54 protein-coding genes and 2 pseudogenes (1 of these 56 running past the window's edge) are annotated in these 56,047 nt (G+C 61.8%); 29 read left to right on the forward strand and 27 right to left on the reverse strand.

Translation table 11 applies throughout. The features are described 5' to 3' along the window. Both ACEXP3_RS13165 and pheT read left to right on the forward strand, forming a co-directional pair. On the forward strand, nt 1–187 hold a 187-nt coding region (locus tag ACEXP3_RS13165), incomplete at its 5' end, for a tRNA ligase subunit PheS family protein (RefSeq protein ID WP_508436197.1). A 16-nt stretch (nt 188–203) separates the two neighbouring features. Beyond that, complete coding sequence (gene pheT, locus ACEXP3_RS13170) at nt 204–2,630, forward strand: phenylalanine--tRNA ligase subunit beta (RefSeq protein ID WP_377297666.1); 2,427 nt, start codon at nt 204–206, stop codon at nt 2,628–2,630. Between the two features lie 690 nt (nt 2,631–3,320). Here pheT and ACEXP3_RS13175 read toward each other — a convergent pair. Continuing rightward, on the reverse strand, nt 3,321–3,872 hold the full coding sequence (locus ACEXP3_RS13175; protein ID WP_377297667.1) for an AraC family transcriptional regulator: 552 nt from the start codon (nt 3,870–3,872) through the stop codon (nt 3,321–3,323). Between the two features lie 362 nt (nt 3,873–4,234). Here ACEXP3_RS13175 and ACEXP3_RS13180 point away from each other — a divergent pair, with 362 nt between their 5' ends. Next, the gene (locus tag ACEXP3_RS13180; RefSeq protein ID WP_377297669.1) at nt 4,235–5,443 is read left to right on the forward strand and encodes a sensor histidine kinase; all 1,209 of its coding nucleotides are present in this window, start codon (nt 4,235–4,237) and stop codon (nt 5,441–5,443) included. A 133-nt stretch (nt 5,444–5,576) separates the two neighbouring features. On the opposite strand, the gene ACEXP3_RS13185 is transcribed toward ACEXP3_RS13180, so the two are convergent. From ACEXP3_RS13185 to ACEXP3_RS13205, 5 genes are all read right to left on the reverse strand, one after another. Continuing rightward, complete coding sequence (locus tag ACEXP3_RS13185) at nt 5,577–6,770, reverse strand: MFS transporter (RefSeq protein WP_377297670.1); 1,194 nt, start codon at nt 6,768–6,770, stop codon at nt 5,577–5,579. After that, the gene (locus tag ACEXP3_RS13190; RefSeq protein ID WP_377297671.1) at nt 6,770–7,624 is read right to left on the reverse strand and encodes an MBL fold metallo-hydrolase; all 855 of its coding nucleotides are present in this window, start codon (nt 7,622–7,624) and stop codon (nt 6,770–6,772) included. The genes ACEXP3_RS13185 and ACEXP3_RS13190 overlap by 1 nt, the downstream gene beginning before the upstream one ends. 174 nt (nt 7,625–7,798) lie before the next feature. Then, complete coding sequence (locus tag ACEXP3_RS13195; RefSeq protein ID WP_377297672.1) at nt 7,799–8,839, reverse strand: MBL fold metallo-hydrolase; 1,041 nt, start codon at nt 8,837–8,839, stop codon at nt 7,799–7,801. 161 nt (nt 8,840–9,000) lie between these two features. After that, the gene (locus ACEXP3_RS13200; RefSeq protein ID WP_377297674.1) at nt 9,001–9,279 is read right to left on the reverse strand and encodes a XapX domain-containing protein; all 279 of its coding nucleotides are present in this window, start codon (nt 9,277–9,279) and stop codon (nt 9,001–9,003) included. A gap of 65 nt (nt 9,280–9,344) precedes the next feature. Beyond that, entirely contained in the window at nt 9,345–10,001 is a 657-nt protein-coding gene (locus ACEXP3_RS13205; RefSeq protein ID WP_377297675.1) for a hydrolase, read from the reverse strand. Between the two features lie 333 nt (nt 10,002–10,334). Here ACEXP3_RS13205 and ACEXP3_RS13210 point away from each other — a divergent pair, with 333 nt between their 5' ends. Both ACEXP3_RS13210 and ACEXP3_RS13215 read left to right on the forward strand, forming a co-directional pair. Continuing rightward, nucleotides 10,335–11,156 (forward strand): alpha/beta fold hydrolase, encoded by an 822-nt coding sequence (locus tag ACEXP3_RS13210; RefSeq protein ID WP_210107280.1) that lies wholly within the window; start codon nt 10,335–10,337, stop codon nt 11,154–11,156. Then, entirely contained in the window at nt 11,153–11,794 is a 642-nt protein-coding gene (locus tag ACEXP3_RS13215) for a response regulator transcription factor (RefSeq protein WP_377297676.1), read from the forward strand. Before ACEXP3_RS13210 ends, ACEXP3_RS13215 begins: the two co-directional genes overlap by 4 nt. A 2-nt stretch (nt 11,795–11,796) precedes the next feature. Here the strand turns inward: ACEXP3_RS13215 and ACEXP3_RS13220 are convergent, their stop codons facing one another. Beyond that, a complete protein-coding gene (locus tag ACEXP3_RS13220; RefSeq protein ID WP_377297677.1) occupies nt 11,797–12,150 on the reverse strand; it encodes a response regulator transcription factor in 354 nt (117 codons plus the stop codon). 579 nt (nt 12,151–12,729) lie between these two features. Here ACEXP3_RS13220 and ACEXP3_RS13225 point away from each other — a divergent pair. The 7 genes from ACEXP3_RS13225 to ACEXP3_RS13255 all read left to right on the forward strand — a co-directional run bounded on the left by ACEXP3_RS13225 (nt 12,730) and on the right by ACEXP3_RS13255 (nt 18,427). Next, complete coding sequence (locus ACEXP3_RS13225) at nt 12,730–13,356, forward strand: hydrolase (RefSeq protein WP_377297678.1); 627 nt, start codon at nt 12,730–12,732, stop codon at nt 13,354–13,356. A 52-nt stretch (nt 13,357–13,408) separates the two neighbouring features. Beyond that, nucleotides 13,409–15,286 (forward strand): amidohydrolase, encoded by a 1,878-nt coding sequence (locus ACEXP3_RS13230; RefSeq protein ID WP_377297679.1) that lies wholly within the window; start codon nt 13,409–13,411, stop codon nt 15,284–15,286. A gap of 13 nt (nt 15,287–15,299) precedes the next feature. After that, nucleotides 15,300–15,749, forward strand: a complete 450-nt coding sequence (locus tag ACEXP3_RS13235; protein WP_377297680.1) for a DoxX family protein — start codon at nt 15,300–15,302, stop codon at nt 15,747–15,749. Between the two features lie 20 nt (nt 15,750–15,769). Beyond that, nucleotides 15,770–15,973: a hypothetical protein gene (locus ACEXP3_RS13240; RefSeq protein WP_377297681.1), complete on the forward strand. Its 204-nt coding sequence runs from the start codon at nt 15,770–15,772 to the stop codon at nt 15,971–15,973. Then, complete coding sequence (locus ACEXP3_RS13245) at nt 15,963–16,481, forward strand: Dps family protein (RefSeq protein WP_210107287.1); 519 nt, start codon at nt 15,963–15,965, stop codon at nt 16,479–16,481. Before ACEXP3_RS13240 ends, ACEXP3_RS13245 begins: the two co-directional genes overlap by 11 nt. A 213-nt stretch (nt 16,482–16,694) precedes the next feature. Then, on the forward strand, nt 16,695–17,672 hold the full coding sequence (locus tag ACEXP3_RS13250) for an alpha/beta fold hydrolase (protein WP_210107288.1): 978 nt from the start codon (nt 16,695–16,697) through the stop codon (nt 17,670–17,672). Nucleotides 17,673–17,746: 74 nt separating this feature from the next. Then, complete coding sequence (locus tag ACEXP3_RS13255; RefSeq protein WP_377297682.1) at nt 17,747–18,427, forward strand: YoaK family protein; 681 nt, start codon at nt 17,747–17,749, stop codon at nt 18,425–18,427. Between the two features lie 15 nt (nt 18,428–18,442). Here ACEXP3_RS13255 and ACEXP3_RS13260 read toward each other — a convergent pair whose 3' ends face one another. The 3 genes from ACEXP3_RS13260 to ACEXP3_RS13270 all read right to left on the reverse strand — a co-directional run bounded on the left by ACEXP3_RS13260 (nt 18,443) and on the right by ACEXP3_RS13270 (nt 21,211). Next, the gene (locus tag ACEXP3_RS13260) at nt 18,443–19,324 is read right to left on the reverse strand and encodes a helix-turn-helix domain-containing protein (RefSeq protein ID WP_245367217.1); all 882 of its coding nucleotides are present in this window, start codon (nt 19,322–19,324) and stop codon (nt 18,443–18,445) included. A 35-nt stretch (nt 19,325–19,359) separates the two neighbouring features. Further along, nucleotides 19,360–20,265, reverse strand: coding sequence for an AraC family transcriptional regulator (locus ACEXP3_RS13265; protein ID WP_377297683.1), 906 nt, complete (start codon nt 20,263–20,265; stop codon nt 19,360–19,362). 241 nt (nt 20,266–20,506) lie between these two features. Next, on the reverse strand, nt 20,507–21,211 hold the full coding sequence (locus tag ACEXP3_RS13270; protein WP_377297684.1) for an alpha/beta fold hydrolase: 705 nt from the start codon (nt 21,209–21,211) through the stop codon (nt 20,507–20,509). 271 nt (nt 21,212–21,482) lie between these two features. On the opposite strand from ACEXP3_RS13270, the gene ACEXP3_RS13275 reads away from it, so the two are divergent. Continuing rightward, nucleotides 21,483–22,376, forward strand: a complete 894-nt coding sequence (locus ACEXP3_RS13275; protein ID WP_377297685.1) for a glyoxalase — start codon at nt 21,483–21,485, stop codon at nt 22,374–22,376. 126 nt (nt 22,377–22,502) lie between these two features. Further along, nucleotides 22,503–24,260, forward strand: coding sequence for a ubiquinone-dependent pyruvate dehydrogenase (gene poxB / locus ACEXP3_RS13280; RefSeq protein WP_377297686.1), 1,758 nt, complete (start codon nt 22,503–22,505; stop codon nt 24,258–24,260). Between the two features lie 62 nt (nt 24,261–24,322). Here poxB and ACEXP3_RS13285 read toward each other — a convergent pair whose 3' ends face one another. Beyond that, entirely contained in the window at nt 24,323–26,965 is a 2,643-nt protein-coding gene (locus ACEXP3_RS13285) for an ATP-binding protein (RefSeq protein WP_377297687.1), read from the reverse strand. A 237-nt stretch (nt 26,966–27,202) separates the two neighbouring features. On the opposite strand from ACEXP3_RS13285, the gene ACEXP3_RS13290 reads away from it, so the two are divergent. Both ACEXP3_RS13290 and ACEXP3_RS13295 read left to right on the forward strand, forming a co-directional pair. Beyond that, nucleotides 27,203–27,739, forward strand: a complete 537-nt coding sequence (locus ACEXP3_RS13290; RefSeq protein ID WP_377297689.1) for a helix-turn-helix domain-containing protein — start codon at nt 27,203–27,205, stop codon at nt 27,737–27,739. A gap of 33 nt (nt 27,740–27,772) precedes the next feature. After that, a complete protein-coding gene (locus ACEXP3_RS13295) occupies nt 27,773–28,708 on the forward strand; it encodes an alpha/beta hydrolase fold domain-containing protein (protein ID WP_377297691.1) in 936 nt (311 codons plus the stop codon). Nucleotides 28,709–28,806: 98 nt separating this feature from the next. Here the strand turns inward: ACEXP3_RS13295 and ACEXP3_RS13300 are convergent, their stop codons facing one another. Beyond that, nucleotides 28,807–29,664 carry a LysR family transcriptional regulator gene (locus ACEXP3_RS13300; RefSeq protein ID WP_377297692.1) on the reverse strand — a complete coding sequence of 286 codons (858 nt, stop codon included), beginning with the start codon at nt 29,662–29,664 and terminating at the stop codon, nt 28,807–28,809. Nucleotides 29,665–29,768: 104 nt separating this feature from the next. Between ACEXP3_RS13300 and ACEXP3_RS13305 the strand changes: the two genes are divergently transcribed. Further along, nucleotides 29,769–30,941 (forward strand): MFS transporter, encoded by a 1,173-nt coding sequence (locus ACEXP3_RS13305; RefSeq protein ID WP_377297693.1) that lies wholly within the window; start codon nt 29,769–29,771, stop codon nt 30,939–30,941. A 72-nt stretch (nt 30,942–31,013) separates the two neighbouring features. Here the strand turns inward: ACEXP3_RS13305 and ACEXP3_RS13310 are convergent, their stop codons facing one another. Beyond that, nucleotides 31,014–31,640: a TetR/AcrR family transcriptional regulator gene (locus tag ACEXP3_RS13310; RefSeq protein WP_377297694.1), complete on the reverse strand. Its 627-nt coding sequence runs from the start codon at nt 31,638–31,640 to the stop codon at nt 31,014–31,016. Nucleotides 31,641–31,762: 122 nt separating this feature from the next. Here ACEXP3_RS13310 and ACEXP3_RS13315 point away from each other — a divergent pair, with 122 nt between their 5' ends. The 6 genes from ACEXP3_RS13315 (at nt 31,763) to speB (ending at nt 38,298) form a co-directional block, all read left to right on the forward strand. Next, on the forward strand, nt 31,763–32,719 hold the full coding sequence (locus tag ACEXP3_RS13315) for a BMP family protein (protein ID WP_377297695.1): 957 nt from the start codon (nt 31,763–31,765) through the stop codon (nt 32,717–32,719). Nucleotides 32,720–32,784: 65 nt separating this feature from the next. Next, nucleotides 32,785–34,314 carry an ABC transporter ATP-binding protein gene (locus ACEXP3_RS13320; RefSeq protein WP_377297696.1) on the forward strand — a complete coding sequence of 510 codons (1,530 nt, stop codon included), beginning with the start codon at nt 32,785–32,787 and terminating at the stop codon, nt 34,312–34,314. Then, nucleotides 34,311–35,405, forward strand: a complete 1,095-nt coding sequence (locus ACEXP3_RS13325; protein WP_377297697.1) for an ABC transporter permease — start codon at nt 34,311–34,313, stop codon at nt 35,403–35,405. The genes ACEXP3_RS13320 and ACEXP3_RS13325 overlap by 4 nt, the downstream gene beginning before the upstream one ends. After that, entirely contained in the window at nt 35,405–36,331 is a 927-nt protein-coding gene (locus ACEXP3_RS13330) for an ABC transporter permease (RefSeq protein WP_377297698.1), read from the forward strand. Before ACEXP3_RS13325 ends, ACEXP3_RS13330 begins: the two co-directional genes overlap by 1 nt. Nucleotides 36,332–36,342: 11 nt before the next feature. Next, complete coding sequence (locus tag ACEXP3_RS13335; protein WP_377297699.1) at nt 36,343–37,248, forward strand: polysaccharide deacetylase family protein; 906 nt, start codon at nt 36,343–36,345, stop codon at nt 37,246–37,248. Between the two features lie 102 nt (nt 37,249–37,350). Continuing rightward, nucleotides 37,351–38,298 carry an agmatinase gene (speB, locus tag ACEXP3_RS13340; protein WP_377297700.1) on the forward strand — a complete coding sequence of 316 codons (948 nt, stop codon included), beginning with the start codon at nt 37,351–37,353 and terminating at the stop codon, nt 38,296–38,298. Nucleotides 38,299–38,313: 15 nt separating this feature from the next. On the opposite strand, the gene ACEXP3_RS13345 is transcribed toward speB, so the two are convergent. The 9 genes from ACEXP3_RS13345 to ACEXP3_RS13385 all read right to left on the reverse strand — a co-directional run bounded on the left by ACEXP3_RS13345 (nt 38,314) and on the right by ACEXP3_RS13385 (nt 46,855). Beyond that, complete coding sequence (locus tag ACEXP3_RS13345; protein WP_377297701.1) at nt 38,314–39,570, reverse strand: Zn-dependent hydrolase; 1,257 nt, start codon at nt 39,568–39,570, stop codon at nt 38,314–38,316. Beyond that, the gene (locus ACEXP3_RS13350) at nt 39,567–40,400 is read right to left on the reverse strand and encodes a BtpA/SgcQ family protein (protein ID WP_377297702.1); all 834 of its coding nucleotides are present in this window, start codon (nt 40,398–40,400) and stop codon (nt 39,567–39,569) included. Before ACEXP3_RS13350 ends, ACEXP3_RS13345 begins: the two co-directional genes overlap by 4 nt. 5 nt (nt 40,401–40,405) lie before the next feature. Then, nucleotides 40,406–41,311: a PfkB family carbohydrate kinase gene (locus ACEXP3_RS13355; protein WP_377297703.1), complete on the reverse strand. Its 906-nt coding sequence runs from the start codon at nt 41,309–41,311 to the stop codon at nt 40,406–40,408. A gap of 9 nt (nt 41,312–41,320) precedes the next feature. Continuing rightward, nucleotides 41,321–42,085 carry a glutamine amidotransferase gene (locus ACEXP3_RS13360; protein ID WP_377297704.1) on the reverse strand — a complete coding sequence of 255 codons (765 nt, stop codon included), beginning with the start codon at nt 42,083–42,085 and terminating at the stop codon, nt 41,321–41,323. Nucleotides 42,086–42,112: 27 nt separating this feature from the next. Continuing rightward, nucleotides 42,113–43,201, reverse strand: a complete 1,089-nt coding sequence (locus tag ACEXP3_RS13365) for a phosphotriesterase family protein (RefSeq protein ID WP_377297776.1) — start codon at nt 43,199–43,201, stop codon at nt 42,113–42,115. A gap of 4 nt (nt 43,202–43,205) precedes the next feature. Continuing rightward, nucleotides 43,206–44,174, reverse strand: coding sequence for an ABC transporter permease (locus ACEXP3_RS13370; RefSeq protein WP_377297778.1), 969 nt, complete (start codon nt 44,172–44,174; stop codon nt 43,206–43,208). A gap of 38 nt (nt 44,175–44,212) precedes the next feature. Then, complete coding sequence (locus ACEXP3_RS13375; RefSeq protein ID WP_377297705.1) at nt 44,213–45,010, reverse strand: ATP-binding cassette domain-containing protein; 798 nt, start codon at nt 45,008–45,010, stop codon at nt 44,213–44,215. A 165-nt stretch (nt 45,011–45,175) separates the two neighbouring features. Then, the gene (locus tag ACEXP3_RS13380; protein WP_377297707.1) at nt 45,176–46,117 is read right to left on the reverse strand and encodes an ABC transporter substrate-binding protein; all 942 of its coding nucleotides are present in this window, start codon (nt 46,115–46,117) and stop codon (nt 45,176–45,178) included. A 123-nt stretch (nt 46,118–46,240) separates the two neighbouring features. After that, on the reverse strand, nt 46,241–46,855 hold the full coding sequence (locus ACEXP3_RS13385) for a cupin domain-containing protein (protein WP_377297708.1): 615 nt from the start codon (nt 46,853–46,855) through the stop codon (nt 46,241–46,243). A 346-nt stretch (nt 46,856–47,201) separates the two neighbouring features. Here ACEXP3_RS13385 and ACEXP3_RS13390 point away from each other — a divergent pair. After that, nucleotides 47,202–47,968, forward strand: a pseudogene (locus ACEXP3_RS13390) (transposase); the annotation flags it as partial. A gap of 449 nt (nt 47,969–48,417) precedes the next feature. Here the strand turns inward: ACEXP3_RS13390 and ACEXP3_RS13395 are convergent. Next, nucleotides 48,418–49,317: an AraC family transcriptional regulator gene (locus tag ACEXP3_RS13395; protein ID WP_377297710.1), complete on the reverse strand. Its 900-nt coding sequence runs from the start codon at nt 49,315–49,317 to the stop codon at nt 48,418–48,420. Between the two features lie 189 nt (nt 49,318–49,506). Here ACEXP3_RS13395 and ACEXP3_RS13400 point away from each other — a divergent pair, with 189 nt between their 5' ends. After that, entirely contained in the window at nt 49,507–50,463 is a 957-nt protein-coding gene (locus tag ACEXP3_RS13400; RefSeq protein ID WP_377297711.1) for an alpha/beta hydrolase family protein, read from the forward strand. 313 nt (nt 50,464–50,776) lie between these two features. Here ACEXP3_RS13400 and ACEXP3_RS13405 read toward each other — a convergent pair whose 3' ends face one another. Further along, entirely contained in the window at nt 50,777–51,238 is a 462-nt protein-coding gene (locus ACEXP3_RS13405) for an AtaL-like protein (RefSeq protein ID WP_377297780.1), read from the reverse strand. Between ACEXP3_RS13405 and ACEXP3_RS13410 the strand changes: the two are divergent. Together ACEXP3_RS13410 and ACEXP3_RS13415 are read left to right on the forward strand one after the other, a co-directional pair. After that, nucleotides 51,204–51,401: pseudogene (locus ACEXP3_RS13410) on the forward strand (LysR family transcriptional regulator); the annotation flags it as partial. The gene ACEXP3_RS13405 and the pseudogene ACEXP3_RS13410 sit on opposite strands and share 35 nt — an antisense overlap. A 168-nt stretch (nt 51,402–51,569) precedes the next feature. After that, nucleotides 51,570–51,695, forward strand: a complete 126-nt coding sequence (locus ACEXP3_RS13415) for a hypothetical protein (RefSeq protein WP_377297712.1) — start codon at nt 51,570–51,572, stop codon at nt 51,693–51,695. An 88-nt stretch (nt 51,696–51,783) separates the two neighbouring features. Here ACEXP3_RS13415 and ACEXP3_RS13420 read toward each other — a convergent pair whose 3' ends face one another. The 3 genes from ACEXP3_RS13420 to mbfA all read right to left on the reverse strand — a co-directional run bounded on the left by ACEXP3_RS13420 (nt 51,784) and on the right by mbfA (nt 54,486). Beyond that, nucleotides 51,784–51,936 (reverse strand): hypothetical protein, encoded by a 153-nt coding sequence (locus tag ACEXP3_RS13420; protein WP_377297713.1) that lies wholly within the window; start codon nt 51,934–51,936, stop codon nt 51,784–51,786. 161 nt (nt 51,937–52,097) lie between these two features. Further along, nucleotides 52,098–53,120, reverse strand: a complete 1,023-nt coding sequence (gene rsgA / locus ACEXP3_RS13425; RefSeq protein ID WP_377297714.1) for a ribosome small subunit-dependent GTPase A — start codon at nt 53,118–53,120, stop codon at nt 52,098–52,100. Nucleotides 53,121–53,502: 382 nt separating this feature from the next. After that, the gene (mbfA, locus tag ACEXP3_RS13430) at nt 53,503–54,486 is read right to left on the reverse strand and encodes an iron exporter MbfA (RefSeq protein ID WP_210103844.1); all 984 of its coding nucleotides are present in this window, start codon (nt 54,484–54,486) and stop codon (nt 53,503–53,505) included. 230 nt (nt 54,487–54,716) lie between these two features. On the opposite strand from mbfA, the gene ACEXP3_RS13435 reads away from it, so the two are divergent. Together ACEXP3_RS13435 and ACEXP3_RS13440 are read left to right on the forward strand one after the other, a co-directional pair. Then, on the forward strand, nt 54,717–55,814 hold the full coding sequence (locus ACEXP3_RS13435; RefSeq protein ID WP_377297715.1) for a TRAP transporter substrate-binding protein: 1,098 nt from the start codon (nt 54,717–54,719) through the stop codon (nt 55,812–55,814). A gap of 175 nt (nt 55,815–55,989) precedes the next feature. Further along, on the forward strand, nt 55,990–56,047 hold the start of the coding sequence (locus ACEXP3_RS13440) for a hypothetical protein (protein ID WP_377297716.1). It continues 275 nt past the right edge of the window; 58 of the gene's 333 nt are visible here — the first part of the coding sequence; it begins with the start codon at nt 55,990–55,992; its stop codon lies beyond the right edge, outside the window.

Raw genomic sequence — 56,047 nt, forward strand, 5'->3', positions numbered from 1 at the left:
CGCCGTCGGCCTCGATCCCGATGAATACCAGGGCTTTGCCTGGGGCATGGGCCTCGACCGCATCGCCATGCTGAAATACGGCATGCCTGACCTGCGCGACTTCTTCAACGCCGACGTGCGCTGGATGAGCCATTACGGTTTCCGCCCGCTCGACATGCCGACGCTGTTCGGCGGTTTGAGCGCTTAAACGAGGAGATAGATCGATGAAATTCACACTCTCCTGGCTGAAGGATCATCTGGAAACGGATGCGACCCTCGATGAGATCTGCGAACGCCTGACGGCCATTGGCCTCGAGGTCGAGGAGGTCGATGACAAGGCAGCCTACAAGCCGTTTGTGATCGCCAAGGTTCTCTCGGCCGAAAAGCATCCGTCTGCCGACCGCCTGAAAGTGCTGATGGTCGATGCCGGCGAGACCAAACCAGTCCAGGTCGTCTGCGGCGCGCCCAATGCGCGCGCCGGTCTCGTCGGCGCGCTGGCGCGGCCGGGCACCTATGTGCCGGGTCTCGATGTCACGCTTGCCGTCGGCAATATCCGCGGTGTCGAAAGCCATGGCATGATGTGCTCCGAAAAGGAGCTGAACATGTCGGACAATCATGACGGCATCATCGACCTGCCGGCCGATGCGCCGGTCGGCACCCCTTTTGCCGCTTATGCCGGGCTTGACGACCCGATGATCGAGATCAACCTGACGCCGAACCGTCCGGATTGCACGAGCATATTCGGGATCGCACGCGATCTCGCCGCCTCCGGCCTTGGCACGCTGAAGCAGCCGAAGGCGCCCGATTTTTCCGTATCCGGCGAAACACCGGTGGAGGTCGTGATCGATCTTGACGATGAAAAGCTCTGCCCCGGCTTTGCGCTGCGCCTCGTGCGCGGCGTGAAAAACGGCCCGAGCCCGGCCTGGATGCAGCAGCGGCTCAAAGCGATCGGCCTTCGTCCGATCAATGCGCTGGTCGACATCACCAATTACATGACCTTCGACCAGGGCCGGCCGATGCATGTCTTCGATGCCGCCAAGGTGTCCGGCAACCTCACGGTGCGCCGGGCAAAGGACGGCGAGGAGATTCTGGCGCTCGACACCCGCACCTACACGCTGTCACCCGCCAATGTGGTGATTGCCGATGACAAGGGTGTCGAATCCATCGGCGGCATCATGGGCGGCGAGCATTCCGGCTGCGACGAAAACACCGTGGACGTGCTGATCGAATCGGCGCTGTGGGACCCGATCAACATCGCCAAATCCGGCCGGGCGCTCGGCATCATCACCGATGCGCGCTACCGTTTCGAACGCGGCGTCGATCCGAACTACATGATGCCGGGGCTGGAGCGCACGACGCAGCTGGTACTGGAGCTTTGCGGCGGCACCGCCGCCAAGGCGAAGGTGGCCGGCTACAAGGGCTATGACGCCCGCCATGTCGAGTTTCCCTTCTCCGAGGTGGAGCGCCTGACGGGGCTTACCGTCTCCGTCGAGGAGAGCCGCACGATCCTGACCGCGCTCGGCTTCGAGATCGTCTCGGGCAATGAGGAACGTGCCACCGTTGCCGTGCCCTCCTGGCGCCCGGATGTGGATGGCAAGGCGGACCTCGTCGAAGAGGTGATGCGTATCCACGGCGTCGACAAGATCCTGCCTGCACCGCTGGAGCACCAGGGCGCCGTCAACGGCCGCATCCTGACGACGCTGCAGATCCGCACCCGCACGGCCAAGCGCGCGCTTGCTTCGCGCGGCATGCTGGAAGCCGTCACCTGGTCCTTCATTCCGGAAGACCAGGCAAAACTGTTCGGCGGCGGCAAGCCTTCGCTGAGACTGGTGAACCCGATTGCCGCCGACATGTCGGACATGCGCCCCTCGCTTCTGCCGGGGCTTTTGACGGCGGCCCAGCGCAATGCCGACAAGGGTTTTGGCGATGTGGCGATCTTCGAGGTCTCCGGCACCTATGAGGGCGACACGCCGGAGGCCCAGCGGCGTGTGGCCGGCGGCATCCGCCGCGGCACGGCCTCGCTTGCCGGCGCCGGCAAATCCTGGTCGAACGCGGCAAAGGGCGGCGGCAAGCCGGTCGATGTCTATGACGCGAAGGCCGATGCGCTCGCCGTGATCGAGGCCTGCGGCCTGCCGATGGCCAATGTGCAGGTGGAGCAGGGCGGCGCTGCCTGGTATCACCCGGGCCGGTCCGGCACCATCAAGATGGGCCCGAAAGTGGTGCTTGGCCATTTTGGCGAGTTCCACCCGAACACGCTGTCGGCCCTTGATGTCTCCGGCGCGCTCTGCGGTTTCGAGGTCTATCTCGATGCCATGCCCGAGCCGAAGAAGAAGCCGACCCGCACAAAACCTGCGCTCGAACTTTCGCCCTTCCAGATGGTGAAGCGCGATTTCGCCTTTGTGGTGGACCGCACGGTGGACGCCGGCGCCCTCATCAAGGCCGCCACCACCGCCGACCGCAAGCTGGTGACCGGCGTTTCCGTCTTCGACGTGTTCGAGGGGGCTTCGCTCGGCGAAAACAAGAAGTCGATCGCCATCGAAGTGCTGATCCAGCCCGTCGACAAGACGCTGACGGATGAGGATTTTGATGCGCTGACGAAAAAGATCGTCGCAAACGTTGAAAAATCGACCGGCGGCGTTTTGCGCGCCTGAGGTTTTCCGCAAGGCGAGCTGCCGTTCCCGAATGGCGGTTCCGTTCTCTTCGCGCCCCTTTCTTGCCCGCAAGAGAGGGGCATTTTCATGCGGCACTGCGGCCCGCAATCTGCCCTTCGTTTCAGAAGCTATCAAAGAACGGCCATGCGGATCCAAGTTTTGTAAAGAGCTATGGGCGAGCGGCCACGCGGCGGCAAAACCCGTGTTTCAACGATAGGCGGACCGGGCGCTGAAAGCTGCCTCGTAGGAATTTTATAGAAGTGACACCTTTCAGCGCCCCGTTCAGCGGTTTTTGCTCGCGCGTGGGGTCTCTCTGCCTGGCAGGTGATGTCTTAGGCTTTGCCATCGCCGCACTCCTTAAATCGGGAGCGGACAGCGGGCGACGAACCCCAAAAACCTCCTGCCCCTGTGTGCCGCACAGACACGCCCGACGCGATTTCTCGGACAGGAAACGGCAAGGACCTGTCCGGGGCCTGCCATTTCCCCCGTGTCGCCGGAGGGAGACCAGTTTCCGCGAGCCCGGTGCATGAGCTTTTGCGTCATATCCCCACGCCCCGCGCCGGCCCCGCATCGCCAGAACGCCTTCTGGTGTATCCGCTGCGAGACGGAGCCATTGTAAGCCAGCTTGTGGGGGGTGAGGATGACGAAGGTCAGGTTTATTTTTCGGTGCTTCGGATGACGGTCGATCAATCAGTGACTCGTGCTGAAGCGGCGCCAGGCGCTCGGTGTTTTGCCTGTTGCCTTGCGAAAGATGCGGGAAAGATGGGCCTGGTCCGAGAGGCCGCAGTCGAGCGCGATCTCGCTCAAAGAGGCCCGGCTGCTGGTCATCCGGTGCTTGGCATGCTCCACCCGGCGGCTGATGATGTAGTTGTGCGGCGACATGTCAAAGCTGACCTTGAAGGCTGCGGAGAAGTAGCTCGTGCTCAGCCGGACCAGGCGCGCGAGTTCGTCGAGCGATATCGTTGTGGCAAGATTGTCCTCGATATACTGCCGGACCCGATTTTCCTGCCAGGGTGCCAGCCCCCCGGTCGCGGGCCGCTTGCGGGGAGCCTCACTGGCCGGATACGGGCGCAGAAGGGTGGATGCCTGTTTCATCAGGTCGATTGCGACCGTCTCGTCACTGTCGACAAGAGTGATCGCGTGCATCAACAGACGGGAGACTTCGCTCGAGGATTCGACGAAGAGACTGTCGAAAGCTGCAGGCTTATCGTGATTGGAAACAGCGTTGGTACCGAGAAACATGCCGACCTCCTGAATGAACCTTGAAAGCGTTTGGCTATGAGGTCATTCTGGCTCGATCAGCGTGTTGCGGAAATTGTCCATCAATTGGCTTTTTCTAAACGCCAGTCGTAGCGGGTCATACCAATGTATGATTGATCCCCGGATCGAGAGCGGCTGAACCCGTGTGGTCTGGGGTTTCGGGATAGGCTGCGCGGACTATTCTCACCCTTTGGATCGTTCGCTCGTTTTTGGATGATCCGGGGCCATATCGTCGCCCGAAGCTTTCAACTGCCCGCCGGAGACTGTATCGTTCAACGCAAGGCTGCAATCTTGCTGTCAGCAGGGATTGCTAGGGACGCGCTGTAACGGTTGTGGAACGGGACATGGAGAGCGGAAATCTGTCACGGGGCGCTTTTTCTCTTGCTCCGCTGGCGATGGTCAGACTGGATCTGCGCAAGACGCGTGATCTGGTTGCGGACTGGAGCATACCTCTGGAGAGTGATCGAAGCTACGACCATGCCTGCGTCTGCGCCCTGACCAACAGCGCCGACATTCTGGACCTCAACAGTGCCGCCCAATCCATCATCGCGCTGGATGGAAAGGCAAGGCCGGACCGCTTGTCCCACATCATTCCCGAAAAACTGCAAAAGACCTTCGCGAAAGGGCTTGTGGCGCTCCTTCAGGGAAAAAGCTTTTCCATGGAAGGCACGGTAAAGTCCGCCGACGGGGCTGATTTTCCGGCCCACATCGCAGGGTGGACGGATATCCAGACCCACGAACGGGACCAGGTCATCATCGGCATCACCAAGCTCGATCACCCCCTTGGCAGCAATAACACCGACATCCTTGCCGACCTTGCCCATGCGGCGAGAATCTCGATGCTCGGCGAGATGACGGCATCGATCTCGCATGAAGTGAACCAGCCGCTGGGATCGATTGTCACGAGCGCCGAGGCGGGGCTGCGCTGGCTCAGCCACGACAAGCCGGATCTCGAAGAAGTTCGCTCGCTGCTCGAACGGATCGTTGCAAGCGGCAGGCGGGCCGGCAACATCATATCGGCCTTGAAGGGTTTGGCGCGCAATGCAAAACCGGAACGGGAAACTGTCGATATAGCCGGCCTCATCGACGAGGCGGTTCTCATTCTTCGCTCGGACCTTAATCGCCGCCAGATCGGCTTGCGTCTGGAGATTGCGCCCGATCTGCCACCCGCCTGGATTGACCGGACACAGGTGCTTCAGGTCATCGTCAATCTGGTCAGCAATGCGGCCCAGGCAATGTCGGACGGCCAGGCCTGGAACAGGACGCTGGCGATCAGAGCACGGGAGAACCGGCAGAAGATTGTGCTGGAGGTGGAAGATAGCGGCCCCGGGGTGGACCCGCAGGTGCGCGAACGCCTGTTCGAGAGCTTTTACACCACCAAGCCGACAGGCATTGGAATGGGGCTGGCAATCTGCCGATCGATCATCGAGGCCCACGACAGCAAGATCGAGCTGCAGTCCTCGCCCTATCTGGGGGCGCGCTTCAGCTTTACGCTTGCCACTGGACCAGATGCGGACACGGCGGCTTCGTCGGATAGCACCGACACTGCGTAAGCCATGGATGTCCATCTTGTCGCAGTGGCCCCTTATCTTATGGAAGAATCGACTTACCGTTTCAGGATCATGAAACTTTGAGACAGGCGCGGGCAGAAAAAAGATCGCCCGCGCCGGTTCACATGGCTCTTTGTCAGCGTTTCGCAAGCGTCTTTCGCCGGACGAGATCCAGAAGAAGTGTTAGCAGAGCAAGAACGGCGATGGTGACGACGCCGATATCGACGGCCGTGGTCAGCGTGTAGAGCGTGGCGATCTCTCCGAGCGACAATGCGACCACGGCCTGCGCAAGGTATGCCACCAGAAAGAGCGCAGAGAGCGTTGCCGCCCGGTGGGTCACGGGCAGATGGCCGTTGATCAGGGAAAGACCGCCAAGCAGCAACCAGCTATAGGCAGCGCCGGCGCCAATCTGGGCAAGCCTGTAGAGGCTGAGCGAGTGCTCGACCGCCGCAAGGGCAAGGAGCGCCGAGGAGGCGATGGCCGTCACGCCACCCAACACGATCACTTTCGCTGCGCTCAGTTTGCGGGCCGGAATGGTGGCAAGCGCAGACGCAAGGGCAAACAGGGCGATCGTTCCTCCGTTGACCAGTGCATTCGAAGAGGCAACGACATCGCGCGCGACCTGGGCGCCGAGGGAAAGCACCATGGCGCCCAGAACATAGGCCCCGGTGACCGCTGCGGTGGACGCGACGAAGACCGCAAACACGCCGTTCGGGATGGACGGCACCCTGGGCCGCCAGTGGCCGGCAGCCCGTGATGCGGTGTGATTTGGCATGAACCACGTCACGGCGATCAGGCAGAGAAGAACGGCCGTCAGGACGGCGAAATTCAGCCTCAGCGGAAGCGGCGCATACTGGATGAGTGCGCCGCCGACGAGGACAGCCGCCATCATTCCGAAGCCTTGCGCGGCGGCTGTCGCACTGCCTGCCTGACCGACCCGATGCGGCGGGCTGAATTCAACGACCGCCGCGGCCGAGGGACCGGCTGAAAGCCCCACGCCTACGCCCATGAAGGCGCGCCCGAAAAATATCCAGTTGACGTCCGGCGCCACCGCGAAGATCAGCGATCCCAATGCGGAGAAGGCAAGCCCGGCCAGCATGGTCTCTCGTCTGCCGATGTGGTCGGAAAGGTTTCCGAACAACACCAGAACAGCCACGACAAAGACAGGATAGACCGCGAATATGGCGGTCGTCGTGAATGTGGTGAGATGCCATTGCCGGGCGTAGAGGGGATAGGTCAAAGCGGGCGCGGCACTTGTCCAGATGGTGTGCGCAACAATGGCCGCCGCGGTCAGGAAGCTTGCCTGGCGCCCGAGTACCCTGCGTGACATCACCTTTCTCCCGCAGCACTGTTGAACGCGTAGGCATCGCCGGCCTTCTGAATTCTGCCGACGCCCGGATAGGTCCAGTGAAAGCCAAGCAGCTTGGCGTTCTGGGCTGCGGCCTGATCGAGCAGAGCCCGGCGCGTCACCTTTGCCTTGGCAGGATCCATGTCGAAGCCAAAACTCCAGTCGGGATGTTCGAAGGAAACGATCTCGCTCGAGACGGCATCCACGGTGATGATCAAGGGAACATCCCCGTCGAGCACGACCGACAGATGGCCGGGTGTATGTCCAGGCGTTGACAGGACATGCATGCCCGGCACGATCTCGTCACCACCCTCCAGGAAAATGACCCTGTCCTGCAAGGCGGCCAGATCCCGGCGGGCACCCTCGACGAAAGGCTGCACTTCTGCAGGCAAAGCGGAGGCGGCCTCCCCCATCCAGAAGTCCCACTCGGCCTTGCCGACAAAGTATTTTGCCTTCGGAAAGCGCAGACTTCCGTCGTCTCTCAGCACGCCCCAGATATGGTCAGGGTGCGCGTGAGAGAGAAGCACGATCGTCACCTCGTCGGCACGGACACCGACACGCTCCAGATTTTCCTCAAGCATGCCTTCGGTGGGCTGGAAGCGCTTGCCGGCACCGACATCCACCAGGATGACCTCCTCGTCGTGGACGATCAGGGGAATGTTTGATTGAGCGTGGGCGATGTTGTCGCGGCCATCGAGGCGGGAGACGATGGTTGCTCTTTGCGCATCGTCGGCTTCGGGCGCAAACAGCTCGCCGTTCAGCACGATCGGGCCATCGGACAGCACGGTGATATCGAATTCGCCGTGGCGGAAACTGTGAAAATCAGATTGGGTCATCTGCAAACTCCAGGTGTTGATGGAGCTTCATGTCGGTCCATCGAACGTGTTTTGAAACTGACATTATTGATGATCTTCCGTTCATTTTTGAACGGTAGTGAGCCGTGTGCTCGTGGCAGCGGATCCGTTAACCAATGGCCATAAGGTGGTCAGGACTTTCCCTGCCTCCCCGCCTCAGGGTCTGGCGGCCGGGCCTTCGTAATTTGCCGGGATCCAGAAGAAGTGCCCCTGGGAGGCGCTGACATGTCCGAGGCCGGGGAAGGAGATGTGCGCCGCGCCGATCCAGTAGCCGTTGCGCGCGGCGTCGGAGAAAATCATCTCGCGTTCTTTCTCGGCCATCCGGGCATCGCTGTCGTAAGCGAGCGTCACGGAGGGGTTCGGAAACTGCACGGCGGCGACGTGAACGACATCACCCCACATCAGCATCTTCTGCCCCTCGCTCTCGACCATGAAGAAGCTGTGACCGGGCGTATGCCCGGGGCTCGCAATCGGCGTGATGCCCGGTGAAAGTTCCTGGCCATAGGCGAAAGGCTTGAATTTTCCCGCATCGATATAGGGCCTGAGCGAGGCCTTATCGCCCTCGAACATGGAATTCAGAAGCTTCGGCGCTGCCTGCTCGTTCCTGTCGTTGAGCCAGTAATCCGCGTCGGCCTCGCTCACCCGAACGATCGCGTTGGGGAAAGCCATCTTGCCGTTGGGCGCGATGCCGCCGACGTGGTCTGCGTGCAGATGCGTCAGATAGATCTCATCAACCTGATCGGGTAAGTAGCCGGCGCTTTTGAGATTATCGATAAGGTGACCGCAGCAGTCGCCGTAAAGTGACCCGGCACCGCTGTCGATCAGGATCAGTCTGCTTCCAGTGTTGATCAGGAAGGCGTTGATCGATCCCTGGACCGGCACGGCAAGCCTGCTTTCCGCAAGCAGTGCATCGGCCTCGCCGGGCGCCACCTGATCAAGCGGAACCGCACCTTTGTTGTCGACCACCTGGGTCAGCACCATGTGAACCGGAAAAGGGTGCGTGCCATCCGAAAGCACGGTGATCTCGAACCGACCGAGCATCATCCGGTAGAAGCCGGGTGCCTGGGTTCCGACGATCGGCGCGGCCGCAAGAGACGGCGTTGCCAGCGTCATGGTCAGCGTCGCGGCGGTCGTCAGGCAAACCGCGGCGAGCGCCAGCAGGCGCGACCGCACGGGCAAGGCAGATCTCGCAGACATCTCTGTTCTCCATGTTTTGCAGGGGCGCTTGCCCGGCCCTCGGCCGGTTTTTTCCGCGACTGCAGGATGTGTGGTGCAACGATGGTCAAAGCCCGCTGGCGGCGATGACGCTTTCGGCATCGACCGAGCTTCGGCAATGTTCCGGTAGCCCTTCGGGACAATCAGGTATCGATCGTGTTGCGCTTCGAGGAAACATCGGCGCGACTGGTGCCGCCAGGGAGATGCCCGAACATGTGCGGCTTGATCTGGTAGAGCCAGGACACGGCAGCGGGTTCCTTGCTCCAGAGCGTGCGGGCGAACGGAATGAGCTGTTCGCCGACCAGGATGCCGAGAAGGCCGACAAGCGCGATCACCGGAGGGGCCGGCGAACGGACGTTCAAAAGGCTGTAGATGATGCCGACCAACAGGCCAGCGCCGAGCGAGAGGATGTAGATTTTCATGGACAGGATCTCCGTCATGGCCAGGAAGCCGCTCCATCGGACATGGAGCGGCATTCACGATGGTTTCAGTGGCTTTCGGACGCGTTGAACATCGTCTTTGCGTAGATGATGCCGAGGCCGTATGAGCCGCCGAACTTCTTGGCCACACCCGTCGTCATGTCGTAGGTTTCCGTGCGTGCCCAGTCGCGTTGCAGTTCGAGCATGTACTGAAGCGAGGTCATCGGCTGTGCGCCAATCTGGACCATGCGGTCCATGGCGCGGTTATGGGCCTCTTCGGTGACGTCACCGCAGGCATCCGCGATCACGAACACTTCAAAGCCCTGTTCGATGGCGGAGAGCGCCGGACCGACAATGCAAACACCGGTCCACAGGCCGGTCAGAACGATCCGCTTCTTGCCGATCCGGTTGATCTCTTCGATCACGGCCGCGTCTTCCCAGGTGTTCATCGACGTGCGATCGAACAGCTTCTGCCCCGGGAAAGCCTCGGTGATTTCATTGAACATCGGGCCGGAGAAGCTCTTCTCCGCAACGGTCGTCAGGATGGTGGAGACGCCGAAGCCCTTGGCGGCATTGGCAACGAGGGCCGCATTGTTGCGCAGGTTGACGGCGTCGATGCTCTTGGTCGCAAAGGACATCTGCGACTGAAAATCGATCATGAGAAGCGTGTGGTCCGTCGGCGTCAGAAGCTTGGAGCCGGGCGTCGCAGTGGCATGAACGGTCATGAGTGTTATCCCCTTGGATGATGCGAAATTGCATGGGGGCAAGATGCTGCAGATCGCCGGCACATTCTTGTCGCATAAAGAGGTGGTTTGGATGATCTCGCGGAGAGCGATAATCCGGATCATCCTGCGGCTTCGATCCTCACTCGGTCGACAGACCGGAACAGCCCCGTACAACACTTCGACGCGCTATGCCGCGCGGCGCACGCCGATTTTTTGAACGTTTGTGCTGCAATTTGGCGATTGCACCCATTAAAAACCACAGCCTCTGGCGGTCCGGGGCGACAACTGGTAAAGCTCTATTAATCCACTGGAATTGAACATCGGGGCTGTCAAATGCCAATGCTGACTGTTCGCGACAACACGCGACTCTATTATAAAGATTGGGGAAGCGGCCGCCCGGTTTTGTTCAGTCACGGCTGGCCCTTGAATGCGGATATGTGGGAAAACCAGATGATGCATCTTGCGTCGGAAGGCTTCCGGGTCATCGCACATGACCGCAGAGGCTTCGGCCGGTCCGACCAGCCCTGGCACGGCTATGACCCTGATACGTTCTCCGAAGATCTGGCCGAGATCATCAACGCCCTCGATCTTAAGGATGTGACCCTCGTCGGTTACGCAATGGGTGGCGGCGAGATCACGCGCTATATCGGTCGGCACGGCACCGAGCGCATCTCGCGTCTTGTGCTCATCGGCGCCACCACCCCGAAACTGGCCTGGAGCGAAGATTATCCGAACGGCGTTCCCGAAGCTGTCTTCGAGGGTGTGAGAGCCGGATTGCGCGCGGATCGGGCGGAATTCATTCGCGGCTTCTCACGCCTGTTCTTCGGGGCAGACAAAGAGGGGGCGACTGTTTCCGAAGGAAGCATGATGCAACTGCACCAGATCGCGATGCAGTGCTCCCTGAAGGCGGCGCATGATTCGATCACGGCTTGTGCCATGACCGACTATCGCGACGACATACAGAAGTTCGACATTCCAGTCCTCATCATTCACGGTGAAGACGATGCTTTCGTTCCCTTCCGTGCGACCGCTCAGCAGGCGATCCAGCTGATGCCGAACGCGGAATTGAAGGTGTACGAGAACGCTCCGCACGGACTTCTGTTCACGCACAAGGATCGTTTGAACAGCGATCTCTTGAACTTCCTTCGCCAATGACCGCCGTCGCGACAGAAGAGGCCGTCGTTTTCATCGTCGAGGACGATGAGGAACTGCGATTGTCCCTCGACAGCCTCTTCCGCTCGGTCGGCCTGAAGTCGAGCATGTTTGCGAATGCGCGCGAATATATGGATGCCAGGAAGCCTGACGTGCCGGCATGCCTTGTCGTCGATGTTCGTCTGCCGGGACTGAGCGGCCTGGATTTTCACGATCAACTGATGAAGGCGGGTTCGGCGGTTCCGGTCATTTTCATGACGGGACATGGCGATATTCCCATGAGCGTCAGAGCGATGAAGGCGGGTGCGGTCGATTTTCTGCCAAAACCGTTTCGCGACCAGGACATGCTGGACGCCGTCGCATCTGCCCTGGAGATCGGCCGCAACAGGCGGCAGGGCGAGCTTGAGCGTCTCGCATTGCGCAAACGCTACGGGGAACTCAGTCTGCGCGAGCGGCAGGTGATGACCCTCGTCACCACCGGATTGATGAACAAGCAGGTTGCCGGAAAGCTCTCGTTGAGCGAGGTCACCGTCAAGATCCATCGTGGTTCCGTCATGCGCAAGATGGGCGCAAAGACATTGGCAGACCTCATCAAGATGGCCGAGCTTCTGGAACTCCACCTGGACCCTGAGAATGTCTGAGATCAGCCGCGGACGGACCGGCTGATCGTCTCCAGAAGATCGTCCAGCCCGAACGGCTTGGTGACAAGGACGGCGGCTCCCGCAGCGACCGCTCTTTCAGCAAGACCCTGTTCAAACCGCCCGGTCATCAGAATGACAGGCAAAGACGGCCGGAGCTTCTTCAGAAGCGGAACGAGGTCGAGACCGGACATCATCGGCATGTGGATGTCACTGATGACGCAGCTGAGGCGGCCAATATCGTCCGACGAGAGAAGGGCTTCAGCCGACGAGAAACACACCGCCATGTAGCCCAGGGAGCGGATCAGACTCGCCAGTGCCGCAGGAATATCCGGATCGTCATCGACGATCCCAATCAATGGAATTTCCTGCATCCTTTTCCCCAGTCTGCATCTGGACGATGCACTGTTCTTAATGTCGCGCGGTGGGATAGCACATGCCATGTCTCCGCCACCGAAAGCCTGATGCTGCACTAAAACCACGCGCCCGGAGGCTTGCTGCACAGGGCAGAAGGTAATGACTAAACACTAACAGGGCGTCGATATTGGATTTTCTAACGGTCCATGGACGTTTGTACTGACACTTTCGAAGCGAAAGGGTGCTGCAAGACCAACGTATGCTGAAACCATCCCAGCGTATGATTTCCTTCGTGGCGAGTTCCGCTATCCTTCACTCGTTGCCTCATCGAGAGGCGGTAGCGACCCCTCCCACGCTACCAACATGCTTCGGCTCCCCCTCACCGAAGCAGCGGACATGATCCGCCTGGCCGCTCAGTTCCGCCCCTGAGCGGCCACTTTTTTTGACCGTAAGCCGGACGCGCCGGGACAGACAATTCATTCGCACCCGCTTTTCGTCAAATTCAGCACATCCGTTCAAGCCACCGCCCCACCTTTGGCTTAGCTCTTTGCCTCAAGCAATCTGCATGCAGGAGCCACAGAATGACGAACCCACCGCTGCTTACCCCCGCCGACGTCACCCTGCTGATGGTTGACCAGCAAGCTGGCCTTGCCTTCGGGGTGGGATCGATCGACCGGCAAATGCTTGTCAACAACGTGATCGCCCTTGCCAGAACCGCAAAGACATTCCAGCTTCCGGTGGTCGTCTCGACCTCTGCCTCCAAAGTGTACAGCGGGCCGCTGATGCCATCGATCAGAAGCGTTCTCGGGGACGTGCCGTCGCTCGAGCGCCGGAATATGAATGCGTGGGAAGACCAAGCCGTTCGTGATGAGATCGAAAAGACCGGACGTCGCAAGCTTCTCGTGTCCGGCCTTCTGACCGAGGCCTGCGTGTCTTTCCCGGTCCTGTCGGCCTTGGCCGATGGTTATGAGGTGTCCGTCGTTGCCGACACCTGCGGCGGGATAACGCCGGAGAGCCATGCGCTTGCCCTTCGCCGCATGGAAGCTGCCGGCGCGACGATGACCTCGTGGCTGCAGGTGCTCCTCGAACTGCAACGGGATTGGACCCGCAAGGAAACCTATGACGGAGCGCGCGCCATCGTTGAAGGCCATGCGGGCGGTTACGGCATAGGCCTCGCCTATGCGCGCGACATGATCCATCCGGTGTGATGGCCGTCAACAACCGCCCCCTTCTACAGACATTTTGAATTGGAGACCTCTGATGACCGCCGACATCATCCTACACAACGGACTTTTCACCACGCTCGATCGCAGCAATCCGACGGCAACTGCCGTTGCAATCAAGGACGGCCTTTTCCTCGCCGTCGGGCAGGATGCCGAGATCATGGCGCTTGCCGCTCCTGAGACCAAGGTGATCGATCTGAAAGGCAAGCGAGTGCTGCCCGGCCTCATCGACAACCACACCCACGTCGTGCGCGGTGGCTTGAACTTCAACATGGAACTGCGCTGGGATGGCGTGCGCTCGCTGGCCGACGCCATGGACATGCTGAAGAAGCAGGTGGCGATCACGCCGGCGCCGCAATGGGTGCGGGTCGTCGGGGGCTTTACCGAGCACCAGTTTGCCGAAAAGCGCCTGCCGACGATCGACGAAATCAATGCTGTGGCACCCGATACGCCGGTTTTCCTGCTGCATCTCTATGACCGTGCGCTGCTGAACGGTGCCGCGCTGCGCGCTGTCGGCTATACCCGCGACACGCCCAATCCGCCCGGCGGCGAGATTACCCGCGACGCGAACGGCAATCCGACCGGTCTGCTGCTTGCCAAGCCCAATGCCGGCATTCTCTATTCGACGCTTGCCAAGGGGCCGAAGCTGCCCTTCGATTACCAGGTCAATTCCACCCGCCACTTCATGCGCGAACTGAACCGCCTCGGCATTACCGGCGTCATCGATGCGGGCGGCGGCTTCCAGAACTATCCCGACGATTATGCCGTGATCCAGAAGCTCTCGGACGAGAACCAACTGACGGTGCGGCTGGCCTACAATCTCTTCACCCAGAAGCCGAAGCAGGAAAAGGAAGACTTCCTCAACTGGACATCCTCCGTCAAATACAAGCAGGGCAACGATTACTTCCGTCATAACGGGGCCGGCGAGATGCTCGTCTTCTCGGCCGCCGATTTTGAGGATTTCCGCCAGCCCCGCCCGGAAATGGCGCCTGAGATGGAAGGCGAGCTGGAAGAGGTGGTGCGCGTGCTTGCGGAAAACCGCTGGCCCTGGCGTCTGCACGCAACCTATGACCAAACCATCTCGCGGGCGCTCGACGTGTTCGAGAAGGTCAACAAGGACATTCCGCTTGAAGGGCTGAACTGGTTCTTCGACCATGCCGAAACCATTTCCGAACGCTCCATCGACCGCATCGCGGCCCTTGGCGGCGGCATCGCCACCCAGCATCGCATGGCCTATCAGGGCGAGTACTTCGTCGAACGCTATGGCCATGGCGTGGCCGAAGCCACACCGCCGATCCGGCGCATGCTGGAAAAAGGCGTCAACGTCTCGGCCGGCACGGATGCCACGCGGGTCGCCTCCTACAACCCCTGGGTTTCGCTCTCCTGGATGGTGACCGGCAAGACGGTGGGCGGCATGCAGCTTTATCCGCGCGCCAATTGCCTCGATCGCGAGACGGCGCTGCGCATGTGGACGGAAAAGGTCACCTGGTTCTCCAACGAAGAAGGCAAGAAGGGCCGCATCGAGAAGGGCCAGTTCGCCGACCTCGTGGTGCCGGACAAGGACTTCTTCACCTGCGCCGAAGACGAGATTTCCTTCCTCACATCCGAGCTGACGATGGTGGGCGGCAGGATCGTCTACGGCGCCGGCGATTTCGCCAAACTCGATGAGAACCCTGTCCCGCCGGCCATGCCGGACTGGTCGCCCGTCAGAAAATTCGGCGGCTATGCGGCCTGGGGTGAACCGGAGGGTGCCGGCGCCCGGTCTCTGCGCCGCACGGCCATCGCCACATGCGGCTGCGCGAGCGATTGCGGGGTTCACGGTCATGACCATGCAGGCGCCTGGACATCGAAGCTTCCGATCGCAGATCTCAAGGGCTTCTTTGGCGCGCTTGGCTGCTCCTGCTGGGCCGTGTGAGGAGGATTCAATCATGGTAACTCATCGATATGCATCGGCCGAAAAGGGGCTTGCACGGCGTTTCGCCGGCGCCAGGAGCATCCAGTTCATTGCTCTCCTTGCGCTTTGCTCCGCCTATATCCAGGGACCGCTGACGAAGCTTTTCGACTTCCAAGGCGCGCTCGCCGAGATGGATCATTTCGGGCTGCAGCCTGCGCTGTTCTTTGCGATCGCGGTGATCCTCTTCGAGCTTGTCATGTCCGCAGCCATTCTCATCGGCTTCTTTCGCTGGGTGGCAGCGCTGGCCCTCGGCGTCTTCACGCTTCTCGCAACGTTTCTTGCCCTGCGCTTCTGGGAATTGCCGCCCGGCATGGAGCGGACGATGGCGATGAACGGGTTCTTCGAACACCTTGGTCTGGCCGGCGCCTTCCTCCTCGTCGCCTGGCACGATCTTCGGTCGAGGATGCGTCTCTCAGGCGGTTAACACAACGTGGAGTGAAGGACATGGCACCTAAAATTCGCGACGGCGTCGAGACACTGCCGGAAATGGAAGACCTGGACCTCGAACTGCCCCCCACGCCGACCAGGCACCAGGACGAACTGCTCGATGAAGCTTTGCAGGAAACATTTCCTGCAAGCGATCCGCCGGCCAGCGGCCGGATGGAAGGAACCCAAAACGCAACCCAAGGAACGTCCAATGAACGATGATATCAAGGCGCGCCGCGCCGCTTCCCTGAAGACCCCCACAGGCCTCGGCGTCGATGCCACCCGGGACATCTCCGCAGGCGCAACGACGCTGCTTGCGGACGTCTTTGCCCTCTATCTGAAAACCAAGAACTTTCACTGGCACATGTCGGGGGCAAATTTCCGCGACTATCACCTGCTGCTGGACGATCAGGGCGACGAACTCTTTGCGATCACGGATCCGCTGGCCGAGCGTGTCCGCAAGCTCGGCGGCTCCACGCTGCGCTCGATCGGCGACATCTCGCGCCGGCAGAGGATCAGCGATAACGACGCCGATTTCGTGCATCCCCACGAGATGCTCGCCGAACTGCGCGAGGACAATGGCTCGCTGGTGGCAAGCATGCGGGCACTCCACGACGTCTGCGACGAGCACGGTGACGTTGCGACAGCAAGCCTCCTCGAGAACTGGATCGACGAAGGCGAGAAGCGCGTCTGGTTCCTGTTCGAGATCCTGCGCAACACCAACAGTTAAGCTGTTTCAGACCGCTCAAAATTAAAGCCACGCGACCGCTCCGTCGCGTGGCTTTTTTGATGGCGTCAACGGCGCCGGCGATTGCTCGGCCGGCAGTGCCAACGCCTTGGCATTGTTCAAAAATCGTCGGAACCAACAAGATGGGCAGGGCGGCTGCCGCTACAACTCATCTCACGGCGGTCGATCTGCCGCCAAGTCACCAGGGGGCCACCGATGGCAAACGATTTCGACTTCTCACTCTCCCGGCGCCAGACGCTCATCGCCGGCGCGGCATTTTCCGCTGCGATGGCAGTTCCGGATCTCGCATTCCCAAAATCAGCAACCCAGACCGCACAAGGAAACTTTGAAATGACCGACGGCTTCGTGAAGACCAAGGACGGCGTGAACATCTACTACAAGGATTGGGGTCCGAAGGACGCACAGCCGATCCATTTCCACCATGGCTGGCCGCTTTCGTCCGACGACTGGGACGCCCAGATGATCTACTTCCTGCAGAACGGCTTCCGTGTCGTTGCACATGATCGCCGTGGCCACGGCCGCTCGTCGCAGGTTGCCGAAGGCCATGACATGGACCACTACGCGGCCGACGCTTCCGCCGTCGTGGAGCATCTGAACCTGAAGAATGCCGTCCACATCGGCCACTCCACCGGCGGCGGCGAAGTTGCCCGCTATGTCGCAAAATTCGGCCAGCCGCAGGGTCGCGTCGCAAAGGCCGTCCTCGTCAGCGCCGTTCCGCCGATCATGCTCAAGACGGCGTCCAATCCGGGCGGTCTGCCGATTGAAGTGTTCGACGGCATCCGCAAGGGCGTCGCGGAAAACCGCGCCCAGCTCTTCCTCGATTTCCCCACCGGCCCGTTCTACGGTTTCAACCGTGACGGCGCCAAGGTCTATCCCGGCGTGATCCAGAATTGGTGGCGCCAGGGCATGATGGGCAGCGTCAAGGCCCACTATGACGGCATCAAGGCTTTCTCCGAAACCGATCAGACCGAAGACTTGAAGAAGATCACCGTGCCGACGCTCGTCATGCATGGTGATGACGACCAGGTCGTTCCGATCGCCGATTCCGGCGAGCTGTCCGTCAAGCTCGTGAAGAACGGCACGCTCAAGGTCTACAAGGGCTATCCGCACGGCATGCTGACAACCCATGCCGACGTTCTCAACCCCGACCTGCTTGCCTTTATCAAGGCGTAAGTCGAGGTAAGATTGCCCGCTCGCGCCTCTATGCGAGCGGGCTTTTTCACGTCCAGCAAGCGTCGAGGAATGCGATGACAAGATTGCCTCTTTCCGTATTGTTGAGTTTCAATGGCGGCTATGTCGACACGGCCGGCTTCCTCGCCCTGCAGGGCCTGTTCACCGCGCATGTGACCGGCAACTTCGTCACACTCGGTGCCACGCTTGTCACAGGCGGTTCGGACGCCCTGCCGAAGCTTCTGGCGCTTCCGGTCTTCTGCCTGGTCATTTTCATTGCGCGGATCGCCGCCCTCCTGCTGCAGAAAGCTCAACGGCCGGTCCTCAAATTCCTGCTGGCGGCCAAGGTGATCCTGCTGTTTGCAGCAGCGATCTTTTCGGTCGCGCATGGCCCCTTCAGTTCCGCCACCACGATTGCAAATCTCGTAATGGGCATGACGCTGGTTTCGGCAATGGCCATCCAGAATGCCCTGCACCGCGTTCATCTCGCAAAATCGCCGCCCTCGACGCTGATGACGGGCACGACGACGCAGATCATGCTTGATCTCGGCGAGATCATGGTCGGCGGAAAAGGCGAAAGTTCTGCACTGGCGCTCACGCGCGTGAAGCGGATGAGCGTCGCCGTCGCGGCCTTCGCGTTTGGCTGCGCCTGTGCAGCCCTTGCGACCGCAACGATCCCTTTGTGGGCGTTTGTCATCCCGGCGGTTATCGGCGCACTGTCCTTTGCGGCACGGATCGCGACGCCCGAAGGTGATTGACGGGACGGTTTCGGTTTACGCCGGCCGGTTTTCTCGGCGCCATTTTCCGGGTGTCTTGCCGGTTACGCCTTGAAAGATCCGGGTCATATGGCTCTGGTCGGAAAAGCCGCACTTGACCGCAACGCCGAGAATGGTGTCGTCCAGCAGGAGCAGTTCTTTCGCCTTGGCGACCCGATATTCCGTCAGCCAGCGATAGGGGCTCTTGCCGAACGTATCCTTGAACGCACGGGTAAAGTGGCTCCGGGATAGCCCGCACGTGTCGGCGAGCTGGGTGATCGAAACCTGGTCGAATGCCATGGTCGTCAGGAATTCCAGCGCCCGCTTCTCTTGCCAGGGAGCAAGCAGCCCGCTCTTTTTTGCCGGAAAATACTGACCGCCATAGGTCTGCGCGAGATGCGTCAGAAGCACGATGCTGATCTGCTCCAGGAACATCTGGTTCGGTTCCTGCTTGCTCAAAAGATAGGGCGAAATCGCCTGCGCAAGGCCCAGGATCACCTCATCCCGTGTTCCGGGCTTGCAATCGAACCCGTCGAATTGCGGCCGCCCCAGATCCTCGAGGAAGGTTCGGATGAAGGGCAGCGGAATGTTGAAGCGGATGTTGTCGAAAGGCGACAGATGATGGCACTGCCATTCTTCGCGCAGGTCGGTAATCGCAATCGCGCCCTTGGGATGGCCGCCCTCGAAAACGAGCCGCCCGTTTCGCCACAGACGGTGCAGCCGGAAGTCGGCCAGCTGGATGATCACCGAGACGGCATCCTCACGCTTGCTCGGTGGGGCGATCGGCAGATCATGGCCGTCATAGCTCAGCCGCATGACCTTTATGGCCGAGGCCTTGAGCGACCAGCTTGTCACTCTGGCCGAAAACGATGTCGAGGCGCTGTTGGTGTTCGTATCCAAGGCGTTCTTTCCGGGCCAGCCGCAGCTGGCCCAATTCAATGGAGCTGACGATCTCTCCAACGGGCGGGCGTGGTGCCCACTTCCCTGGAAAAGACCTTGGTGAGATGGCTTTGATCGACGAAGCCGCAGGCGCGGGCGATCTCCCGGATCGAAAGTTCGTGCTCGGAAAGAAGCGTCTTTGCAGCGCCGACACGGGCCCGCGTGATCCATTGACGCGGCGTCAGGCCCGTCACATTCTTGAATCCTTGCGCAAAATGCGCGGCCGAAAGCCCGATCACCGCGGCGATCTCGGCCACGGTCAGTTCACGCCCCAGGTTCTCCTGCATAAACCCTTTCGCCGCCATCTCGCGGTCGGCCTGGAGAATTGTTGCGTTCTTCGACGTCACGACGTCGAGGCAATCCTGCAGAAGATGCGTGCAGACGGCGATCGACAGGTGACGCAACAGCGGATCGATCGTCTCGGGATCCCGCTCGAACAGGGAGAGGACCACCGAGGCGAGGTTGCTCACCACCTTGTCCGGTTCCGCCCTGCGACAGCGGAGTGTTCTCGCGACCTCATCCGGGAAGCTGGTGCGCGCAACATCATGGACCAGCGCTTTCGGCAGATAGATCGCCAGCGCGACGAGATCGCGATGGAGGACCGCGCAGGCACCTTCCATGAGATCGACGACGCAGAGCGAACCCTTGACGCACCAGCGCGGTGGCGCCAGGCGGCCGTTGCTCAGCACATCCGAGTGGATCGTATCCTCAAGATAGACCATCACGAGGTAGGCGTCGGAACGCGGGATCGTCACCCTTGCTTCGACATCCTTCGTCACGGCCCGCACGATTTTACTGACCGTGATGGGCGCGGAAGATAGGGGCATCGCCTCCAGAAAAGGCGCCTCCGGCATTCCGAAGCAGCCCCCGAGCCAATTACCGTCATGAAAGTCGAGACTCAATCTTGCCTCCGAAATGGACTTGTTGGCGCGGCGACCGGGCACCGTCAGGATATATCGGTCATTTCATTGCAAGCATGGGTGGTTTGATCAAGATAGATCGCACGACATACCTCTTGCGGGGCGGCATCCGGGCACGGGCCTCTTCATAAACGCAAGAAGGCGCCGAGACCAGCAGTCTTGGCGCCTTTGCCGTGTTCGGCCTTCACCGGACAGAGTAAAAGCCGATCCGGAGCGGCGACCGTCAGGCGGTCTCGACCGCAGCCACGGCATCGAGGATCACACCGGTGACCGCTTCCGGCATGGAAAGCAGCGACAGGTGGCTCGCCTCCAGTTCCGTCGTCTTGGCGCCCATTGCCGCTGCGAGCTCCCGCTCAAGGTCAACGCTCACCACACGGTCCTGCGTGGAGACGATGTACCAGGTCGGCCGCGACGCCCATGCGGGCTCGGTCACCTTGTCACCGAATGTGCTGGCGGCAAGCGGGGGCTGGAGGACAGAGAGTACCCGCGCTTCCTCCTTTGGAAGATCCTGCCCGACATCGTTGACCCAGCCTTCCTCGGAAAGCGTCAGATAGCCTGCACCATCGTTCCTGATCTGCGAAAGGCCGGGAGGTGCCGAGTACCTGCCGACCTGGTCGCCTACGGTTTCACCGGCTTTGGGCGCAAAAGCCGCGACATAGACGAGAGCCTTCACCTTGGGATCGTTGCCGGCTTCGGTGATGACCGCACCACCCCAGCTGTGCCCGACGAGAACGACCGGGCCTTCAACGGAATTCAGGATGCGCCGGGTCGCAGCCGCGTCATCGGCCAGCGACGAGGTCGGGTTCTGCACCGCGACGACGGGAATCTCCGCCTTCAGCAGCAGCGGGATCACTTTTTGCCAGCTTGAGCCATCGGCCCATGCACCATGAACGAGGATGACGGTTGGTTTTGCGGAAGTCGATGTCATTTGCTTTTGCTCCTGGTGGGGGTCGAATAATGAGGAGCTTAGGCGGGCACGGAAGGATCGGTCTTGTTGTATCAGACGATGTTTGGACGCCAGCACTGCGCCGCATCCGTGCCGGCTGCGAGACGTTGATCGAGCCGAATGGCAAGGCCTGCGGCACTCTTCGCGGAGCCGCTGAAAACGACAAAACGTCATTGGTCCATCCAAGCGGAGCGGACGAACCACGCTGTAGGATCGGAACCATCACACCTTGGGCCGATCTACAGGAGCCGCCATGCACCCCCGAATGTCGTTTCTCGCGCTGCCTTTCGTTGCAGCATTCACCCTTGCATCCAGTGCCGGCGCAAGCCCCGCGATCCCGCCGGTTGCTGTCGCACCGCAATACGACACGACACATGTCTATGTCGCGCCCGAACAGGTGGACAGCTTCGTCCAGGCGTTTCTCGGCACGTTTGGCGGCAAGTCCACCCCGCAGGTGGTCGCAACCGTGACGCCGACGCCGAGCAGCACGACGAGCCAGTTGCTTCAGACGCCCGTCGGCACGGTTTCGCTCTTCGGCTTCAAGACCCCGGTTCCCTATCCATTCGGGCTTGAACGCAACGGCTATCTCGTGCGGGACATGGATGTTGCCGTCAAGGCTGCCCGCGCCGCCGGCGCCAGCGTGCTCGTCGAGACTTTTCCCGATCCGATCGGCCGCGACACCGTCATCCAGTGGCCGGGCGGCCTCAACATGCAGTTGTACTGGCACACCAAGACCCCCGATTACAAACCGTTCGAAACGATACCGGAAAACCGCGCCTATGTTTCGCAGGATGCCGTCAGCGAATTCCTCAAGGATTTCCTCTCCTTCTCCGGCGGCAAGATCGTAGCTGACGACAGCAATGCGTCCGCGGCCGAGATCGGCAAGCCGGACGAGAAGTTCCGCCGCATCGAAGTTCAGTCCGATTTCGGACGCATGCTCGTACTGGTGTCCGACGGCCACCTCCCCTACCCCTATGGCTATGAGACCACCGGCTATGAAGTTTCAAACCTTCAGGACACCTTGGAAAAGGCCGGGAAGTTCGGGGTGAAGGTCCTCGTACCGCCACATCGCGTCGGCGGCCGAGAGGCATCCCTCGTGCAATTCCCCGGCGGATACATCGCCGAAATCCATGCGGTGTCGAAGTGACATCACAGGCTTGAAGTCGAGAGAGGTCGGGAGGTGGCGGTTGCGGGCCGCCGCTTTCATGACCATCGGCTCCCTTCTCGTAAGAGAGCAGTGTTGACCCGGCTCGGACCGGTTCCATTTGATCGAATGAGATTTGCACCAGAAAAGGAGCGCGAAGTGGCATCGAAGGTCGCAGACGTCTTAACCGAAATCCTCCATACGGCGGGTGTCGAACGGATCTACGGGGTCGTTGGGGATAGCTTGAACGGCTTGACGGAGTCGCTCCGGAAACGGGGTGACATCGAATGGATCCACACACGCCACGAGGAAACTGCAGCATTTGCCGCCGGAGCTGAAGCCCACCTGACGGGCAAGCTCGCCGTCTGCGCCGGCAGTTGCGGACCGGGCAACCTTCACCTGATCAACGGGCTGTTTGATTGCCATCGCTCGCGCGTCCCGGTGCTTGCGATTGCCGCGCAAATTCCGTCGGCAGAAATCGGCCGGGGCTACTTCCAGGAAACGCATCCCGAACACCTGTTTCGAGAATGCAGCCATTACTGCGAGCTTGTCAGCCAACCCGAGCAGCTTCCCGCAGTCATCGAAACGGCCATCCGCGCCGCCGTCGGCAAACGCGGCGTTGCCGTCATCGTCATCCCGGGTGATGTCGCCCTTTCTGATTTCACCGCGAAAATCTCCAAGGCACCGACACTTTCCGTGGCGCAGCCTGCCGTCGTGCCGTCAGCCGCGCAGATTGCTGATCTGGCCGAACTCCTGAATGGCAGTTCGAAGATAACGCTGCTTTGCGGTCGCGGCTGCGAAGGCGCGCATGCCGAACTGATCGCCTTTGCCGATCAGCTCAAGGCGCCGATCGTCCACGCGCTTGGCGGCAAGGAACATGTGGAATTCGACAACCCGTTCGATGTCGGGATGACGGGGTTGATCGGGTTTTCGTCCGGTTACAAGGCAATGCTCGAGTGCGACACGCTTGTGATGCTGGGAACCGACTTTCCCTATCGGCAATTTTATCCAACCGACGCCAAAATCGTCCAGGTGGACTTAAGGGCCGAAAACCTTGGCCGCAGGACGACGCTTGATCTTGCCATTGTCGGCGATGTCAAATCGACGCTGTCTGCCGTGACACCTTCTCTCAAGCAGCGAACCGATGACCGCCATCTCTCGGACTGCCTTGCGGCCTATAAAAAGGCGCGCGAGGGGCTGGATGACCTTGCCACCGGGCGAAAGGGCGGAAAGATCCATCCGCAGTATGTCGCCCGCCTGTTGAGCGAGCACGCCTCCGACGATGCGGTCTTCACCTTCGATGTCGGAACGCCGACGATCTGGGCGGCGCGGTATCTGAAGATGAACGGAAAGCGGCGAATGATCGGCTCGCTGGTCCACGGATCGATGGCCAATGCTCTGCCTCAGGCGATCGGCGCACAGTCTGCCTATCCGGACAGACAGGTTGTCAGCATGTCGGGAGACGGCGGGTTTTCGATGCTGATGGGCGATTTTCTGACGCTCGTACAGCAGAATCTGCCCGTCAAGGTGGTCATCTTCAACAACTCGACCCTCGGCTTCGTTGCCATGGAGATGAAAGCGTCTGGCTTCCTGGAGACTGGCACCGACCTCAAAAACCCGGATTTCGCAGCGGTGGCGCGCGCAACCGGCGTCCACGCGATCCGGGTCGAAGACCCGGCGGACCTCGAAGCAGCGGTGAAGGACATTCTGGCGCACCCCGGTCCGGCGCTGCTCGACGTTGTCACCAACACGGAAGAGCTATCGATGCCGCCGAAGATCGAGGCGGCGCAGGTGAAAGGCTTCGGTCTCTGGGCGATCAAGGCCGTGATGAACGGCAGAGGCGACCAGCTGCTTGACCTGACCGTCTCGAACTTCCTCTCGCGTTAAGACAGGAGCGGGCCTGGTATCATGAGTATCAGGCCCGCCTTTGCCACGCCGCGCAGACACCTCTAGTGGGACCCTGAGCCACCTTGCATCAGTTCGATGCGCCTCATCCAGGCTACGGCACCCTGGCGTTCTGCCATCGCATAGGCAGTGGCAAGAGCCTCCCCGCTCGGTCTCTCTGAATTCCCCGCGGATTTAACGGCTGCGACCCGCAGCAGTTCGGGGCCGCACCAGATGCTGCCTTCCACGTCCTGCCGGGCGAAGAGATCGTTGCTGTAAGCGTGCGGGCTGATGGCCGCGAACACTTCCGCCTGCATTGCGGTGGCATCCCTGGGAAACGCCGTTTTGCCCTCCAGAATGGCCGCAAAGCCGTCCGCCCAGACCTGCCAATGGCGCAGGCCTCTTCGCGTCGTGCGGCTCATCAGATGACCGTTCCACTCCCGCGCAAGCGCAAGTTCGCCGCACCATAGCGCAACCGGAATGCATCCGATCGCCAAGCCGTAGCAAATTGACAGGTCGTGATCGAGCAAGAGGGCGTCAGCCGCACAATCCTTGGCAAGCGCAAGCGCTCCATCGGCATCCCCCTGCAACCAGGTAATGCGCATGAGCAATGCCAGCACCGCTGTCTTCCCATCCACCTGGGCATGGTTTGTGTGGTTGGCGCGGACGGGCGCATCGTCACCGGCAATCACCTTCATCAACAGCTCGAGCGCCTGGGCCTGATTGCCGATGAAGTGATGGGAAAGCGCAAGCATATGATCTGCGGTCTGGATGTTGGCGAGCTCCCCGGTCGCATAGGCCGGCCCCTTGAATTGCTCCGCAAGGACAAGGCTTTCCCTGTAATTGCCAAACAGGATCGCGCGCGCCCACAATCCCCAAACGGCTCTGAGCTTATGGGCGGCAAGATCGAGCTGGTCGGCGATCTCTCCCGCCCGCAGGAACGCGTTGTTCATATCCTCCGTCGGACCCGCCGTGTGCCACAAGGCGTGGCCATAGGTCGCCTGAAGCTCGAACTCGGCGACGGAACCGACCAGGCTCGTCCCGGCAATGGCGCTCATCGCCCTTCGAGCCAGTGCCAGATATTCGGAAGGGAGCGAAAGATGGAACCAGAGCGATGCCGAAGCGATGATCAGTTCCACGCCGAGTTGCTTGTCGCCGGTGGTGAATGCCCAATCGAATAGCGCGCGAAGATCGTCCACCCGCCAGCTGTTGGCGGCGAGCCATTGGCCCGGGTTCTTTCCGTCCCATACGGTCATTTCCGAAGTGAACAGTTTCAGGCAGTGCCTGCCATGCCGTCGCATCACCTCGTCCAGTTCCGGTCCCCTGCCCAGCTTTTCCGCCGCGTAAAAGCGGGTCGTATCCAGCAGGCGGTAGAGTGACGAACGATCGCGCCGGTCCATCGTCACGAGAGACTTGTCGACGAGTGCCGTCAACGCATCGAAGACGGCAAACTCTTCGACGTCGGCGCCCGCGCAGGCGGCCAAGGCGGCATCGAGCTCGAAAGACGAGCGGAACACCGACAACCGTCGGAAGACGGCCTTTTCGCTTTCGGACAGAAGATCGTGGCTCCAGTCGAGCGTTGCGCGCAGGGTTTGCTGACGCGGCATGGCCGTTCGCCGCCCCTTCGTCAGAACGGAAAAGCGGTCATCGAGACGCTTTGCCATCTGCTGGACATCGAGCAGGTCCATGCGGGAGGCTGCCATTTCCAGCGCAAGCGGAATGCCGTCCAGGCGTTCACAGATATCCAGAACCGCGGAAACATCCTCATCGCGGAACTCGAAGCTGCTCGAGCTTGCTCTGGCCTTGCTGCAGAACAGTTCGACCGCGGAAAATTCCAGCGCTCTTTCTGCCGTCATGTCCGCCTGCAGCGCCGGCACCGCCAGCGTCGGAAGCCTAAAGATCGACTCACCCGCCGCCCGCAACGGTTCACGGCTCGTGATCAGGATGCTGACATGAGGCGCCGATTGCAAAATCTTCTCAGACAGCTGCGCGACCGCATCGACCACGTGTTCGCAATTGTCAAAGACGATCAGCACGGCCTGCGCAGCAAGGGCCGCAATGATCCCCTGCTCTGCCACGCCTGCCACCGCCAGACCGAGCTGGCTGGCCAGGGCCGAGACCACGAGGCCTCCGCTTGAAAGAGGCGCCAGATCGACAAAGCAGCCGGCAATTCCCTGAGCGGCGGCCACCCGGTGCGCGACCGCCAGGGCAACCGTCGTCTTGCCGATTCCGCCTGGACCGGCAATCGTGACCAGCCGCTTGTCGGGAAAAAGGTCCGCCAGTCCCTGGATGACCTCGTCGCGGCCGATGACCTGGGCCAGATTGGCGGGAAGGAAAAGGGAGAGCGGCTTTGCTTGGCTTTCAGCCTTCTCGGCACCGGGCGCTCCGGTTGCGACCACGGGGACGACCCATCTATAGCCGCGCCCGGTCTCATTCTGGATGAAACTGATTCCGTCCGCCGTCTCGCCCAGGGCTTTGCGCAAGGCCGAAAGATGGACGCGCATGGCGTTTTCATCAACGGTCGCGTCCGGCCATGCCCGCTCCATCAGCTGGTCCTTGGTGACCAGCTCTCCCGCCCGTTCCACCAGGAGAATGAGGAGGTCAAGCGCCCGTGCGCCGAGACGAACAGGTTCTCCGTTTGAAAACAACGACCTCTGCGCAATCGAGAGCGTGAATCGGTCGAACCTGTAGGAGGTGTTGTCTTGCATGATCGTCCATCAATTGCCGCAGTCCGGATAGTCCAACCTATCAACCGGGAGGCTCGGCGTCTTTTGAAGGAGTTACTTTTCTTGGACGAAATGACTGTGGAGGGCACCATCTGCAAAGGGGGCTTAATCGCCTTTGCAACTCTTCACAAAGCTTAAGTCACGGTCCGAGCCCTGTCGGCGGTAGATGTTGGTCATCGACAACGATCACTCACGTCAACCCGCCGAAAGGAACTCCCGATGTCTTTCTATCGCGTTATCGAAGCCGGTCCGACTTCACCGGTAGCCGTCAAGGATTTGCCTGCAAGCATCGCCATCACCCTGACCGAACTGCTCGATCAGGCGGGTTTCGAAGTGGACCGCGACATCGAGGCGGTGAAGGCCTGCCTCGACAAGGCCCGGGCGATCCTGCGGGCAGAACCGAAGCCGGCAGTGACCGGTGGCCTGGCACCGTGGCAGATGAAGCGCGTCAGCCAGTTCGTTGACGAGCATCTGTCATCGGCCATCCCTTGCGAAGATCTTGCGGCTCTGTGCCGCCTCAGCATCAGTCACTTCTCAAAATCGTTCCGCCAGAGTTTCGGTGTCCCGCCGCATGGTTACGTGCAGGCAAGGCGCGTCGATCGCGCAAAGACGCTGCTGGTCGAGAGCACCGAACCGCTTGCCCAGATCGCGCTCGACTGTGGCCTTGCCGATCAGGCGCACCTCTCCCGGCTCTTTCGCCAGGTAACCGGAGAAACCCCCAGCAGCTTCCGTCGCCGCCACGCCCATGCGCAGTGATCGTCAGCCATCCCATCAGGAAGTACCCAGAAAATGCCGATATATGTCACGTCTGCCTCAGCCAATCCCGTTCTCGACACGCTGACGCAGGAATTCCTGGACCGCTTTCCCGGTCCGGCAAAGAGCCTTGAGGAATTAAGAGAACGGATGGTCGATAGCGATGCCGAGCCTCACTCAGAAAGCCGGGTGATCGATGTCGACCTCGACATCCCGCCGGATCCTGTCCGTGGCCGCCTGATCCTTCCCGTCGGGGCAAGCGCACCCAGTCCGGTCCTTGTCTTTGTCTGCTCGCAAAGGGCTGGAGACGAAGGCCGGATGAGCGCAGACGGCCTGTGCCGCACCCTGGCGGAGGCGAGCCAGATTGCCGTCTTCTGCCTTGGCGCAAGCCAGGGGCCATTGTCGGCAAGAGTAGCATCTATCATTTCCGCTCTCTCGGAAATTCAGCGCAATGGCGACAGCCTCGGGCTCGATGGCGCCCGATTGGCAGTGGCCGGAGATGGTACTGGCGCAAAAGTTGCCGCGGTGGTTTCGATGGTTCTCAAAGACCGTCCGGATCCGGCGATCGCACTGCAAATTCTGTTCAATCCGATATTCTCGGATCACCTTGAGACGGCGTCCTGTCAGGCCTTCGCCGAAGGGCCCTGGATGACGGCCGACCTCCTGTCGCAGTTGACGCAGGAACTGGGCGAGGATGGAGATACCGCGCTTCCCTCACCGGCGGATGCCCGGATCAGAGATGTTGAGGGACTGCCTCCAACGCTTGTGATGACCGCCGAAAACGACATGGCAAGGGACGAGGGCGAAGAGTTCGCACGCAAGCTGATGCAGGCCGGGGTGCGGGTAAACGCCGTGCGCTTTCTCGGCACAATTCATGATTTCGCGGTCCTGGAGCCGCTTGCCGACACCCCCGCTGCGCGAGGTGCCGTGGCTCACGCCGCCGCTTTGCTGAAGGAGACATTCAACCTGTAGCTTTGGCGTCATTCCTGAGGAAGGAGCACCCCTTGACCGCGTTCACCGACATCTCCTCTTGCCCACCGATCCGCTCCTTGATGCGCCAGAGAGCGACGTCAACGGATCTTCGAGAGGAGCGCCACCGCAAGGTCGACAAATGCCCTCAGGCGTCCGGAGCGCCGGATATCGCGATGATAGCCCATCCAGATATCGCGGCTCGGCGGATCTTCGCCGAGATCCAGGCGCTGGAGATTGGGCTGCTTGTCTCCAACGGGTCGAGGCAGAACGGCAATGCCGACGCCGGCACTGCTCATCTGCGCCTGGACGTTCCGGTTGTTCGACCGGACGATGATCCGGGCGTGCGGAAGTTTCGACTTCAACCAGTCGATATCGGGAAAGGCACCGAGGGAGGTATCCATGGTGACCAGAGCACATCCGTGTCCATCGCCGGCGCGCGGTGGCGCTTGGTCCGCCGCCGCGTAGGCTCCGTACGGCATTTCGATAAGCTTGCGCTGGACGACGTCTGCTTCGGTGAAGGGCGAAATGCGGAATGCGACATCGGCCTCCCGCTGCGCAAGGCTGAACAGTCGCGTCCCGGTCAGGATTTCCATGTCCACATGAGGATAGGTCTTCGAAAACGCGGCGATGACGGGTGGAAGGACCCAGGCTCCGAACCAGTCCGCAGAAGAGATGCGAAGGGTTCCTTCGAGCTTGTGCACATCACCTGCCAGGCGCCTCTCGATCGCCAACGCGCTTTCCTCCATGTGCTCGGCCATCGAGAGCACTGCCGATCCTTCCTCGGTGAGCACGTAACCGTCGCTCGTGCGCTGAAAGAGCGTCTGCCCTGTCGCGTCCTCCAGGGCGCGCAAACGCCGGCTGATGGTTGGGTGGCTGAGCTTCAAAGAGCGGCCGGCGGCGCCCAGCGTTCCCTCCCTCGCAACCGCGAGGAAAATCCTGACATCGCTCCATTCCATGGCCGCCCCCGTTCAAAAACGTACAGGCACTGTGCAGTGTCTTCGATTGCAGAACAACCGCGTTCACTCGATATTTTCAACCATCAACACAAGAGGACGTCGATATGACCATCCATTATCAACCGACGGCGCTGCCAAAAATGACGACGCCTCTCACCTTCGCCATGGCAGTCGGTGCCGGAGCGGCGGTCGCCAACATCTATTACAACCAGCCAATGCTGGAACTCATCGGCAGGGACCTGCCGCTTGCCGCGACACTGATCTCGCCGGTCACCCAACTCGGCTACGCTCTGGGTCTGTTCCTGCTGGTCCCCCTCGGCGATATCGTCGAGCGCAAGCGCCTGATCGTCGGTCAATTCCTCACGCTTGCCCTTGCGCTGCTTGGCGTCGCCTATGCCGGCAACACGGCCCTGATCGTGATATTCTCGGCCCTCGTCGGCATATCCTCGACGGTCGCGCAGCAGATCATTCCGTTTGCAGTGCATCTCACCACCCCCTCGAAACGCGGTGCGACGGTTGGAACCCTGCTCTCCGGCGTGCTTGGGGGAATTCTCCTCAGCCGAACGGTCGCGGGCTACATCGGCACACATCTCGGCTGGCGGGAAATGTACATGATCGCGGTCGCGGTCGCCCTCGTCGGCGCCTTGGGCATGTGGGCTATTCTCCCCTCCCTCCCGACCTCGGCCTCGATGCGCTACCGGATCCTGATCTCGTCGATTGGCTCGCTTTGGATGAAGCATCGGGAATTGCGGCGGGCAGCCGTGACCCAGGCGCTGATCTTTGCCGGGTTTTCTGCCTTCTGGACGGCACTGCCCTTTCGCTTGGCGCAACCTGATCTCGGGCTCGGCGCCGAGATCGCCGGCCTCTTTGGCATCGTCGGTGCTGTCGGCGTGATTGCCGCTCCGGTCGCCGGCCGCGTTGCAGACGTGAGAGGTCCCGCCATCGTCGTGCGGCTCGGCGCCATCATCGCTCTTGCTTCCTGGGCACTCTTTGCGGCGTCCCCGACCATCGCCGGCCTTGTCATCGGCGTGATCGCCCTCGATTTTGGCATGCAGAGCGCATTGGTCTCGAACCAGTCTCTGGTCTATGCGCTCGATCCCAACGCGCGCGCCCGCCTCAACACGGTGCTGATGGGCTCCATGTTCCTCGGCGGGGCGATCGGATCGGCTTTAGCAATCGCAGTCTGGTCGAGCGCAGGCTGGCTCGGTGTCACCGCCCTCGGCGGCCTCGTCAGCGCCATCGCAGTCGCACTTCAGGTCAGGCGGCGGCCGGAATAAACCTGCCACCACGCGACCAGAGACCTGACAAGAAGGAACAGCCGGGAGCGCGCGGAAACATTCGCAGCGCTCTCAGGCAAACAGCCGTCCGAACTGGTCGAAGTCACGACGCATCAGGGTGTCGATTTCCGCGTCAGTCAGGGAATCATCGCTCATGAATTGCTGGAACCGGGCGTTCTGCAGCAGAAAGACCGTATCGGCCAGGGCATCGGGATCGACCCCGGCCGGCAAGGTCCCGGCTTTCAGACAGACACGCGCCCAATGGGCCAGAAAGTCGGTCAAGGCGCGATCGAGTGCCTGATAGCTCCGGCCAAATTCTTCGCTTCCGCTCTGAATGGATGCGGCAAGGATCTCCCGCCACACGGGCTTTGGGAGATTCCCCGTTGCGTGGAGGCGCAGACGCTGGGCGAAATCTGCGCAATAGCCGAGGAAGTTCGGTGCATCCTGCGTCAATTGCGCCTGCTCCTCGATCAACTGCCGCGTCAGCTTCCGATCGCCTTCCTCCACCAGAGCGAGCAAAAGCCCCGCTTTGTGACCGAAATAATTATAGACCGTCACGCCCGAAATGCCTGCTTCATAGGCAAGCGATTCAATCGTCACGTCACCATAGGGCTCATCGCGAAACTTACGACGCGCGATATCCATGATGAGTTCGCGACGTTGCGCTTTCTTGCGCTCTCTTAGTCCTGCTTCAGCCATCATCTGCCTGCTTTTTACCCACTTCTGCGCATCTTTGATCAACAATTGAGCAAAATATTTTATTGACAAAAATATTTTAGTCCATAAATTTTTTTACAACCATAACCAAGGGAACTATGGACATGATTAAAGCTCTGCGCAATGGTTTCGTCGGTGCGGCAATCGCACTGGGCAGCATGATCACCCCTGCCGTCGCCGACGACTTCAAGGTTGCGATCGTGCTTCCGGGCGTCATTACGGACAATTCCTTCAACCAGTCCGGCTATGAAGGCGTCAAGGAAGCAGCCCAGAAACTCGGCGTCGAATTCGCCTACAGCGAAAAGACGGCACAGCCAGACCAGCCCCAGGCACTGGCCGATTATGCCCGCCGCGGCTACAAGCTGGTCATCGGCCATGGCGGCGAATTCCAGGATGCCGTCGATCGCATCGCAAGCCGCTTCCCCGATACGAAGTTCCTGGTCGTCAACGGCGTGAAGGCCGGCAAGAACGTGGCCGTCGTCAGCTACGACTTCCCCTCCATGGGCTATGCGATGGGCTATGTCGCGGGCAAGACCTCCCAGACCGGCAAGGCGGGCTATATCGGCGCGCAGAAGCTGAAATTCTACGTCGAACTCGGCGAAGGTTTCGAGAAGGGCTTCAAGGCCGCCCGCCCCAATGGTTCGGTCATGACCGCCTGGACCAATGACTGGGACGATGTCGCCAAGGGCAAGGAAGCCGCCCTCAACCTGATCGGTCAGGGCGCCGACGTGATCTTCCCGTCGATGGACAATGCCGTGGTCGGCAGCCTCCAGGGCGCCAAGGAACAGGGCAAGATGGCGATCGGCATCTATTACGATGCGATCAAGGACTGGCCGGATACGGTGATCCAGTCCGCGGTCTTCGACATGCGCGGCGCGCTCGGCGAAGTCATCGGCCTTGCAAAGGACGGCAAGCTCGAAGCAAAGCCCTACATCTTCAGCTTCGACCACAAGAACGCCACCCGTCTCGGCACCTACGGCCCGAAGGTTCCGGCCTCCGTACCGGCCGAAGTGGATGCCCTTCTGCCGAAGCTTGCTTCGGGCGAAATCTCGGCGAAATAATCCTGGTCGCCGGCAGCAGCAGCCCTTGCTGCCGGCAATCCCACCTTCAGCAAGAGATTGGTTGCATGACGGCTCCCGCCCTTCGCCTCACCGGTGTCGGAAAACTGTTCGGCGAATTCCGCGCCCTTGACGCGGTCGACATGACGGTGACCGCAGGCACGATCCACTCCATTCTTGGGGAGAACGGCGCCGGCAAGACGACGCTGATGAACATCCTCTACGGTCTCTACGAGCCTGAGGAAGGTCAGGTGGAGGTGTTTGGAAAGCCGGTGAGCATCCCCTCCCCGCGTGCCGCACTCGATCACGGCATCGGCATGATCCATCAGCATTTCATGCTGGTCGATACGCTTTCCGTCGTCGAGAACATCATTCTGGGCCTGCCCGGCCAGGGTTTGCGCCTGTCTCTCCACGCACATGCCGAAAAGATCGGCGCCCTGTCCCGTCACTACGGCTTCGACATCAATCTTCATGCTCCGGTCTGGACGCTGCCCATGGGCATGCGCCAGCGGGTTGAGATCCTCAAAGCGCTCTACCGGGAGGCGCAGATCATCATCTTCGACGAGCCGACCAGTATTCTGGCGCCTCAGGAAGTGGATGGCCTGCTGCAGGGCCTTCGCCGGCTGCGCCAGGAGGGCAAGACGGTCATTCTCATCACCCACAAACTCGAAGAGGTGGTTGCCGTGGCGGACCGGATCACGGTCATGCGCTCCGGCCGCGTCGTTGCCGAGCAGCCGGTCGCGGGGCTGGAAAAATCCGACATGGCACGGCTGATGGTCGGACGCGATGTCGCACTCTCCTCCTATGACGTGGAACGGCCGGAACCCGGCGAGGTCGTGCTTGATGCCCGACATCTCGAAGCCACCAACAGCCATGGGGTTGCCGCCCTCAAGAGCGTCTCCTTCCAGATCCGTGCCGGAGAGATCTTCGGCATCGCCGGTGTCGACGGCAACGGGCAATCAGAGCTTGCAGAAGTGCTGACCGGCATGCGGCGTCCGGACGGTGGCACGCTGAAGCTGAAGGGCACCGACCTTCTTCCGCTGACCGTCGACCAGCGCCGGCATGATGCAAAGATGTCCTACATCCCCGAGGACCGGCACCATACCGGCCTCGTCCTCGATCTTCCCGTCTGGCAGAACGCGGCCCTGCGCGACTTCCGCCGATCCCCGTTTTCGTGGAAGGGGTGGCTCAGGCCCCGGCGCCTGCGCGAAATCGCCGCCGACTGGGTCAAGCGCTATGACGTGCGGTTGCGCGGGCTGGATCAGGCGGTGCGCTTCCTCTCCGGCGGCAACCAGCAGAAGCTGATCTTTGCCCGGGAAATCGAAGCGGGGCCCACCGTGATGGTGGTCATGCAGCCGACCAAGGGCGTCGATGTCGGCGCCATCGAACTCATCCAGCGCACCATCCTCAAAGCGCGGGCGCAAGGCGTGGCCATTCTCTACATCTCGACCGAACTTGAACATATTCTCGCCGTCGCCGATCGCGTTGCCGTCATTTGCGGCGGCCAATTTACCGGGATCCTGCCGCGCAGCGAAGCGACGCTCGAGCGTGTCGGCAGCCTGATGACCGGCATCAGCGAAACTCCGGAGGCCGCATGATCCGCATCGTTGCAACGCTGTATGCCCTGCGCACCGTCTGGGCTCTCTTCCTCGCTTTCGGCCTCGGGGCGCTCTTGATCGCGGTGTCCGGCGGCAATCCGCTTTCGGCCTATTCAGTCCTGATCGAGGGCGCCTTCCTCGACTATTGGGGCATTTCCGGCACGCTGGTGAAGATGTCCCCGATCCTGCTTGCGGGGCTTGCGGTCATCCTGTCCCTGCGCGGCGGATTGCTCAATCTCGGCGTCGAGGGCCAGATCTATATGGGCGGCCTGTTTTCCTCCAGTGTGGCACTTTACGTGACCGGTCTTCCGACACTGCTCCACCTCGTGCTTGCGATCCTTGCCGGCGCGCTTGCCGGCGGCGCCTGGGGCATGATCGCCGGCCTGCTCAAGGCAAAGCGCGGCATCAACGAGGTCATCGTCACGCTGCTCCTCAATTTCGTCGCGATCAATCTCGTCAGCTATTTCGCCGGCGGCCCGATGATGCAGGAGGGAGCGCCCTATCCCTATTCCGAGGAAATCCCGGAAGGTCTCTTCCTGCCGATCATCCTGCCGATGACCGATGCGCATCTCGGTGTAGTTCTGGGCGTCGTGCTGGCGGTCGTGCTGTGGGTGCTTCTGCGGTCCTCCACGCTCGGCTTCGGTCTTGATCTCGTCGGACGCAACCCGCAGGCGGCGCACTATGCCGGCGTCAATGTCGGGCGCACGGTGATCATGACCATGTTTCTCTCCGGCGCTCTCGGCGGCCTGGCCGGCAGTTTCGAGGTTCTCGGTCTCAAGCACCGTCTCTACCACCTGTTTTCCGCGGGTTTCGGCTTTGACGGCATCGTCGTCGCCTTCATGGCGCAACTCAATCCGCTGATGTCGGTGGTTGCCGCCTTCTTCCTCAGCGGCCTGAAAATCGGCGCCCTGATGATGCAGCGCGCCATCGGCCTTGAAAGCACCGTCGTCGATGCGGTGATCGGGATCGTCATCATCTGCGTCGCTGCCTCCCAGGCCTTCGTCTTCAAGGCTGACCAGTGGCGGGCCTGGTTTGCCAGGCGCCAGAGGCTTGACGCTGCGCTGGCCGCTCAACCGCAGGAGACCAGGTGATGGATCTGGCGTTTCTCACCGATTTCCTCGCCTCCTCGCTGAGGCTGTCGATACCGCTCGTCTTCGCCGCCATCGGCGTCGTCTGGGCCGAACGCTCCGGCGTGTTCAACATCGCCATCGAAGGCTGCATTCTCGGCGGTGCCTTCGGGGCGGCAATCGGGACGTGGTGGTTCGGCGATCCGCTGGGCGGGCTCCTGATGGCGCTTGCGGTCGCCGGTCTGCTCGGTCTGTTGCTCGGCGGGCTTGCTGTCGGCCTCGGCATCAATCAGCTGGTCGCAGGCATTGCCATCAACCTGCTCGTCAGCGGCATGACGGCCTATCTCGCTCGCCAGATCCTGGGGGCAAGTGCCACCGCCCCGCTGCCGGGCTTCGGCGTCTGGCCGATACCGCTCCTGTCCGCCCTTCCGTTCGTCGGCCCCATCCTGTTCATCCAGGGGCCGCTTGCCTATCTCGCCTATCTCGCCGTGCCCCTTGCCTGGTGGCTTCTCTACCGCACACCCTGGGGCCTGCTTCTGCGCGCGGCCGGCGACCAGCCCATGGCGGTCGATACGGCCGGTGTCGACGTGCAGCGGCTACGTTATGTTTCGGTGATCGGTTCCAGCATGCTGGGGGGTCTCGGCGGCGCCTATATCGTGCTGTCCCAGGTCCATGTGTTCACCGAAAACATGAGCGCCGGCAAAGGTTTTATCGCGCTTGGGGCGGTCATTCTCGGCCGCTGGAACCCACTCGGCGCGGCGATTGCCTGCCTTGCCTTCGGCATGGCGGACGCAACCCAGCTCCGGCTGCAATTCGGCAGCCCGGACATTCCCTATCAGCTGTTCTCCACCCTGCCCTTCATCGCGGCGCTGGTGGCGCTTGTCCTGATGTCGGGCAAGGTTCACGCCCCGGCCGCCGTGGGCAAGAAGTTCGAGCGCAGCGGCAAATGAAAGGCTAATCCATGATCTCAAATCCCGTACCGTGGCCCAATGGCGCCAAATGCGCCGCCTGCGTCACCTTCGACATGGATGCCGAGAGCCTAATCCACATCGATCACCCGGAAGACGGCTACAAGCGGGCGTCTGCCCTCTCCATGCTGCAATACGGCCCGACCGTTGCCATTCCGCGCATTGTCGAAACCTATCGGCAGCTCGGCATACGGCAAACCTTCTTCATCCCGGCCTGGTGCATCGAGCGCTATCCGCAGGCGATCGAGACCATCCTGGCCGGTGGCCACGAGATCGCACAGCACGGTTTCCTGCATGAGAACCCGGTCAAGCAGAGCGCCGACGAACAGGCATACTGGCTCGATCGGTCAAGCGAAGTCATCGAGCGGGTGACGGGAAAGGCGCCGCGCGGCTTCCGTGCGCCGCTCTACAATTTCTCCGAACAGACGGCACGCCTGCTGGTCGAGCGCGGTTTTCAGTATGACAGCTCGCTGATGGCCGACGACGTGCCCTATCTCGTCAAGGCCGCCGACGGCGATTTCGTCGAATTGCCGACCCATTGGGGGGTCGATGACTGGCCGCAATATGTCCAGTCGATGGATCTCGACTACATGATGCCGATCCGCGCGCCGAGCCACGGGTTTGAGATTTTCCGCGAGGAGTTCGAGGCCGCCTATCGCTATGGCGGGCTCTGGATCCCGGTCGTCCATCCCTTCGCGACCGGTCGCTTGGCGCGCTGGCATGTGGTGAGCCGGTTCCTTCAAGAGGCCGTCTCCCGCGGCGACGTCTGGTTCGCGCCGATGGAAGAGATCGCCGCCCATGTGCGCGATGTCACGGCAAAAGGCCTCTACGTGCCCCGCGAGATCCCGATGCCGCAATATGACGGACCGGTCAGGGTTTCAGCACCCGCTTTCCTTTGACGATCAGACAAGGGCCGCTGCCGCATTGCCTGCGGCGGGACCTGACCCGATCCATCAATCCGGGACGCAAGGCTCCCGCAGCACAGCACGAAAGGATATGCCATGGCAGCCCACGGTTACGATTCCGGGAGGCTCAACCTCCCCTTTGTCGGCATCTCGACCTTTGCCAAGAGCCCCTATGTGGAAAACTGGGATGCCATCGACGCCGATGTGGCGATCCTTGGCGCACCCTTCGACTTCGGGACCCAGTGGCGCTCGGGCGCTCGGTTCGGGCCGCGTGGCATTCGCGAGGCGTCCACCCTCTTCGCCTTCGGCCATGCCGGTGCCTATGACCATGAGGACGACGTCACCTACCTGGAAGGTGTGCGAATGGTCGATCTCGGCGATGCCGACATCGTCCATACCGACACGATGAAAAGCCATGCCAATATCGAATATGGCGTGCGCAAGATCCTGGCGGCCGGCGCGCTGCCCGTCGTTCTCGGCGGCGACCATTCGATCAACATTCCCTGCATCAACGCCTTCAGCGAGCAGGAACCGATCCATGTCGTGCAGTTCGACGCCCATCTCGACTTCGTCGATGAGCGCCACGGCGTCCGTTTCGGCCATGGCAGCCCGCTGCGCCGGGCCTCGGAAAAGCCTTGGGTGACCGGCATGACGCAGCTCGGCATCCGCAACGTCTCCTCGACCGCCAAGGAAGGCTACGACTATGCCCGGGCTCAGGGCTCCGACATTCTTTCGGTCCGCCAGATCCGCAAGCTCGGCGTCGATGCGGTTCTGGAGCGTATTCCGGCAGGCAAGCGCTATTACCTGACGATCGATATCGACGGCTTCGACCCCTCGATCGCGCCCGGGACCGGCACGCCGAGCCATGGCGGCTTCATCTATTACGAAGTGCTGGAACTCATCGCAGGTCTTGCCAAGCGCGGCCCGATCGTCGGCGTCGACCTCGTCGAAGTTGCGCCGGACTACGACCATACCGGTTCGACCGCGATCCTTGCAGCTCAGCTGTTGCTCAACACCATCGGCCGGATCTTCATCAACAGGTGATCTTCTGGCTGTCGCTCACCCCGTTACGGCCCGGTCCGCCAGATCGCTTGCGACATCCAGAAGAACGCTTGCGCCGAGAATGACATGATCGTCGGTCACGAACTCCGCCTCGTTGTGGCTGACGCCGTTGCGGCAGGGAACGAAGATCATGGCGGAGGGCGCGGTGCGGCTGACAAAGAGGGCATCGTGGAACGCGCCCGACGTCATTCTTCGGCTTGCAATCCCGCGCCGGAGGCAGGCTTTCTCGATGACGTCCACAATCGCGGGATCGAATGTTCCGGGGGCCATGTCGAGACGGCGATCGATCGACAGGGCGCAGCCCCATGTTTCTGCCGCGCGCGCGCAGGCTGCCCTCACGTCCGCCTCCAAGCCGGCAAGGGCCTGATGATCCGGATGGCGGACATCGACGGTGAAGGATGCATGGCTTGGGATGACATTGATGGAACCGGGTTCGACGGCAAGCCGGCCGACGGTGAGCCGGGCCTGCGCATCGCCCGGCATCACCGTTGCCTGCAGAAAGGCGATCGCATCGGCTGCAGCGGCCAAGGCATCCTTGCGGAACTCGCGCGGCGTCGTGCCCGCATGCGCCGCCTCGCCGGTAAAACTGACCTCCAGCCACCGCGTGCCCTGCACGCCCGTCACGACACCGATCGGCACAGCCTCGCGCTCGAGGATGGGGCCCTGCTCGATGTGAAGCTCGACGAAGGCGAAAGGCGGCGGTCGCACCGGCCGCATCGCGGCCTGCGGAAGTGCGGCAAGCGTCGCAGCAAGCTCATCCTCCAGGCGGGCGCCGTCGGGCGCCACGACCGATCGCCACTCGCCGATGGCAGAAGCACCGGCAAAGTCCATGGAGCCCATGCAGCCGGGCGCATAACGGCTGCCTTCCTCGTTGGTGAAGGCGACGACCTCGATGGCACGCAGCGTCCCGGCGTCCGCTTCCGCCAAGGCCTCCAGAACCTCGAAGGCGCTGAGAGTGCCGAGGGCGCCGTCGAAACGTCCACCGGTCGGCTGGCTGTCCAGATGGCTGCCGATCAGCACCGGCGCCAGGCCGGGATCGCGGCCCTCGCGCCGGATGAACAGATTGGCGGCGTCATCCTGAAACACCGAAAAGCCGCGCGCCAGGGCCCGTTCCGTGATCAGACGTCGCGCGGCCCGGTCTTCGACGCTGAGCGCCTGCCGGTTGACGCCACCGGCGGGCGTGGCACCGATCGCTGCAAAATCCGCCAGCGACTGCAGCAGACGCGCGCCATCGACCTCCACTCTCTTCATCATCGATCAAGGCCGGCGATAAAACGGGTCACCCGGTCCGGCTCGACGGCATTCCACCAGACGCCGTCATATTTGAGGGCGCTTGCGATGATGACGCCATCGGCGACGGAGAGAATGTCGTTGGCGTTCTCATGCGTCACACCGCTGCCGACCAGGGTGGGCAGCGAGGCGGCCTCCTTGATCATGCGGATATAACCGAGATCGGCGGCATGGCCGGTGCGCTGGCCGGTTGCAATCACGACATCGGCATCGAAGAAGACAAGGTCCCTCACCTGCTCCTCCACCGGCCGGTCACCGACGATGGCATGGGCGCCGTGCTTGACATGCGCATCGGCGAAGATGCGGATGCCGCGGGCCCTCAGATGGGCGCGGTAACGCATGGCGCGCGCGGCTTCCCCCTCCACGATGCCTTCATTGGCGACATAGGCGTTCGCCCACTGATTGACGCGGATGAAGGAGGCCGAGGCAGCCGAGGCAATGGCAAGTGCGGGAATGGCCGCATTGGCCAACACATTGATGCCGATCGGCCGGCCGAATTCGCGGCGGATGCGGTCCGCGATGACGGCCATGTGGGCAGAGGTCTCGTGGCCGATGTCATCGGGCTTGGCGAAGGGCACGTCGCCGTGGTTCTCGATGATGACCGCATCGCAGCCGCCGGCAAGATAGGCCTTCGCGTCGGACAAACCACGCGCATAAATGGCCTCGACGCCCTCGTCGTCATAGCGGGGGGCGCCCGGCAGGGGCATGAGATGCACCACGCCGATGATCGGCTTTTCCCGGCTGAAGAGGGTTTTCAGTATCGTGGAATCCTGTCGTCCGATGGGTTTGGCCATGATGATCACGCAATATCCAGTGTCGGGGATGAGGCAAGGGTGGAAAGCTCCACCCTCGTGGGAAAGGCCGAGAGCGTGCCGGCACGGCCAACGGACAGTGCAGCAGCCCGCGTCGCAAGCCTTGCGGCAGCTACTATCGGCATGCCGCGATGAAGAAGGCCGGCCAGCGTGCCCGCAAAACAATCGCCGGCGCCGCTGGTATCGACCACGTCGACTTTCGCCGCCGGTATGGCAAAACTCTCCCGGCCGTCATGCAGCACAGCGCCCTCCCCGCCAAGCGTAATCACGACCTGCCCGGCGCCCATGGCGCGCAGGCGGTTCGCGGCCGCGGCCGGATCCCGCTCGCCCGTCAGGGCTTCCGCCTCCGGCCGGTTGGCGATGAGAAGCGAGACCGACGCCATGCCCCGCCCGCCCGGCGGCAGCGGGCTCGGGTTGAGGATGGTGAAAAGCCCCGCCGCCTGCGCTTGCCGCAGGCAGGCGGCCGTCTCGTCGACAGAGAGATTGCCCTGCATCAGCAGGCTGTCACCGCTCTTCCACGTGCGGGGCAGGACGCCCTCGGCGAGAGGGCGGAACGAAGCGGCGCAGGCCGCTGCCGTGACGATGACGTTTTCGCCCGCGCCGTCCACCAGGATCACGGAACGGTCACTCGGCAGACCGAAGCGCGACAGCCTGGCGCCGTAAAGCTCGGCGGTGAGGAGCGCCTGCATCCGGTCGGCTGCGGCATCATGGCCGACGGCTGCCCAGAGCGTGACGGAAGCCCCCGCTCGCGCGGCGGCAATCGCCTGATTGGCGCCCTTGCCGCCGAGCCCCTCTTCCACGCCGTCGGCATTCAGCGTCTCCCCCGGTTGCGGAAGCCGCGCCAGGTGAAAGCTGCTATCGACGCAGACATTGCCGACGACGTGAACGGTCATGGTGCGGCTTCAGTCCGTTGCCCAGGCGAGCATCTGCGCAAACAGCGTCTTGTATCCCGGCCAGGCGATGAATTCCGGCGGCAGCCAGTGCGGACCGACATCCGAGGTCCAGACGACCGTGCGGCCTTCGCAATAGGTGCCGGTCACCAACAGGGGCAGGGAGCCGTATTCGGTGGAAACGGTCATCAGCTGTTGGGCGCCTTCCTTCAGCACCACCTCGTTGAATCCCAGAAGATAGGGAAACGCGCCGGAAATGCCGGAGAGGATGGGATGGTTCGCATCGCCGGAGACGACCGGCGTAAAGCCTTCCGGAACTTCGACGCGGTCATCCACCGGCAGGCAGGAGACGGGCAGAACCTCCTCAACCGGCGTGTTGCGGTAACGCGCGCCACCATTGATGCCCTGGAAGGAATAATAGCCGCCGAACATCAGCAGCGCGCCTCCGCCTGCGACATACTCCCTCAGCAGCTTCAGCCGGTTCGGTGTGCGGCGCGAATGGATCCAGGTATCGGGATGCAGAAGCAGCGTATTGGCGCCGATATCCGACAGGACGATGGCGTCATAGGCCTGAAGGCCTTCGAGCGTCAGCGGGAAGTCGCGCTGCGCCTCATGCGCGGGCATGAAAGTGACCTCGAACGGGCTTTCCTTCAGGGCGCTGAGCAGTTCATCGGCGCCGGTGTGATAGGTGACGGTCGGAAACTGGTCGAAACCCTTGATGTGGGTCGCGGTCGATACCCAGGATTCGCCGGCGAGCAGCACTTTCTTCTTGGTCATGGAAACTCCTTCAAACGATGCCGGCGCTCAGCGCCCGGCGGAAAACACGGTTTTGGGATTTTCGACCAGCATGCGGTCGATGGTGGCCTGGTCCACACCGTGGCGCTTCAGGCGCGGCAGGAAGTGCTTGAGGATATAGCCGTAGCCGAAACCGCCGTAGCGGGTCAGCATGATCTTCAGGAACACATCCTGCGACAGAAGCAGCCGATCGGCAAAACCCCTGTCGACGAGGGTCGCTATGGCGCGCGCATTCTGTTCGTCGGACGGCGACTGGGCATCCTGATCGGCATAGTAATAGTCCATGCCGATCATGTCGTATTCCAGAAAGGCGCCGCGGCGGGCAAGCGCCATCTGGTAATCGAGATCGTCATGGCTCGGGTTCATGTGACAGAGCACGGTGTGACGAAGATCCGCCCCCTCCTCCTCTATGACATCGAGCACCCGATGCGCCAGCCGCTCCCAGCCCGGCAGGTGGATGGAAAGCGGCAGGCCGGTCAGGCGCGACGCCCGCGCCGAGGCACGGAGCGACTTCTCCTCCTCCGCCGTGAAATGACGGCTGACGCCGACCTCGCCGATGATGCCAGCCATGATCCCGGGCTGGGTCTCGCCCCCGCCGACATCGTTGACGATAAAGGCCGTCACTTCATCGATATCCATGCCCTTCAGCCAGTCGGGATGGGTGTGTTCGAGATAGAAGCCCGTCCCCATCACGATACGCAGGCCAGACATGCGGGCAATCCGGGCAAGGCCCTCCGCGTCGCGCCCGATGCCGAAATTGGTGGTTTCCACCACGGTGCAGCCGCCAAGCGACTGGAACCGCTTCAACTCGCTGAGCGCCAGATCCCCGTCGTCCAGCGAGACATTGTCGCGGTTCATGTAGGGGTTCATCCGCAACTCGCCGATGATCTCCATCGAGACCTTCTGCTCGGCAATCGCCTTCTCATCGGGGTGGCACGGGCAGATCCAGCTGCGGGCGCCATACAGAAAGATGTGCTCGTGCATCAGCGTCACGCCGAGATCGTCCACCGGAACGGGGCCGGTCACCGTCATGGCGCAACCGGTCCCGACACCGATCGGGTGGCGCTCGCGCGGCTTTTCGGCAAACAGATGGTCCATCATCTCAGCGACCTCGCGCGCCGCCGCGGAACAGGCGGAAATTGAGCCAGATGGCGACCAGAATGATGAAGCCGGTGACGATGGGCGTGAAGAACGGCGACAGATGCGACAGGATCAGACCGTTTGCCAGGACCGCCACGGTAAGCGCCCCGAGGATGGTGCCCGCCAGCGACCCACGCCCTCCAAACAGGCTCGTGCCGCCAAGCACCACGGCCGCGATGACGTCCAGCTCGAAGCCCTGGCCTGCATTGGAAGAACCGGAGCCGAGGCGGGCGGCGAGGATGATGCCGGCGGCAGCGGCCGCCATGCCCGACAGCACGTAGACCCAGAGGATGATGCGCCGGGTATCCACGCCCGCACGGCGGGTAGCCTCGGCATTGGCCCCCACGCCTGTCACGTAGCGGCCGAAATGGGTCTCGTTGAAGACGATATAGGCGATGACGAGAACGACGGTGGCGATCAACGCTGGAGCGGGAATGCCGAAGACCCAGGCCCGGCCGATTGCCACGAAGAGGCTCGTCGGTTCGATCGGGATAGAATAACCGCCGGTGATCAGCAGTGCAAAACCCCGGACGATCGACAGACCGGCGAGCGTGACGATGAAGGCAGGAATGCGTTCGTAAGCGATGAAGTAGCCTTGGATCACGCCGACCAGCGCCCCGAGCGCCAGCATCATGAGGATCGCCAACGGCCAGGGAATGCCGGCCTGCAGGGCTGCGGCCGATAGCGTCGCCGTCAGCGCCAGCACCGAACCGACCGAAAGATCGATACCGCCGGTGGTAATCACGAAGGTCATGGCGGCTGCAACGATCAGCAGCGGCGCGGACTGCCGCACGATGTTGAGCAGGTTCGGCGCCGTCAGGAAGGCATTGGTGGTGACCGAGAAAAACACGCAGCAGACGATGAAGAACAGCGCAATCGACATGACGCCGCCATGGGCAATGATCCTGTCGACAAGGGTCGCCTCGCGCATCCGCGGCTGATGGCCGGCATAGGCATTGGGTTCGGCACTCATGCAGAAACGCTCCTTTCAGCGGGATGGCCTGCGGAGCGGGCGGCAAACTTGCGCCCGACGATGAGATTGACCACCTCTTCGATATTGGTGTCCTCGATCCGCCGCTCGGCGACGTTTCGCCCCTCGTACATGACCTGGATGCGGTCACAGACGAGGAAGAGATCCTGCAGGCGATGGGTGATGAGGATGACGGAGACGCCGCGCTTCGAGACGGTGCGGATGAGTTCCAGCACCGCTTCGACCTCTGCCACGGCGAGTGCCGCCGTCGGCTCGTCCATGATGAGGACGGAGGGATTGAAGGAGGCGGCGCGACCGATGGCGATCGACTGGCGCTGCCCGCCCGACAGGTTTTCCACCTTCATGCGCGTATCGGGAATGACGATGCCGAGATTGGAGAGCATGTCGCGGGCCCGCGCATGCATCAGCGCCTTGTCGAGCACGGGCACGCCTGCCAGTTGTCGCTTCGGTTCGCGGCCGAGGAAGAGATTGCCCGCCACATCAATCGTGTCGCAGAGCGCAAGGTCCTGATAGACCATTTCGATGCGGGCGGTGCGAGCATCCGCCGGCGACGTGAAGGAGACGGTCCTGCCGTCGATCTCGATCGTGCCGGTATCGGGAATGACGGCGCCCGAGAGAACCTTGCTGATGGTCGATTTCCCCGCACCATTGTCTCCGACAAGGCCGAGGACTTCGCCGGGCTTCAGATCGAGCGAGGCATTGTCGAGCGATTGGAGAGCGCCGTAGCGCTTGGAAATGCCGGTCATGCGGACGCGGCTGACGGACGTGTCGGTCATGGTCTATGGCCCTTGCGGCGACGCCGGACGGGAACGCCAGACAGACATTCCCAGAATTCGGCACCTCGGAATACGGAGAACGGCTGGCCTGCCATCGGCAAGCGCCGCCCTCCCCCTGACGCCACCCGCTCCTTATGCGGATCGGGTGGCCTGCGAAACGGCGCCTTATTTGAACATCGCGCGGAACTGATCGACATTCGCCTTCGTCACGATGGTGACGGGGACGTTGATGATCTTGTCGATCGTCTGGCCCTTCTTCACCTTCACGAGCGCTTCGACGGCCGCCTTGCCCTCACCGGCCGGATCCTGCTGGATGACCGCTGTGACAAAGCTCTGGTCGATGCCGTCGATGGCGGATTTCGTCAGATCCCAGCCAAACACCTTGATCGAACCCGTCCGGCCCTGGCTGGTGACGGCAGAAACCGCACCGAGCAGCGCCGGCTCGCCCGTCGCATAAAGAGCCGACATGTCGGGATTGGCGGTCATCAGGTTTTCAGCGGCCGACAGCGCCACGTCTTGCACGTTCTGGCCATCGACCGTATCGAGGAACGTCACCTTCTGACCCCTTGCCGCAACGGCGGCCTTGAAGCCATCGAGGCGCTGGTTCTGGATGAAGGAGTTCAGCGCACCGACGACGCCAACCTTTGCCGCGCCACCCATGCTGGTCTTCACGTAATCGGAGAAGAACTTGCCGATGTCCTTGCCGGCGGCCGTGTTGTCAACGCCGACGAAGGCGATGTTGTCGCCATCCGGAATCTGCGCATCGATGGCGATGACGGGAATTCCGGCCTTCTTAGCCGCCGTGATCGCGGGCTTCACGCCGTTGACATCGATGGCGACGAGAATGATGCCGTCGACCTTCTGGGTGATGTAGTTTTCGATGGCGTCGTTCTGTGCCGCGGGCACGTTGTTGGCATTGAAGATGACGAGGTCAGCGCCGGCCGCCTTTGCCGCAGCCTTGGCGCCATCATTGATCTGGTTGAAGAACAGCGCCTGCTGGTTGATGGTGACAAGCGCGAAAGTCTCCGCAAAGGCATGCGAGGCGCCCATGGAAAGCGTCATGGCTGCGGCTGCGACGCAACCCATGAAATAACGAGTCCGACCCATTTTTTGGTTCCCCTTTTATGGCGCCGTGTCCGGCACCGATCTGACAGGAGGAAATATTCAAGTAACTTGAACAGTTGTCAAGCGACTTGAATACGCCGAAACCCTCAAATTGCGGGGGCCTATTCAGAATGTCGGCGGCGTATTGACCCAGAAGATGGAGGCCCTCTCCTGGCCCACATTGCGATACCAGTGCGGAAGTTCGGAATTGAAGACAAAGCTGTCGCCCGCGGAAAGCCGAAAAGTCTTGTCGGCGATCATCAGCTCGATTTCGCCGACAAGCACATAGCCCACCTCTTCCCCCACATGCTGAATGGGGCCGGCGCTTTCGCCATCGACGTCGATGTGATGGATGTTGCACTGGAGAAGGTGGCCGGGCGAATAGGGAATGACCCGCTCCAGGGAGATCCCCTCGCCACGTCGCAGCGAATCCAGCGATATCAGAGGGCGATTGCCGGCCCGGAACACCACCCCTTCATCCGTATCGGTTTCCTCGAACATCCAGCCGATATTGGAATCGAGCGCCTGGACCAGCCGGTGCAGCATCGGCAAGGACGGCGAGGCCTTGCCGTTCTCGATCTTGGAAAGCAGGCTTTCCGAGCAGTCGGCTGCCTGTGCGAGCGCCTTCAAGGTCAGCCCGCGCGTCTGCCGCGCAAGCTTCAGACGCGCGCCGAGCCGCTGCGGATTGGAATGTATTTTGTCCTCTCGTGCATTGTCAGATGCGAGAGTGGGGGGCGCCATGTTCATGTCTGTTGCATCGCAATTTTCAATGCCACCACTATAGGAGCCTGAAAGCGAGCCTGTCCAGCAAAGGTGACCGCCATGCCGCGCTGCGGTGGATGAAGATACACCCGAGCACGGTTAGCCGCGCACACATGGCCGCCCCCACCGTCACGCTGCCATCATCGGCGAAGGTGCAGGTCGGGCTGTGCAGTATGGCTGACGACGGGCCGTTGCCTAGCGCGCCCGAAATACCGGACCTCCACATGTGGCCATGGTTTGACCGAGCGAGGGTGAACTGCTCCCCATTTCGGACGGACAGTCGGCATAAGCAGAAAGGCTCAAGCACAGACTTGAGGACAGGCTTATGTCTAACGCGTATCGACACGTTGAATTGCTGACGGGTGATGTTCGCCGCAGGCGATGGACAACCGAGCAGAAGCTGACAATCATTGAGCAGAGTTTCGAACCAGGCGAGACGGTATCGTCCACCGCTCGCCGCCATGGCGTCGCGCCCAATCTGCTTTATCGGTGGCGCAGGCTCTTGAGTGAGGGAGGTGCTGCAGCCGTGGATTCTGACGAGCCGGTTGTCGCAATTCGGAAGTGAAGAAGCTGGAAGATCGCGTCCGCGAGTTGGAGCGCATGCTCGGCCGTAAGACGATGGAGGTCGAAATCCTCCGCGAAGCATTGTCCAAAGCGGCCTCAAAAAACGGATATCGCGGCCGATCTTGTTGCCGAAGGACGGTTCGCGATGAAGGCCGTCGCAGACACGCTTGGCGTCTCCCGTTCCAACCTCATCGAGGGCTGAAAGGCAGATCGAAGCCGCGCGGGCTCTATCACAAGGCTGAGGATGCAGAGCTGTTGCCCATCATCCGCAGGCTGGTGGATCAAAGGCCAACCTATGGCTATCGGCGGATCGCCGCGCTCCTCAATCGCGAAAGGCGAGCCGCCGATAAGCCTGTCGTCAACGCCAAACGGGTCCACCGCATCATGGGCAACCACGCCATGCTGCTGGAGAAGCATACGGCCGTCCGCAAGGGCCGCATCCATGACGGCAAGGTCATGGTTATGCGCTCCAACCTGCGCTGGTGCTCGGATGGTCTGGAGTTCACCTGCTGGAATGGAGAGGTCATTCTAGAGGTCGGTTCGCAGGACGTCTCAATGCATGACCTCGTCGCGATCATCGGCGCCGAGATCGGCAAGCCTGTCGCCTATCGCGCGATCGACATCCGGCGCGAAGAGGTGAAGACCGTGTTTCTCGGGCGGTTCGGGACGCCGGAGCGATGGCAGGACGACGTGCTGACGGCGGATGCGATGAACAGCGGCCTCGTGACCTTCCACGGGCAGCACGAGGGCCGCCCGCACCTGCCGACGACGATGGAAGCGTTCATCCGCAACGTCTGGAAGCCGAGTTACCACGCAAACGCTGCACCTCTGGAGGATGAGCCGGAGACCTTTGCTCTCTGGTGCGCCAAGGATTGACCCCTTCGCAGGCAATTTACCCCGACTGCCTGCGAGCATCCCCAGCCTCTCTTCATGCAGCCTGCCGAACGGGCGCCGCGAAATGCGGTATGTAGGTCATCCTACTCGGCTGCATCGATCCGCGCATAGGCGCCGGGTGGCATGCCGGCGTGGCGGCTGAAGGCTGCGCTGAAGGCGCTGGCCGAGCCGTAGCCGACCTGTTCGGCAATGTCAGCCGTCGCGACTTTCTCTCGCAGAAGCTGTCTGGCGAGCGCCATCCGCCAGCCCGTCACATAGTCCATGGGTGTGACACCGATTTCGCGCTGGAAGCGGGCATAGAAGGTGGAGCGCGACATGGCGGCCTGCTTTGCGAGGCTTTCGGCACTGATGCTGTGGGCGGGGTTCTCGTGAATGCGCCGGAGGATCGGGGCAAGGTGCGGATCGGCCATGCCGCGAAGGAGGCCCGGGGTGGCATCAGCGCCGCCCGCGGATCGCAGGGCCTCGATGAACAGGACTTCCAGCAGACGCGACAGCACGATCTCGCGCGCGGCCCGTTGAGCGCTGGTCTCCTCGTTGATCATCTGGACCAGACGCATGAGCCTTTCGGCGCCGCGTACATGAATAAGGTCCGGCAGCAGCGAAACGAGGATTGCCTTGTCGTCCGAACCGAACGCGCAGTGACCGATCATCGCCCGGACATTGGCGGTCGCATCGGCATCGCCAAGCCTGAAGACGCCGGGACTGGTTTCCAGCCGCTCTGGCAGCGCTCCGCGCGGCGGTGGTTCAAGGCTACTCATGGTGAAGGAATAGGCTTCGGGGATGAGCACGAAGTCACCGGTCGTCAGCAGCAGAGGGGGTCTGCCAGAGATGGTGAGATGGCATTCCCCCTCGACAATCGCGCAATAGAAGGGGCTGCCAAGCTCCGTGCGCTCCACAAGCCACCGCCCGCTTCCGGTCACCTGTTTGGCAATGGAGGGCTTGGGCTTCAGCAGGGAAACAACATCTGCGACGGGATCGCTCACAAAATCGGACTTTCGCTAAAGGATAGTGGATATTTGAACATAGAATGTCCGGAACGAAACGTCCATCCTGAAGCCCTGTTCACGACGCCGCAGGATTTGGCGGCTGCCGTCCGGCAGTCCCTCTTCAACGCTGCACATCCAGCGGCCGCTGGAATTTGCCTTTCACAATCCGTCCAGGAGTTTTCCCCTATGAACAATCTCATCGACTTCGCCCGGCACATTCCGACGCCGGAGGCGGCGCTGACCGTCGCTTATACCCCCATCTGCCTTGTGATGGCGGGGCGACAGCCGCTGGAATTGCGGTTGACGGCGCCAGCGAGCGGGAGCGGGCTTCCCATAGTCCTTCTGTCTCACGGCTACGGTCCGTCCTATTATATCCCCTCCAAGAATGGCTATGCGCCGGTGGCACAGTTCTGGGCAGAACGTGGATTTGCGGTCATCCAGCCCACCCATGCCAGCTCCCGCGTCGGCGGCCTGGCTGCAGATAGCGAGGGTGCCCCCTTCTTCTGGCGCGAACGGGTGGAAGAACTCAAGACCATTCTCAACCATCTGGACGCGGTGGAGCAGCAGGCGGGTGGCATCGCGGGGCGCCTTGACAGGACGCGGATCGCAGCGGTTGGCCATTCCTTCGGCGCTCACACGGTCTCGCTCCTGCTCGGTGCGACGTTGCATGGCGAGGATTTCTCCGATCCCCGGATTTCGGCCGGTATCCTGCTGGCTGCGCCCGGCCGTGGCGGAGCCGACCTGACAGAAGAAAACGCCGCGCGTTTCCCGTTCTTCGATCTCGACTTTTCGGGCATTGCGCGCCCGATCCTCGTCGTGTGCGGTGATGGGGATAACCCACATTTCACGACACGCGGCCCAGAATGGCATGCTGATGCTTTCCACGACGCAACAGGCGCAAACGGCGATCTCCTGACGCTGCATGGTGTCGGCCACGGGCTCGGCGGCATCGCGGGTCTCGACGCGAAGGAAACGGAGACGGAAAGCCCCGATGCACTGGAGGCCATGAGACGCCTGACGCTCGCCTGGCTTCAGACGGCTCTCGATGTCGATCCGAACGCCTGGATGAAGAGCCGTACGGCTCTTGATGGCCCGGCTGCGTCGCTCGGACATGTCGTGTCCCGGCCGTCCAGAAGGGCATGAGGCACAGCGCCGTAAACGTCTGACGCCTCAATCCTGGTCTTCGACGTTGAAGCCGCGCCACGGACTATCTCGGCCCGCGGAACCGGGGCGCGAGCCAGAGAGCCAACCTGCGTCCGGCAACCGTGCCAGGCGGTCACGTCACGGCCGCGCGAAACGACGTGAGGGGATGCGCCGACCGACCGGTCCGGTGGTGCCGAGAATCAAGATTTTTGGGCTGGAGAACGGGAAGGCTGATCAGTCGCTGCATGCGAGGATCCTTCCAGGACGGCGGGCGCCTGGCAAGGTCGCCCGCCGGTATCAAGGAGCGAAGTGATCAGAGCTTGCCCTCGGCGAGCAGATCGCGGGTGCGTTTGAGCGTGGACAACAAAGCGGCCCTGTAGCCCCTTTCGCCGTCGAACTGTTGCTGTTCCGCCTGCTCTTCCGGACCGTTCGGCGCCATGCCGCGAAGTCCGAGGTAGCAATAGAAGCGAAGCTGCAGTTCGCCAGTGTCATCCACGAACAACTCGTTGATGATGGCGCCTTCGCGCGGACCGGAGGCCTGGAAGAAGGTCACCTTATGCAGCGGTTCCAGCGTGATGATCTCGCGCAGATCGGCGCCGGCAATCGTTGCGTCGCGCACGAAGTGTGTTGCGCTTTCCTCCGAGACATCGCAGCGGGTGCAAAGCCCCAGCGGGAGGAACAGGCGCGCATCGCGGGCCTTCAGTTCAAGCCCCTTCCAGGCCTGTTCGCGGGTGAGCGGAATCTCACTCGTCAGCCACGATCTGGCGAATGGCAGCCTGGTCCACCGGGGCAATGTCGAAGGGCCCGACACGACCCTGTGGGCGCTCTACCCCTCGCGACGGCTCCTCAGCCCTCGCGTATCCGCCTTCCTGAACTACCTCAAGGAATGCTTCCCGAACGACACACCCGAGGAGTTGACGGCCTATATCGGCGGGTAGCGCAGATCTGGTTCGGATCGTGATGGCGACAGATCACCTGTCCAGTTCAATGGCTGGTGTCCGGGCTATAACCTCGTCTGCGTCAACATGGCTGATGTCTCATCGTGCCGTTTCGCGGTAAAGGTCCCCTTACTGTCGACAATGTCAACGAACAGTCCGGAATAAAAAATGTGGGATTGGTTTCCTATCGTCTTCTTCCCGCTCAAGATTCTCGTGCTTGGGATCGGCATGTTCTTCGCCATCAAGTGGCATCGCGATCAAGAGAAGAAGAATAACGAGACCCGCCAGCCGTAAATCGGTTGGTAACGTCCCCTCACCGCCTGCATCCGGCGGTCCCTTCTCCTTTCGAGGAGAAGGGAGGCGTAACGGTTGCCGTCCGTCGTCAGAGGCTGACGCGGCGGCCTTCCTTGTCGGCGTTCTTGTGGTCGCTGCCGTGTTTTTCGAGGATGGCCTTGGCATCTTCCAGCGAAATGCGGTGCCGCTTGGCAAAGGCAACGGGTTCATAGGCCTTTTCGGCGGTTTTCTGATCGGACATGATCTGTCTCCAAGGGTCGGGGCGCCGGCGGGATGCCGGTGTGCCGTACGGTATCGGTCGAGAGGTTTTGAGGCGCGCGTCCATGAAACCGGACATCCGCGCGCAGAAAAATGGGCCTGACGGCCCCTCAAGACTCTATATGGGTATTGAGGCGCAAAAGCTCAATATTTGTTCTTGCGCAGTGTCTTGTTGCCCTTCGGGCCGCTGTAGACGGGGGTGCGGTCGCGGTTTTCGGCAGTCAGCGTGCGCCAGCGCTCCAGCCGGTCGGCATCGAGCGTACCGGCTTTTACGGCCGCCTGCACGGCGCAGCCGGGCTCGTGCGCATGGGTGCAATCGCGAAACCGGCAGTGGGGGGCAAGCTCGGTGATTTCGGCAAAGAGTGTGTCGATGCCGCCGGTGATGTCGCTCACATAGAGCGTGCGGATGCCGGGTGTATCGATGACCCAGCCGCCGCCGGCCATTTCATGCAGCGAACGCGCCGTCGTGGTGTGGCGGCCCTTGGCATCATGTTCGCGGATGGCGCCGGTCTTTTGCGGGGTTTCTGTGGACGGGCCGGCAAGCGTATTGACCAGCGTCGACTTGCCGACACCGGACGAGCCGACGAGCGCCACCGTCTGGCCTTGCGCACACCAAGGCTTCAAGGGTTCGACGGCATCGGCAGCACGGGCATTGACGACGACCACGGGCAGATCGCGCTGCAGGGCGGCGGCCTGAGTCGCATAGGTTTCGGCATCTGCCACCAGATCGGCCTTGGTGAGCACGATGACCGGGCGCGTGCCGGCCTCGTTTGCCATGATGAGATAGCGTTCCAGCCGCGACAGGTTGAAATCGGCATTGCAGGAGGTGACGATGAACAGCGTATCGACATTGGCAGCCGCCAACTGCTGGCCGATGGCGCCTTCCGTGCGCCTTTGCAGCAGGGTGCGGCGCTCGAGGCGGCGCGTGAGAAGGCCGCTCTGCGGCTCCGCCAGCACCCAGTCACCCACGGCATAATCGGCAGTATTGGCGTTCGGGGCAAGTTCGAGGTGAGCGGGGCCGTCGGCATCGATCGCCTCAAGCCGCGCCCGGTGCACGGACGAAATGCGCCGCACCAGAGAGGTCTCCTCGCCGGGCCTTATCTGCGCGGCAAAGAAATCCGACCAGCCCAGCCGCCGAAGTACGGCCGTATAGCGAGGAGCCGTCAAGAACGGGCCCGATGGGTAAGAGAAGAGGCCATGTGTGTTCGCTTTCCGTCGCCTGATCGCGGTCTTTGCCTGTCTCTTAGCGCAGAAACGGTCCGCTGACGCGGGAAATGTTTTGGGGGAACGGGATTTCGTGCCGGGGGTTGGTCGAGAAGGCTATGACCGGACGTTGCCGGCCTTGCCGGCTGCCCGGGGCTGCCGTCTCCCGGCCCTTCGCTTCGGCTGAGCGCGTTTGTTGCTGCTATCGATCCACTGGATCGGTGGCTTGGCCTTCGGCCGTCGCTCCGGGTTGCCCCCCCCCCCGGGCCCTTCGCTTGGGGCTCAGGGCGTTCGTCGCTGCTATCGATCCACTGGATCGATAGCTTGGCCTTCGGCCAACCGCTCCTCACCCCTGCCCGATCAGGATGCCGGCGGCGAGGACGAGGGAGCCGCCGAAGACCACCTGGAAGACGGCCCGCAGGAAGGGCGTCTCCATGAAACGGTTCTGGATGAAGGCGATCGCCCACAGCTCGACGAAGACGACGATGGCCGCGACAATGGTCGCCGTCCAGAAATGCGGGATGAGATAGGGCAGCGCGTGGCCGAGGCCGCCGATGGCGGTCATGATGCCGGAGGCAAGGCCCCGCTTCAGCGGCGAGCCGCGGCCCGACAGCTTGCCATCGTCATGGGCGGCCTCCGTAAAGCCCATGGATATGCCGGCACCGACCGAGGCCGACAGGCCGATGAGGAAGGTAGACCAGGTATCGCCGGTAGCAAAGGCCGCCGCAAAGATCGGCGCAAGCGTCGACACCGACCCGTCCATCAGGCCGGCAAGACCAGGCTGTACATAGGTCAGGATGAACTGGCGACGTTCGCCGGCCGTTTCCGCCTCGCGAACCTCTTCCGGCGTATGCTTGTCGCCCAGCATATGGGCAATTTCGCCATGGCCCTGCTCGGCGAGCGCCAGATCGCCCAGCAGCTGACGGGTCGAGGCGTCGCTTACGCGCTTCATGGCTTCCGTGTAGAAGCGGAAGGCCTGCGCTTCCATGATCTCGGCCTGGGCGCGGATGGTGTCCAGCGACAGGTTGGTCATCAGCCAGTCGGGCCGGCGCTGATAGAAGCCACGCACATGCTCGCGGCGGATGAGCGGAATGGTTTCGCCGAACCGCTGCCGGAACTGGCCGATCAGCATGTTGCGGTGGGATTGCTCCACCTCCGCCATGTCGCGAAACACCTTGGCCGAATCCGGCGCACGATCGGCAAGGGATGCGGCATAGGACTGATAGATCCGCGCATCCTCTTCTTCCGAGGAAATGGCAAGCGCCAGGATTTCAGCCTCGCTCAGCGTTTCGAAGGCGCGGCGTCCGCCGGCGCGAAACAGTTCAAACATGGCGATGACCCCTTTTTAGAATTATTCTAATTTTAACGCGAGGCGGGGGAAATTCAAGCCCGATGCGCTGCAAAAATCGCATAGGGCGAGCGGAAGCGTGGTCGCAAGGATGCGACGCCAGAGGTTGCCGATGCGCAATCTTCCGCCATTTTGGCTTGCAGGCACAGCAACAAAATGATTTAGGGCTAAAACGCATGCCGCATCATGATGAAATTAAAGGCGTAAGTTCCATGAACCGCAGATCCTTCTTTCGCCAGGCCGGTGCAGCCGGTGTTGGCGCCGCAGCCCTTGCCGCTCCCGCCATCGCGCAGGAAAACCCGGACATCACCTGGCGCCTGACCTCGTCCTTCCCCAAGAGCCTTGATGTTCTGTTCAATTCCTCGACGGAAATCGCCAAGAGCGTCTCGGAAGCGACCGACGGTAGGTTCAAGATCCAGACCTATGCGGCCGGCGAAATCGTGCCGCCGCTGCAGGCAGCCGACGCGGTGGCCGCCGGCACGGTGGAAATGGCCCATACCTGCGCCTATTACTATGTGGGCAAGGACCCGACCTTTGCGCTTGGCACGGCCATCCCCTTCGGCCTCAATGCCCGGCTTGCCAATTCCTGGTTCTCGGTCGGCGGCGGCACCGAACTGCTCAACGAATTCTTCGCCGGCCACAACCTTTATGCGCTTCCCGCCGGCAATACCGGCGCCCAGATGGGCGGCTGGTTCCGCAAGGAAATCAAGACCGTCGACGATCTGAAGGGTCTGAAGATGCGCATCGCGGGCTTGGCCGGCCAGGTGATGACCAAGGTGGGCGTGACGCCGCAGCAGATTGCCGGCGGTGACGTTTATGCGGCGCTCGAAAAGGGCACGATCGATGCCACCGAATTCGTCGGTCCCTATGACGATCACAAGCTCGGCTTCTACAAGGTTGCCAAATATTACTACTACCCGGCCTGGTGGGAAGGCGGCCCGACCGTTCATGCCTTCTTCAACCTGGAAAAGTTCAAGGCGCTTCCCAAGCGTTATCAGCGCGTGCTGACCGATGCCTGCGCGCGGGCCAACGCCCTAATGCTGGAAAGCTATGATGCGCTGAACGCCAAGGCGCTGCGCCAGCTGGTGGCCGAAGGTGCCGTGCTGAAGCCGTTTAGCCAGGATATCCTGGAGGTCTGCTACAAGGCCGCCCAGGAAACCTACGCGGAAATCTCCGCCAAGAACCCGGCCTTCAAGAAGATCTACGACAGCCAGCAGGCCTTCAAGAAGGATGGTTACCTGTGGCTGCAGATTGCCGACTACAGCTTCGACACGTTCATGATGATCCAGCAGCGCAACGGCAATCTTTGAGACGCCGAAGAGCCCTGATCGACACGGCGGCCACGCAAGTGAGCCGCCGTTTTTTGTTGCGCCCCGGCAAGAGGTTTGGCGGCAGCCGACGCAAGCTGCGATCGCGCACTATAACATTTGATATTGCGCGACAGTCTTCGATGCCTATGGTGGCGGGCGTCAACCGGAGAGAACCATGCCTCATTCGGACGTGCGGTTTTACCCGAACATTCTGGTGCCCAGCGATTTTGCGG

Source organism: Neorhizobium fuzhouense, assembly GCF_042611105.1.
GTDB lineage: Bacteria > Pseudomonadota > Alphaproteobacteria > Rhizobiales > Rhizobiaceae > Neorhizobium > Neorhizobium galegae_A.

Bases quoted from the DNA above. Each gene is read 5' to 3' on its own strand.
- pheT (WP_377297666.1), top strand. From the start codon at position 204: ATGAAATTCACACTCTCCTGGCTGAAGGATCATCTGGAAACGGATGCG.
- ACEXP3_RS13175 (WP_377297667.1), bottom strand. From the start codon at position 3,872: ATGTTTCTCGGTACCAACGCTGTTTCCAATCACGATAAGCCTGCAGCT.
- ACEXP3_RS13180 (WP_377297669.1), top strand. From the start codon at position 4,235: ATGGAGAGCGGAAATCTGTCACGGGGCGCTTTTTCTCTTGCTCCGCTG.
- ACEXP3_RS13185 (WP_377297670.1), bottom strand. From the start codon at position 6,770: ATGTCACGCAGGGTACTCGGGCGCCAGGCAAGCTTCCTGACCGCGGCG.
- ACEXP3_RS13190 (WP_377297671.1), bottom strand. From the start codon at position 7,624: ATGACCCAATCTGATTTTCACAGTTTCCGCCACGGCGAATTCGATATC.
- ACEXP3_RS13195 (WP_377297672.1), bottom strand. From the start codon at position 8,839: ATGTCTGCGAGATCTGCCTTGCCCGTGCGGTCGCGCCTGCTGGCGCTC.
- ACEXP3_RS13200 (WP_377297674.1), bottom strand. From the start codon at position 9,279: ATGAAAATCTACATCCTCTCGCTCGGCGCTGGCCTGTTGGTCGGCATC.
- ACEXP3_RS13205 (WP_377297675.1), bottom strand. From the start codon at position 10,001: ATGACCGTTCATGCCACTGCGACGCCCGGCTCCAAGCTTCTGACGCCG.
- ACEXP3_RS13210 (WP_210107280.1), top strand. From the start codon at position 10,335: ATGCCAATGCTGACTGTTCGCGACAACACGCGACTCTATTATAAAGAT.
- ACEXP3_RS13215 (WP_377297676.1), top strand. From the start codon at position 11,153: ATGACCGCCGTCGCGACAGAAGAGGCCGTCGTTTTCATCGTCGAGGAC.
- ACEXP3_RS13225 (WP_377297678.1), top strand. From the start codon at position 12,730: ATGACGAACCCACCGCTGCTTACCCCCGCCGACGTCACCCTGCTGATG.
- ACEXP3_RS13230 (WP_377297679.1), top strand. From the start codon at position 13,409: ATGACCGCCGACATCATCCTACACAACGGACTTTTCACCACGCTCGAT.
- ACEXP3_RS13235 (WP_377297680.1), top strand. From the start codon at position 15,300: ATGGTAACTCATCGATATGCATCGGCCGAAAAGGGGCTTGCACGGCGT.
- ACEXP3_RS13240 (WP_377297681.1), top strand. From the start codon at position 15,770: ATGGCACCTAAAATTCGCGACGGCGTCGAGACACTGCCGGAAATGGAA.
- ACEXP3_RS13245 (WP_210107287.1), top strand. From the start codon at position 15,963: ATGAACGATGATATCAAGGCGCGCCGCGCCGCTTCCCTGAAGACCCCC.
- ACEXP3_RS13250 (WP_210107288.1), top strand. From the start codon at position 16,695: ATGGCAAACGATTTCGACTTCTCACTCTCCCGGCGCCAGACGCTCATC.
- ACEXP3_RS13255 (WP_377297682.1), top strand. From the start codon at position 17,747: ATGACAAGATTGCCTCTTTCCGTATTGTTGAGTTTCAATGGCGGCTAT.
- ACEXP3_RS13270 (WP_377297684.1), bottom strand. From the start codon at position 21,211: ATGACATCGACTTCCGCAAAACCAACCGTCATCCTCGTTCATGGTGCA.
- ACEXP3_RS13275 (WP_377297685.1), top strand. From the start codon at position 21,483: ATGCACCCCCGAATGTCGTTTCTCGCGCTGCCTTTCGTTGCAGCATTC.
- poxB (WP_377297686.1), top strand. From the start codon at position 22,503: ATGAGATTTGCACCAGAAAAGGAGCGCGAAGTGGCATCGAAGGTCGCA.
- ACEXP3_RS13285 (WP_377297687.1), bottom strand. From the start codon at position 26,965: ATGCAAGACAACACCTCCTACAGGTTCGACCGATTCACGCTCTCGATT.
- ACEXP3_RS13290 (WP_377297689.1), top strand. From the start codon at position 27,203: ATGTCTTTCTATCGCGTTATCGAAGCCGGTCCGACTTCACCGGTAGCC.
- ACEXP3_RS13295 (WP_377297691.1), top strand. From the start codon at position 27,773: ATGCCGATATATGTCACGTCTGCCTCAGCCAATCCCGTTCTCGACACG.
- ACEXP3_RS13300 (WP_377297692.1), bottom strand. From the start codon at position 29,664: ATGGAATGGAGCGATGTCAGGATTTTCCTCGCGGTTGCGAGGGAGGGA.
- ACEXP3_RS13305 (WP_377297693.1), top strand. From the start codon at position 29,769: ATGACCATCCATTATCAACCGACGGCGCTGCCAAAAATGACGACGCCT.
- ACEXP3_RS13310 (WP_377297694.1), bottom strand. From the start codon at position 31,640: ATGGCTGAAGCAGGACTAAGAGAGCGCAAGAAAGCGCAACGTCGCGAA.
- ACEXP3_RS13315 (WP_377297695.1), top strand. From the start codon at position 31,763: ATGATTAAAGCTCTGCGCAATGGTTTCGTCGGTGCGGCAATCGCACTG.
- ACEXP3_RS13320 (WP_377297696.1), top strand. From the start codon at position 32,785: ATGACGGCTCCCGCCCTTCGCCTCACCGGTGTCGGAAAACTGTTCGGC.
- ACEXP3_RS13325 (WP_377297697.1), top strand. From the start codon at position 34,311: ATGATCCGCATCGTTGCAACGCTGTATGCCCTGCGCACCGTCTGGGCT.
- ACEXP3_RS13330 (WP_377297698.1), top strand. From the start codon at position 35,405: ATGGATCTGGCGTTTCTCACCGATTTCCTCGCCTCCTCGCTGAGGCTG.
- ACEXP3_RS13335 (WP_377297699.1), top strand. From the start codon at position 36,343: ATGATCTCAAATCCCGTACCGTGGCCCAATGGCGCCAAATGCGCCGCC.
- speB (WP_377297700.1), top strand. From the start codon at position 37,351: ATGGCAGCCCACGGTTACGATTCCGGGAGGCTCAACCTCCCCTTTGTC.
- ACEXP3_RS13345 (WP_377297701.1), bottom strand. From the start codon at position 39,570: ATGATGAAGAGAGTGGAGGTCGATGGCGCGCGTCTGCTGCAGTCGCTG.
- ACEXP3_RS13350 (WP_377297702.1), bottom strand. From the start codon at position 40,400: ATGGCCAAACCCATCGGACGACAGGATTCCACGATACTGAAAACCCTC.
- ACEXP3_RS13355 (WP_377297703.1), bottom strand. From the start codon at position 41,311: ATGACCGTTCACGTCGTCGGCAATGTCTGCGTCGATAGCAGCTTTCAC.
- ACEXP3_RS13360 (WP_377297704.1), bottom strand. From the start codon at position 42,085: ATGACCAAGAAGAAAGTGCTGCTCGCCGGCGAATCCTGGGTATCGACC.
- ACEXP3_RS13365 (WP_377297776.1), bottom strand. From the start codon at position 43,201: ATGGACCATCTGTTTGCCGAAAAGCCGCGCGAGCGCCACCCGATCGGT.
- ACEXP3_RS13370 (WP_377297778.1), bottom strand. From the start codon at position 44,174: ATGCGCGAGGCGACCCTTGTCGACAGGATCATTGCCCATGGCGGCGTC.
- ACEXP3_RS13375 (WP_377297705.1), bottom strand. From the start codon at position 45,010: ATGACCGACACGTCCGTCAGCCGCGTCCGCATGACCGGCATTTCCAAG.
- ACEXP3_RS13380 (WP_377297707.1), bottom strand. From the start codon at position 46,117: ATGGGTCGGACTCGTTATTTCATGGGTTGCGTCGCAGCCGCAGCCATG.
- ACEXP3_RS13385 (WP_377297708.1), bottom strand. From the start codon at position 46,855: ATGGCGCCCCCCACTCTCGCATCTGACAATGCACGAGAGGACAAAATA.
- ACEXP3_RS13400 (WP_377297711.1), top strand. From the start codon at position 49,507: ATGAACAATCTCATCGACTTCGCCCGGCACATTCCGACGCCGGAGGCG.
- ACEXP3_RS13415 (WP_377297712.1), top strand. From the start codon at position 51,570: ATGTGGGATTGGTTTCCTATCGTCTTCTTCCCGCTCAAGATTCTCGTG.
- ACEXP3_RS13420 (WP_377297713.1), bottom strand. From the start codon at position 51,936: ATGTCCGATCAGAAAACCGCCGAAAAGGCCTATGAACCCGTTGCCTTT.
- mbfA (WP_210103844.1), bottom strand. From the start codon at position 54,486: ATGTTTGAACTGTTTCGCGCCGGCGGACGCCGCGCCTTCGAAACGCTG.
- ACEXP3_RS13435 (WP_377297715.1), top strand. From the start codon at position 54,717: ATGAACCGCAGATCCTTCTTTCGCCAGGCCGGTGCAGCCGGTGTTGGC.